The 46,549-nt window shown below is 30.5% G+C and carries 45 protein-coding genes; 1 reads left to right on the top strand and 44 read right to left on the bottom strand.

Features of this window, described 5'->3' with window-relative positions; genetic code table 11:
* Nucleotides 1-223: 223 nt before the first annotated feature.
* From CLOBL_RS16260 to CLOBL_RS16120, 29 genes are all read right to left on the bottom strand, one after another.
* Nucleotides 224-934, bottom strand: a complete 711-nt coding sequence (locus CLOBL_RS16260) for an ATP-dependent Clp protease proteolytic subunit (RefSeq protein ID WP_077859998.1) — start codon at nt 932-934, stop codon at nt 224-226.
* Nucleotides 935-1,097: 163 nt separating this feature from the next.
* Nucleotides 1,098-2,294, bottom strand: a complete 1,197-nt coding sequence (gene dapG, locus CLOBL_RS16255) for an aspartate kinase (protein WP_077859997.1) — start codon at nt 2,292-2,294, stop codon at nt 1,098-1,100.
* Between the two features lie 16 nt (nt 2,295-2,310).
* Complete coding sequence (locus CLOBL_RS16250; protein WP_009169181.1) at nt 2,311-2,592, bottom strand: YlmC/YmxH family sporulation protein; 282 nt, start codon at nt 2,590-2,592, stop codon at nt 2,311-2,313.
* Nucleotides 2,593-2,811: 219 nt separating this feature from the next.
* Complete coding sequence (locus CLOBL_RS16245; RefSeq protein ID WP_077859996.1) at nt 2,812-4,119, bottom strand: pitrilysin family protein; 1,308 nt, start codon at nt 4,117-4,119, stop codon at nt 2,812-2,814.
* 49 nt (nt 4,120-4,168) lie between these two features.
* Nucleotides 4,169-6,274: a polyribonucleotide nucleotidyltransferase gene (locus CLOBL_RS16240; RefSeq protein ID WP_077859995.1), complete on the bottom strand. Its 2,106-nt coding sequence runs from the start codon at nt 6,272-6,274 to the stop codon at nt 4,169-4,171.
* A 108-nt stretch (nt 6,275-6,382) separates the two neighbouring features.
* Entirely contained in the window at nt 6,383-6,646 is a 264-nt protein-coding gene (rpsO, locus tag CLOBL_RS16235; protein ID WP_009169178.1) for a 30S ribosomal protein S15, read from the bottom strand.
* Nucleotides 6,647-6,849: 203 nt separating this feature from the next.
* Nucleotides 6,850-7,761 (bottom strand): bifunctional riboflavin kinase/FAD synthetase, encoded by a 912-nt coding sequence (locus CLOBL_RS16230; RefSeq protein WP_077859994.1) that lies wholly within the window; start codon nt 7,759-7,761, stop codon nt 6,850-6,852.
* Between the two features lie 115 nt (nt 7,762-7,876).
* Nucleotides 7,877-8,752 carry a tRNA pseudouridine(55) synthase TruB gene (gene truB / locus CLOBL_RS16225; protein WP_077860000.1) on the bottom strand — a complete coding sequence of 292 codons (876 nt, stop codon included), beginning with the start codon at nt 8,750-8,752 and terminating at the stop codon, nt 7,877-7,879.
* A 53-nt stretch (nt 8,753-8,805) separates the two neighbouring features.
* Nucleotides 8,806-9,783, bottom strand: coding sequence for a bifunctional oligoribonuclease/PAP phosphatase NrnA (locus CLOBL_RS16220; RefSeq protein WP_077859993.1), 978 nt, complete (start codon nt 9,781-9,783; stop codon nt 8,806-8,808).
* Nucleotides 9,783-10,133, bottom strand: coding sequence for a 30S ribosome-binding factor RbfA (rbfA, locus tag CLOBL_RS16215; RefSeq protein ID WP_077859992.1), 351 nt, complete (start codon nt 10,131-10,133; stop codon nt 9,783-9,785). The genes CLOBL_RS16220 and rbfA overlap by 1 nt, the downstream gene beginning before the upstream one ends.
* A 17-nt stretch (nt 10,134-10,150) precedes the next feature.
* Complete coding sequence (gene infB / locus CLOBL_RS16210) at nt 10,151-12,232, bottom strand: translation initiation factor IF-2 (protein WP_077859991.1); 2,082 nt, start codon at nt 12,230-12,232, stop codon at nt 10,151-10,153.
* Nucleotides 12,233-12,254: 22 nt separating this feature from the next.
* Nucleotides 12,255-12,569 (bottom strand): L7Ae/L30e/S12e/Gadd45 family protein, encoded by a 315-nt coding sequence (locus CLOBL_RS16205; RefSeq protein ID WP_077859990.1) that lies wholly within the window; start codon nt 12,567-12,569, stop codon nt 12,255-12,257.
* A complete protein-coding gene (locus tag CLOBL_RS16200) occupies nt 12,562-12,828 on the bottom strand; it encodes a YlxR family protein (protein ID WP_009169171.1) in 267 nt (88 codons plus the stop codon). The genes CLOBL_RS16205 and CLOBL_RS16200 overlap by 8 nt, the downstream gene beginning before the upstream one ends.
* A gap of 14 nt (nt 12,829-12,842) precedes the next feature.
* Nucleotides 12,843-14,030 carry a transcription termination factor NusA gene (nusA, locus tag CLOBL_RS16195; protein ID WP_077859989.1) on the bottom strand — a complete coding sequence of 396 codons (1,188 nt, stop codon included), beginning with the start codon at nt 14,028-14,030 and terminating at the stop codon, nt 12,843-12,845.
* 16 nt (nt 14,031-14,046) lie between these two features.
* On the bottom strand, nt 14,047-14,508 hold the full coding sequence (gene rimP, locus CLOBL_RS16190) for a ribosome maturation factor RimP (protein WP_009169169.1): 462 nt from the start codon (nt 14,506-14,508) through the stop codon (nt 14,047-14,049).
* 303 nt (nt 14,509-14,811) lie between these two features.
* Entirely contained in the window at nt 14,812-15,861 is a 1,050-nt protein-coding gene (ispG, locus tag CLOBL_RS16185) for a flavodoxin-dependent (E)-4-hydroxy-3-methylbut-2-enyl-diphosphate synthase (protein WP_077859988.1), read from the bottom strand.
* Between the two features lie 180 nt (nt 15,862-16,041).
* The gene (locus tag CLOBL_RS16180; protein WP_077859987.1) at nt 16,042-17,055 is read right to left on the bottom strand and encodes a M50 family metallopeptidase; all 1,014 of its coding nucleotides are present in this window, start codon (nt 17,053-17,055) and stop codon (nt 16,042-16,044) included.
* Between the two features lie 17 nt (nt 17,056-17,072).
* A complete protein-coding gene (dxr, locus tag CLOBL_RS16175) occupies nt 17,073-18,236 on the bottom strand; it encodes a 1-deoxy-D-xylulose-5-phosphate reductoisomerase (protein WP_077859986.1) in 1,164 nt (387 codons plus the stop codon).
* A gap of 170 nt (nt 18,237-18,406) precedes the next feature.
* Nucleotides 18,407-19,396 (bottom strand): AI-2E family transporter, encoded by a 990-nt coding sequence (locus CLOBL_RS16170; RefSeq protein WP_077859985.1) that lies wholly within the window; start codon nt 19,394-19,396, stop codon nt 18,407-18,409.
* A gap of 157 nt (nt 19,397-19,553) precedes the next feature.
* Nucleotides 19,554-20,348, bottom strand: coding sequence for a phosphatidate cytidylyltransferase (locus tag CLOBL_RS16165; RefSeq protein WP_077859984.1), 795 nt, complete (start codon nt 20,346-20,348; stop codon nt 19,554-19,556).
* A 15-nt stretch (nt 20,349-20,363) separates the two neighbouring features.
* Nucleotides 20,364-21,122, bottom strand: a complete 759-nt coding sequence (locus CLOBL_RS16160; protein WP_009169163.1) for an isoprenyl transferase — start codon at nt 21,120-21,122, stop codon at nt 20,364-20,366.
* Between the two features lie 295 nt (nt 21,123-21,417).
* Nucleotides 21,418-21,975 carry a ribosome recycling factor gene (gene frr / locus CLOBL_RS16155; protein ID WP_009169162.1) on the bottom strand — a complete coding sequence of 186 codons (558 nt, stop codon included), beginning with the start codon at nt 21,973-21,975 and terminating at the stop codon, nt 21,418-21,420.
* Nucleotides 21,976-22,038: 63 nt separating this feature from the next.
* Nucleotides 22,039-22,761 (bottom strand): UMP kinase, encoded by a 723-nt coding sequence (gene pyrH, locus CLOBL_RS16150; protein WP_009169161.1) that lies wholly within the window; start codon nt 22,759-22,761, stop codon nt 22,039-22,041.
* Between the two features lie 165 nt (nt 22,762-22,926).
* Nucleotides 22,927-23,844, bottom strand: coding sequence for a translation elongation factor Ts (gene tsf, locus CLOBL_RS16145; protein WP_077859983.1), 918 nt, complete (start codon nt 23,842-23,844; stop codon nt 22,927-22,929).
* Nucleotides 23,845-24,086: 242 nt separating this feature from the next.
* Nucleotides 24,087-24,791: a 30S ribosomal protein S2 gene (gene rpsB / locus CLOBL_RS16140; RefSeq protein WP_009169159.1), complete on the bottom strand. Its 705-nt coding sequence runs from the start codon at nt 24,789-24,791 to the stop codon at nt 24,087-24,089.
* A gap of 269 nt (nt 24,792-25,060) precedes the next feature.
* Nucleotides 25,061-25,837 (bottom strand): GTP-sensing pleiotropic transcriptional regulator CodY, encoded by a 777-nt coding sequence (codY, locus tag CLOBL_RS16135; RefSeq protein WP_077859982.1) that lies wholly within the window; start codon nt 25,835-25,837, stop codon nt 25,061-25,063.
* Between the two features lie 199 nt (nt 25,838-26,036).
* The gene (gene topA / locus CLOBL_RS16130; protein ID WP_077859981.1) at nt 26,037-28,136 is read right to left on the bottom strand and encodes a type I DNA topoisomerase; all 2,100 of its coding nucleotides are present in this window, start codon (nt 28,134-28,136) and stop codon (nt 26,037-26,039) included.
* A gap of 47 nt (nt 28,137-28,183) precedes the next feature.
* On the bottom strand, nt 28,184-29,239 hold the full coding sequence (dprA, locus tag CLOBL_RS16125) for a DNA-processing protein DprA (protein ID WP_077859999.1): 1,056 nt from the start codon (nt 29,237-29,239) through the stop codon (nt 28,184-28,186).
* A gap of 16 nt (nt 29,240-29,255) precedes the next feature.
* Nucleotides 29,256-30,776 (bottom strand): YifB family Mg chelatase-like AAA ATPase, encoded by a 1,521-nt coding sequence (locus CLOBL_RS16120; protein WP_077859980.1) that lies wholly within the window; start codon nt 30,774-30,776, stop codon nt 29,256-29,258.
* A 139-nt stretch (nt 30,777-30,915) separates the two neighbouring features.
* Here CLOBL_RS16120 and CLOBL_RS16115 point away from each other — a divergent pair, with 139 nt between their 5' ends.
* On the top strand, nt 30,916-31,287 hold the full coding sequence (locus tag CLOBL_RS16115; protein ID WP_077859979.1) for a YraN family protein: 372 nt from the start codon (nt 30,916-30,918) through the stop codon (nt 31,285-31,287).
* A 173-nt stretch (nt 31,288-31,460) separates the two neighbouring features.
* Here CLOBL_RS16115 and CLOBL_RS16110 read toward each other — a convergent pair whose 3' ends face one another.
* The 15 genes from CLOBL_RS16110 to plsX form a co-directional block, all read right to left on the bottom strand.
* Complete coding sequence (locus tag CLOBL_RS16110) at nt 31,461-32,273, bottom strand: ribonuclease HII (RefSeq protein ID WP_077859978.1); 813 nt, start codon at nt 32,271-32,273, stop codon at nt 31,461-31,463.
* Entirely contained in the window at nt 32,260-33,123 is an 864-nt protein-coding gene (gene ylqF / locus CLOBL_RS16105) for a ribosome biogenesis GTPase YlqF (RefSeq protein WP_077859977.1), read from the bottom strand. Before ylqF ends, CLOBL_RS16110 begins: the two co-directional genes overlap by 14 nt.
* Nucleotides 33,124-33,316: 193 nt before the next feature.
* Nucleotides 33,317-33,667, bottom strand: coding sequence for a 50S ribosomal protein L19 (gene rplS / locus CLOBL_RS16100; RefSeq protein ID WP_077859976.1), 351 nt, complete (start codon nt 33,665-33,667; stop codon nt 33,317-33,319).
* Between the two features lie 131 nt (nt 33,668-33,798).
* Nucleotides 33,799-34,521: a tRNA (guanosine(37)-N1)-methyltransferase TrmD gene (trmD, locus tag CLOBL_RS16095; RefSeq protein ID WP_077859975.1), complete on the bottom strand. Its 723-nt coding sequence runs from the start codon at nt 34,519-34,521 to the stop codon at nt 33,799-33,801.
* Entirely contained in the window at nt 34,511-35,008 is a 498-nt protein-coding gene (gene rimM, locus CLOBL_RS16090; RefSeq protein ID WP_077859974.1) for a ribosome maturation factor RimM, read from the bottom strand. Before rimM ends, trmD begins: the two co-directional genes overlap by 11 nt.
* A 744-nt stretch (nt 35,009-35,752) precedes the next feature.
* Nucleotides 35,753-35,980: a KH domain-containing protein gene (locus CLOBL_RS16085; protein ID WP_009169148.1), complete on the bottom strand. Its 228-nt coding sequence runs from the start codon at nt 35,978-35,980 to the stop codon at nt 35,753-35,755.
* A gap of 48 nt (nt 35,981-36,028) precedes the next feature.
* Complete coding sequence (rpsP, locus tag CLOBL_RS16080; protein ID WP_009169147.1) at nt 36,029-36,274, bottom strand: 30S ribosomal protein S16; 246 nt, start codon at nt 36,272-36,274, stop codon at nt 36,029-36,031.
* 50 nt (nt 36,275-36,324) lie between these two features.
* Nucleotides 36,325-37,677, bottom strand: coding sequence for a signal recognition particle protein (gene ffh / locus CLOBL_RS16075; RefSeq protein ID WP_009169146.1), 1,353 nt, complete (start codon nt 37,675-37,677; stop codon nt 36,325-36,327).
* Nucleotides 37,678-37,695: 18 nt separating this feature from the next.
* Nucleotides 37,696-38,025 carry a putative DNA-binding protein gene (locus CLOBL_RS16070; protein WP_009169145.1) on the bottom strand — a complete coding sequence of 110 codons (330 nt, stop codon included), beginning with the start codon at nt 38,023-38,025 and terminating at the stop codon, nt 37,696-37,698.
* A gap of 276 nt (nt 38,026-38,301) precedes the next feature.
* Nucleotides 38,302-39,210 (bottom strand): signal recognition particle-docking protein FtsY, encoded by a 909-nt coding sequence (gene ftsY, locus CLOBL_RS16065; RefSeq protein ID WP_009169144.1) that lies wholly within the window; start codon nt 39,208-39,210, stop codon nt 38,302-38,304.
* 12 nt (nt 39,211-39,222) lie between these two features.
* Nucleotides 39,223-42,786 carry a chromosome segregation protein SMC gene (gene smc / locus CLOBL_RS16060; RefSeq protein ID WP_077859973.1) on the bottom strand — a complete coding sequence of 1,188 codons (3,564 nt, stop codon included), beginning with the start codon at nt 42,784-42,786 and terminating at the stop codon, nt 39,223-39,225.
* 330 nt (nt 42,787-43,116) lie between these two features.
* Nucleotides 43,117-44,145, bottom strand: coding sequence for a radical SAM protein (locus tag CLOBL_RS16055; RefSeq protein ID WP_077859972.1), 1,029 nt, complete (start codon nt 44,143-44,145; stop codon nt 43,117-43,119).
* A complete protein-coding gene (rnc, locus tag CLOBL_RS16050) occupies nt 44,138-44,836 on the bottom strand; it encodes a ribonuclease III (protein ID WP_009169141.1) in 699 nt (232 codons plus the stop codon). Before rnc ends, CLOBL_RS16055 begins: the two co-directional genes overlap by 8 nt.
* Nucleotides 44,837-45,087: 251 nt before the next feature.
* A complete protein-coding gene (gene acpP / locus CLOBL_RS16045; protein ID WP_009169140.1) occupies nt 45,088-45,318 on the bottom strand; it encodes an acyl carrier protein in 231 nt (76 codons plus the stop codon).
* Nucleotides 45,319-45,398: 80 nt separating this feature from the next.
* Complete coding sequence (gene plsX / locus CLOBL_RS16040; RefSeq protein WP_077859971.1) at nt 45,399-46,400, bottom strand: phosphate acyltransferase PlsX; 1,002 nt, start codon at nt 46,398-46,400, stop codon at nt 45,399-45,401.
* Between the last annotated feature and the right edge of the window lie 149 nt (nt 46,401-46,549).

Below are 46,549 nucleotides of genomic sequence, written 5' to 3'. Positions count from 1 at the left end.
CATCTCAAATCTATGATTTGATGATGGTCGCTTACTCTGTGAGTACTCAGCGAGCATATGTGAGTCGAGCTTCCTTTGATGGGAAATAGGCTAACAGATGGACTGGATATTTATTTGATTGTGCCTTAATAGCCAGTGCTACAAGAGAAACATGCTTTATTTTCTGACATAAAATATATAATCACATCAGTAATTTTTTATTTATCTCATATACTTAAACAAGTTATTCTTCTTCCCCTATAAGCTCATTAAGCTTATCTAGTGCCTCATGTATACCACCAACTTCATCAATAAGTCCACAATCTACGGCCTGCTTTCCAATCAGCATAGTCCCTACATCGTTTAATAAATTATCTGTCTGCAGCATGAATTTTTCCAATGTTTCCTCCTTCATATTAGATGTTCTTACTATAAATTCATTTATTCTTTCCTGCATCTTCTTAAAATATTCAAATGTTTGTGCTACACCTATTACAAAACCATTCATTCTTACAGGATGAACTATCATTGTAGCTGATGGAGTTATAAACGAAAATTTAGATGAAGTTGCAAGAGGTACTCCTATTGAATGTCCTCCGCCAATCACAATCGATACAGTTGGTTTAGACATACTATGTATCATTTCAGCAATAGCTAAACCCGCTTCAACATCTCCTCCAACAGTATTTAGCACTATAAGCAGACCTTTAGTTTCTTCATTTTGCTCTATATCTATTAACTGGGGAATAATATGTTCATATTTCGTAGCCTTTGTTTGAGGTGGAAGCACAGAATGTCCTTCTATTTGCCCTATTATAGACAAAACTTGTATTCTCTTATTAGGAGCCGCTAAATTTGTGTTTCCAAGTTCCTTCACATTTTCTATCTTATCTTGTGCCTCTGATTTATTTTCATCTTTATCTGGATTATCATTATTCAAAAGATTATTACTCATATTATAATTCCTCCTATATTGTACTTTTTTTATTTTGTACATTAGGAGGTATTTTATTCATTTATCAATACATATTAAAGATTGACTATTACATTCAAGCACACTATTTCTTTCAAGAATAATTTAATCAATTATGAGTTATAAATCTAATTATCATTATATCTTAAAGTTTAAAGGTTCTATGTAAAACATTTATTGCTTCTTTTTCATTCTTAGAGTGAACTAAACACCATATTGTCATATGTGAATCAGCTGTCTGCAATACTTCTATATTGTTATCATTTAGAGCATTTATAATTTTAGCCATTACACCAGGTATTCCCTTCATTCTAGCTCCAATAACAGCTATTTTGCTACAATTCTCAATTAGGTTATATTTTAAATTTGCATTATTTAAAATCTCTTCTAAAACATCTTTATCTTTTTCATTTATAGTGAAAATTTGTTCTTTGGGAAATATATTAATCAAATCCAAGCTTATTTTGTTTGCTGCTACTAAATCTAATACATTCTTATATTTAATATTCCCTTCATTATCAGAAGCTTTAATAGACACTTGAATCCTATTTTTTTGACTTGTTATACCTGTCATTATCTTATCGTTGCCTTTATCACCAAAATTATTAATTAAAGTTCCTTTAGAATTACTCATAGTATTTTTAATTAATATAGGAATATTTCCTTCCATAGCTACTTCTACAGCCTTTGGATGAATTACAGTTGCTCCTTTATCTGCAAATTGAAATACTTCATTATAGCTTATAACATCTATCAGATTAGCATTTTCAACCACTCTTGGATCAGCTGTCATAATACCATCTACATCAGTATATATTTCTATAGCAGAAGCCTTAAGAGCAACGCCTAAAATGGAAGCTGTCGTATCACTTCCTCCTCTGCCTAATGTAGTCACATAGCCATTTTCTGTGATCCCTTGAAATCCTGTTACTACTGGCACTCTTCCTTGTGATACTAAATCTAAAATTTTCTTAGGCTTAACTTCAATGCAAGCAGCATCTGTAAAATTATTATCAGTTAATATTCCCGCTTGTCCGCCAGTAAGTGGCATTGCATCAATTCCAGCACTATATAAATCATTACTCATAACTACAGAACTTATAGTTTCTCCGCAACACATAAGTAAATCTTGAGCTAACTTATTTGTATTCTTAAACTTATCATCTATTAATGATAATAATGTGTCAGTAGCATAAGGCTGTCCTTTTCTCCCCATGGCTGACACAACTAAAACAGGGCTATATCCATCTTTAATAGCAGTTTTAACTTTCTCAATAACTTTTTGTCTACTTTCTTCAGTTGATACTGAAGTTCCTCCAAATTTCTGTACAACTATTTTCATTGAATTTCCTCCTAATTTACAGTTTAACTTTCTTAATTACTTCATCGTCAGCATCTAATATGATGGTTTTAGCACCAATCTTTTTTACACAATTCCATGGAATTTCTAAGAAATCTTTGCTGCTGAAAATGTTAAATTTCCCACCGTTTAAATTAACTATTAAGTATTTAAAATTGCCTTCATCATCTATTATTAAATCGTTGTTTAATAAATAATCATACTTTTCTCCATCATTTATGTTTATAAGCTCATATCGTTCTATATCACTTAAATATCTAACCTTTTTTTCTTCACTCATAATAAAAACCTCCTTCAATACTCATAAAATAATATGATAGGAGGAGGCTTTTTATTACATATTTAAGCATATGGAGTGAAATAATTAGTTTCTAACGAGATGTACAGCCTTCTATGAAGAAACATAACCAGCTCATAACTATTTCTTAATAGATTACGCTAATGCTTAATTATAGGGCTGATTAGAATAATCTTAGGATTTATTATTTTCTAATATACCTTATACATTGAGCTTATTACTATACTTAGTATTGTCATAAGCCCTTGAATTTTTTAATATTATAGAGTCTAATTTTTCGTATTCTACATCCTGCCCAACATAAGCTGCATTTAAAACTGCCTTTTTAAAACATCTATCTAAAACATATTGAATATTATCTTTATTTATCTCATCTATCTTTTTTATTACTTCTTCCTGGCTCTTTATATTATTTCTAAAGAGGTATGCCTTTGCATTAGAAAACATTCTTGAACTAGTGCTTTCAAGACCTAGAATATAATTAGCTTTAATTTTTTCTTTATTTATTTCAAGTTGTCTTTCTGTTATTCCATTTTTACTAAATAGTGAAATTTCCTTATCTATAACCTCTAAAGCTTTTTCACCATAATTTCTATTCAAACCAGCATATATATTCAGCGTACCCACTGTTTGAAACGGCTGCAGATAAGATGCTATAGAATAACAAAGTCCAAGTTCTTCTCTAACTTTTTGAAAAAGAATTGACGACGCCCCGCCTCCAAATATATTGTTAAGCAACACTAAGGAATAATTATTATCATCACCGTATGGCAATCCTTCTAAACCTAAAGAAATGTGCAACTGCTCAATTTCTTTTTTTGCATATGAAGAGCCAACTTGTATTGCTGATTCATCATATTCGGGTTTATATTCATGCTTACTTTTCCATCCGCCAAAATACTTATTGATTAAATCTTCAAGTTCCTTATCATCAAATTTACCACATACTGATATTACAGAATTATAAGGTGTATATTTTTCACTTATAAAATTTAATATTTTTTCTCTAGTAAATGATTTAACTAAAGGTATAGTTCCTAAAATAGGATATCCTAAGGATGTATTTCCAAAAGTCACTTTTGAATGAACATCATCTAAAACATCTTCTGGTGAATCTTCACTCATATTTATCTCTTCAATTACTACACCTTTTTCCTTCTCTATTTCCTCTGGATCAAACTTAGCTTTTAATATTATATCAGATAAAACATCTAATGATAAATCCAAATGTGTATTCAATGCCTTTATATAATAACAAGTTGCTTCTTTACTTGTAAAAGCATTAATCTGTCCACCTACATTTTCTATGTCTTCCATTACTTGTTTCGAAGTTCGTTTATCAGTTCCTTTAAAGAACATATGCTCAATAAAATGAGATATTCCATTCACTTCTGGGCTTTCATTTCTCGAACCATTTTGTACCATAACTCCAACACTGATTGATTTTAAATGATCTATTTTCTCAGTTACGACTCTCAAACCATTTTTAAGGGTATATGTGTTATACATTTTGTACTTGCCCTCCTTCTTGATTAAAAAAAAGGCAATTAATTGCCCTTTATTTATCTTCTTTATTTTCTTGTTCTACTAAAGCGTCTTTTCTTGAAAGATTTATTCTACCTTGGTTATCAATTTCTGTAACCTTAACTAAAATTTCATCTCCAATAGATACCACATCTTCAACTTTGTTTACTCTTTCTTTAGCTAATTTAGATATATGAACTAATCCTTCTTTGCTAGGTAAGATTTCAACAAATGCTCCAAATGTAGTTATCTTAGTTACTTTTCCTAAGTAAACTTCTCCTGCCTTAACTTCCTTAGTTAAACCTTCTATTATCTTAATAGCCTGATTAACACCTTCATGGTCAGTTGAACTTACAAATACAGTTCCATCTTCCTTAATATCTATTTTAACACCTGTATCTTGTATTATCTTATTTATAACCTTACCACCAGCTCCAATTACATCTCTTATCTTATCTGGATTTATACTCATTGTCTGAGTCTTTGGTGCATATAATGACACATCTGTCCTTGGTGCAGATATACATTCATTAATCTTATCAATTATAGTAAGTCTAGCTTTTCTTGCATCTCTTATAGCATTTTCCACTACATTAAAACTGAACCCTTGAAGTTTAGTATCAACTTGAATTGATGTTATACCTTCTGTTGTTCCTGCTACCTTAAAGTCCATATCTCCAAAGAAGTCTTCAATTCCTTGAATATCAGTTAATATAGTTTCTTCTGTTAAATCTTCTGATGTTATAAGCCCCATTGCAATACCAGCTGCTGGTCTTTTAATTGGTACACCTGCATCTAATAATGCCAGTGTTGATCCACAAACTGATGCTTGTGAAGTTGATCCATTTGAACTTAAAACTTCTGAAACTAATCTTATTGTATAAGGGAATTCTTCTTCTGAAGGAATTAATGGTTCAAGAGCTCTTTCTGCTAACGCTCCATGACCAATTTCTCTTCTTCCTGGTCCTCTTAATGGTTTTACTTCACCAACACTGTATCCAGGAAAATTATAATGATGGATATATCTCTTTGATTGTGCTTCATCTATTCCATCTAATATTTGAATTTCACTTATAGATCCAAGTGTTGCAACAGTCATTACTTGAGTTAATCCTCTTCTGAATAATCCTGTACCATGTGTTCTTGGTAATATTCCGACCTCACATCCAAGTGGTCTAATCTCATCAAAAGCTCTTCCATCAGGTCTTCTCTTTTCCTTTTGAAGCATGTGCCTTACAACTTTCTTCTGCATAGTGTAAAGAACTTCTTTTATATCACCTGATTTTTCAGCGTATTTTTCACCAAATTCTTCATTAACTTTTTCATATACTGCATCTACTGCCGCATTTCTTTCATCTTTATCCATGATGTGCATTGCTTCTTTAATCATATCAGATGCAAATTCTTTAACATCTTTTTCTACTTCTGGGTCTACAGCATATAAAACTGGTTCATCTTTTTTCTTTCCAAACTTAGCCATCGCTTCTTCTTGGAATGCAATGATTTTTTGACATTCATTAAAACCATATTTAATAGCATCTATCATAGTGTCTTCTGGTATTTCCTGCCCGCCAGCTTCAATCATCATTACCTTTTCTTTTGTAGTACATACTGTTAAGTGAAGAGTACTCTTTTCTCGTCCTTCAGTATTTGGATTTGTAACGAATTTGCCATCTATTAGCCCTACCTGGACTGCTGCAGCTGGGATTGTATATGGAATACTTGAAAGGCATAATGCAAGTGACGCTGCGTTAATGGCTAAGATTTCTGGTAAGTTATCTTTTTCAACGGATACAACTGTAGTAACAACTTGAACATCATTTCTGTATCCTTTTGGAAATAGAGGCCTTAGTGTTCTATCAACAGCTCTACCATTTAATATTGCTTTTTCTGATGGTCTTCCTTCTCTTTTAATGAATCCACCTGGTATTTTACCTACTGCATATAATCTTTCTTCATATTCAACACTTAATGGAAAGAAATCTATTCCTTCTCTTGGCTCTGGTGATGCATTAACATTTGTTAAAATTACTGTGTCACCATAGCTAGTAAATGTTGCTGCATTTGACAGCATACCTACTTTTCCGAACTCAACTTTCAATTCTCTTCCAGCGATTTCAGTCGTTAGAACATTACTCATAATTCATGACCTCCCTTAGGTTCATCTGATTATTATAATTTTCATGCTTTTATTATAATTTATACTATATATTTTAAAATAATAGAGCGGAAAACTCCGCTCTAAAAATTATCTTCTTAAACCTAATTCTTTGATTAAAGTTCTGTATCTTTCGATATCTTGATCGCTTAAATAGTTTAAAAGACCTCTTCTTTGACCAACCATCATTAATAATCCTCTTCTTGAGTGATGATCTTTCTTGTGAATCTTTAAATGTTCAGTTAAAGATTGAATTCTTTCAGTAAGTAAAGCTATTTGAACTTCTGGAGAACCAGTATCCCCTTCACTTCTTCCAAATTTTTTGATTAATTCTAATTTTCTTGCCTTATCCATTATAAGTGCACCTCCGTGTATTATATTAATTATCCCCTAGTTCCAAGTAAAAAGATGGCACCTTAAAACTTAGAATTAGGTTCCATGTGATATTATATCAAAAGTAACTATTATTGTAAACTATATTATTAAACTCGACATGTGATTCTCATTTCTAAGCACATGAAAATTTAATTAACAAATAAAAATAGTTATTATTTTAGTTATTGTTCCTTAGCAAATGATTTATCTTTTTCTAGCTGTTCTTTTAGCTCTTCTAAACCATTAAATTTTTTTTCATCTCGAATTTTTTTTATAAAATCAACTTCTATTTCTTTCCCGTATATGTCTTCATTGAAGTCTAAAATATATGTTTCTACTGTTAAGCTTTTGCCTTCCACTGTAGGATTTTTTCCAACAGAAGTAATACCTTTATATATATTATTATTTACCTTTATATTGGTATAATATACACCTATCTTAGGCAAAACAAATTTTTCATCATACTTTAAATTTGCTGTAGGAAAACCAATGGTTCTCCCTATCTGTCTTCCATGAACGACTTTTCCACTTAAGCTATATGGAATGCTGAGCATTTCATAAGCATCTAAAACCGCTCCATCTTCTAAGGCCTTTCTTATTCTAGTGCTGCTTATTACTTCATTTTTATATGTACATGGTTCCATAACACATAGTTCATATCCATATTTATTTTGTAATTCTCTTAAAAGCTCAACATCTCCTAAGTTTTTATATCCAAATTTAAAATTAAATCCTACAACAAATCCTTTTGCATTATAAGTAAATATTAAATATTCTATGAATTCCTTAGGTGTTATTTGCATAAACTCATTATCAAATTCTTCAAAACATACTATATCAACTTTATTATTTTCTAAAAGTTCAAGCTTTCTTTCATTGCTCATTAATAGTTTTGGTGCATTTTCTTTATTTATAAAAGCTCGTGGATGATTTTTAAAGGTAAAAACCATGCTTTTACCACTATTCTTTTTAGCAACCTCAACTACTTTATATATTAATGATAGATGCCCAACATGAAGTCCATCAAAACTTCCAAGAGCTATATAATTATTAGAATTTTGAACATCTTGTAATTCTTTATCTATAATAATCATTTCTTTACTCCTAAATAAAGCACATTAAAAAATAATATTTAATAAATTTAAGTTCATTATTCTTTAATAGTACCTAAAATCATGCTCAAAACACATCCTCTTAAGGATGCTTAACCTAAATTAATAATTTTTCAATTTTAAAGCCTTCATCATCTTGTTTTCCAATACCTATAAAAGTACCTTCACTATCATAAACTCTATATAAAACATTTTTTTCTCTTTTTTCATTTGTCAGTCTCTTGTCGAATACTTTGACTCCATTTATTAATAACTTAGTAAATGAGCTATTTACTGTTAACTTAGGATAAGAGAAAAGTGCTTCTTCAATTGTTATTATATAATCACTTATATTTTCTTTAGTTAAATCTTCAATATTAACACTATTTTCTTGTGCAAAAACAGATGTTTCATATCTATTTAACTCTGTCATAGCTGCCCCTACTTTTAATTTTTCACCAATATCATAGCATAAACTTCGTATATATGTTCCTTTTGAGCAGGCTACTTTCATAGATACATAAGGTAAATCAATTTTGAGGTTAGATATATTAAATATGTTAACTTTTCTAGCTTCTCTTTCAATCTCTATTCCCTGCCTAGCTAACTCATATAATCTCACTCCATTTTTCTTAAGTGCAGAGTACATTGGAGGAACTTGATCATATTCTCCAATAAAAGATAGGACAACTTTTGAAACTTCCTCTTCTGTAATATGACTTGTTTCATTTCTTTCTACTACTTCGCCTTCAAGATCATATGTAGTTGTCTTTACTCCAAGCAAAAATTTAACCTCATATCCTTTATTACTATTCATTATATAATCAATAGTCTTTGTTGCCCTTCCAATACATACTGGCAAAACGCCAGTTGCTTCAGGATCTAATGTACCAGTATGCCCAACTTTTTTTTCATTAGCTAAAAATTTTATCTTTCTTACTACATCAAAAGAAGACATTCCTTTATTTTTAAATATATTTAATACTCCATTTATGTTAGAAGTTTTTCTCGTATTACTCATAAGCAAAGTTCCTATATCTTTCTTCATTACTCTATTTCATCTTTAAGAGTATTTAACAAATTTTCTTTGGCTTTTTCTAAGCTTATACCTTTTTGTATTAATCCTGCTGCTTTAACATGACCGCCTCCGCCATATACTTCCGCAACTTTTCTTACATCCACATTATTTTTAGATCTCAAACTTCCTTTAATTCCTTCATCTGATTCTTTCAAAAGCATTGACACCTCTACACCCTTAATTCCAAGACCAACATTAATTATGTCTGAAGTATCAACCTTTTCTAAGTTAAGCTCATTTAATAGCTCTTTAGAAATTTGAAGAACTGCTACTTTATTATTTAAAACAAGTTCTATATTAGACAAAACACATCCCATTAATTTTATTTTTTCAAAAGGCTTATTATCAAAAAGGCTGCTGTGAATTTTACTATTATCTATTCCAATTTCTATAAGCTTGGCTGCTATATCATGAGTTCTCTTAGTTACATTAGAATGTCTGAAAGATCCAGTATCTGTTACAATTCCACTATAAACAGCACTACCTATAGCTACATTAATATCAGATTTACTCTTTAAATCAATACCTAATTCTTGAACTAATAAATATGATATTTCGCATGTAGCAGAAGATGTAGGGTCTACATAGTTAAGCATTCCGTAATTATCATTTGAAATATGATGATCAATATTAATTATCTTTCCTTTATAATTACTTAAATCTGCAGATATTCTCTCCACATTGCCACAATCTAGAATTATTACTAAATCTGTATCTTCTTTAGGTTCTAATATATTTCCATCAATTTCATTCCCTAAAGAAAGGAAAGAGAGGTTATCTGGAATAACATCTCTTGATATAATGCAAGAATCCTTTCCTAAATATCTTAGCGCATTTAACAGCGCTAAGGTACTTCCTATAGCATCTCCATCTGGAGATGTATGAAACGATAATCCTATCCTTTTTGATTTTAAAATTTCAGCCTTTATTTCACTAAGACTATTCATTACTCTTTACTTATCCTTTGAATTAATTCATCCATGTGCATACCATAATTTATAGAATCATCTAATTCAAAAGTTATTTCTGGGGTGTGTCTTAAATTTATTTTTTGACCTACTGACTTTCTTATAAATCCACTTGCACTCTTTAATGCTTCAAGGTTACTTTTCTTTTCTTCATCATCTTTAGAAAATATACTTACATAAACCTTAGCATATCGTAAATCTTTAGTAACATTAACATCTGTAACTGAAATCATAGCTGTAAGTCTTGGATCTTTAATTTCATTTTGAATTAAACTACTAATTTCTCTTTTAAATTCTTCGTTAATTCTTCCACCTCTATAATTTGCCATGTCTGCTTCTCACCTCTTTAAAGTTCTTTTCTCTTAATTGCCTCCATCTCGAAGCATTCAACGATGTCGCCTTCTTTAATATCATTAAATTTTTCAACAGTTAAACCACATTCATATCCACTGTTTACTTCTTTAGCATCATCTTTGAATCTCTTTAATGATGATAGTGAAGATTCAAAAATCACTATTCCTTCTCTAATAACTCTTGTCTCTGCATTTCTCTTAAGCTTACCAGTTAATACATAACATCCAGCAATTGTTCCAACGTTTGAAATCTTGTAAGTTGTTCTTACTTCTGCTGTTCCAAGTATAACTTCTTTATATTCTGGTTCAAGCATTCCTATCATAGCTGCTTTAACATCATCAAGTGCATCATATATGATTCTATAAGTTTTAACATATACACCATCTTTATCTGCTTGAGCAGCAGCATTACTATCAGGTCTTACATTAAACCCTATAACTATTGCATTAGATGCTGTTGCAAGTGTTATATCTGTTTCAGTTATAGCACCAACCCCGCCATGGATAACTCTTACTTTTACATCATCTGTAGAAAGTTTTTCGAGTGAACCCTTAATAGCTTCAACTGATCCTTGAACATCTGCTTTTATTATAATAGCAAGTTCTTTAACTTTACCTTCTTTAATTTGACTATATAAATCTTCAAGTGAAACTCTATGATTTGCAAGTAAAGTTTCTGCTTTTAATTTATCTTTTCTGCTATCCGCCATATTTCTAGCAGTTTTTTCATCTTTTACTTGATTAAATCTGTCCCCTGCTTCTGGAACTTCTGAAAGTCCTAAAACTTCTACTGGAATAGATGGGCCTGCAGATTTTATCTTTTTACCAGTGTCATCAAACATAGCTCTTATTCTACCATATGTAGAACCAACTAATATTGAATCTCCTACTCTTAATGTTCCATTTTGAACTAGTAAACTCGCAACTGCTCCTCTACCCTTATCAAGCTTAGCTTCAATTACAGTTCCTACTGCTCTTCTATTCTTGTTAGCTTTAAGTTCAAGCATTTCTGCTGTAAGAAGAACCATTTCTAATAATTTATCAATATTTAGATTTTGTTTTGCAGATACTTCTTCACAAATAGTATCTCCACCCCAATCTTCTGCAAGCAATCCTTGTTCAGCTAACTCCTGCTTTACTCTATCTACATTTGCACCTGGCTTATCAATTTTATTTATTGCAACTACCATAGGTACTCCAGCTGCCTTACAGTGATTTATAGCTTCTTTAGTTTGTGGCATTATTCCATCATCTGCTGCAACAACTAATATAACAACATCTGTAATTTGTGCTCCTCTGGCTCTCATTGCTGTAAATGCTTCATGACCAGGAGTATCTAAGAATGTTATCTCTTCTCCGTTCAATTTAATAGTATACGCACCTATGTGTTGAGTTATACCACCTGCTTCAGTGTCTGTAACCTTTGCTTTTCTTATAGAATCAAGTAAAGATGTTTTACCATGGTCAACATGACCCATAACAGTTACTATTGGAGGTCTCTTTTGAAGGTTTGCTTCATCGTCTTCCTCTATTTCCAATACTTCTAATTCTTGAATTTCTTCTTTCTTTTCAACAATAACTTCATATTCAGTACATACTTTTTGTGCTGTTTCAAAATCTATTTCTTGATTTATTCCAGCCATAACTCCAGAAAAAATCAGTGTTCTTATTACATCATTTGAAGATTTATTTAACTTTTCAGCCAATTCTTTAACCGTTATGCTTGCACCTATTTCTATTACTGGAGCATTTTCCATGTTCTTTTCTTTTTCTGCCTTTAGCTCTGCTTCTTCTTCTTTTTTAGTTTTTTTCTTTTTTTTGCTTACGTTATTAAGTTGTTCAGCTAATTCGTCTTCATATAAATCTACGATGCTCTTTTTACTTTCAGTTTTCGCTGCTGAATTTTCTTCTGATCTTCCTGCTAATAATTCCTTAATTAAAACAGCATCTTCATCTTCAATTGTACTCATATGATTTTTTACTTCTATATTAAATTCTTCCATTAATATAGTTATTAATTCCTTTGACTCTATGTTTAATTCTTTTGCTAATTCATGTACTCTTATTTTTGACATGCAGTCACCCCCGTATTATTATCTACTCATATATTTTTTCCTCCTCATATAGCATTAATAATTTATCTGCTATATTCTTATCCAAGATTCCTAGGATCATAATCTCATTACGTCCAATTGCAATTCCTAATTGTTCTTTTTGGAAATCTTCAATATATGGTATTTTTTTTTCTATACAATGTTTTTTAAATTTATTTCTAGATGCATTTGATAAGTCTTCCGACATTATAAACAAATATATTTTAGTTTTATTTCTTAAGTCATCGCATTTACTATATCCTTCAAGTAAAGCTCCAGACTTTTTTGCAATACTCAAAAAATTAAAAAACTTATTCATCACCAATTTCTTCCTTTAGTTTTTCATAAACTTCTTCACTTATAGGTATTTCAAGATTTCTACTTAGTCTCTTCGTCTTAAATGCTTTTTCAAAACACTCAATGTTCTTACAAACATATGCGCCTCTTCCTGATTTTTTACCAGTTAAATCCACGCAGACTTCCCCTTCTGGAGTTTTTACTACTCTTATTAATTCTTTCTTTGGTTTCATTTCCATGCAACCAGTGCACATTCTTAAAGGAATTTTCTTAACCTTCATGAAAAAGCACCCCTTTATTCTTCTATTTCTTTAATTGAAGTTTCTGAATCATTTTCTTCATCAACTTCAATATCATCTGAAACATCAAAATCGTTAATTTGTTCATTTTCTATTTCTACTTCAGTATTTAAAATTCTTTCATCTTCTTCATCTTGTGCTTCTTTTTGAGATTTACTCTTAATATCTATTTTCCAATTTGTAAGCTTAGCTGCAAGTCTTACATTTTGACCTTCTTTACCTATTGCAAGTGAAAGCTGATTATCATCAACAACAACCTTAGCTGATTTGCTTTCTTCATCAACATCTACACTTAAGACTTTAGCTGGGCTTAAAGAATTAGCTATAAATTCTTTTGGATCCTTGCTCCACTTTATTATGTCTATCTTTTCATTCTTTAGTTCATTAACTATACTTTGTACTCTTACTCCCTTTGGTCCCACACATGCTCCCATTGGATCTACTTCTTCGTCATTAGAATATACAGCTATTTTACTTCTTGAGCCAGCTTCTCTTGATATGCTTTTGATTTCAACTACACCTTCAAAGATTTCTGGAACTTCAAGTTCAAATAATCTTTTTACTAAACCTGGATGTGTTCTTGAAACATGGATTTGAGGACCTTTACTTCCATTCTTAACCTCTACTATATATAGCTTTAACTTTTCGTTGAATTTATATTCCTCATTTGGGATTTGTTCATTAGGGCCTATCACCCCTTCTAACTTTCCTAAATTAACAAAAACCATTCCTTTATCTTTTCTTAAGATAGTTCCTGTAATTATATCAAATTCTTTTTCCTTGTAGTCATCATATATGATATTTCTCTCAGCTTCTTTAATTCTTTGTGTAACAACTTGTTTTGCAAGTTGAGCTGCAACTCTACCAAAATTCTTAGGAGTTACTTCTAAATTTATAACATCATCAACTTCACTTTTAGGATTCATTTCTTTTGCTTCTTCTAATGAAATTTCTGTTACGTCATCATATACTTCATCAACTACTGTCTTTTGAGCATATACATGTATTTCCCCAGTTTCTCTATCAATATTAACTTTAACGTTTTGCGCATTTGTATTAGCATTAGCATAATTCTTTTTATATGCTGCAACCATAGCATCTTGAATAGTTGTAAAAAGTAAATCTTCTGAGATCCCCTTTTCTTTAACTAATTCTTTAAGAGCACCTACAAACTCTTCATTCATTTTCATACCCTCCTCGTTATATTTCCCCTTCTAAATTTGCATTTTTTATTTTATCTTTTGGAATATTAATTTCTGCGTCTCCTTCAACTACTATTTCATTTTCCAAGACATCTTTTAATATTCCTTTTATACTTTTTGACCCATTAATTGAACTTGTAAACTTAACAAGCACTTCGCGTCCTATAAATCTCTTAAAATGTTCTTCAGTATACAAGCCTCTATTAAGACCAGGTGAAGAAACTTCTAAATAATACGCCTCTTTAATTGGATCTTCAGCATCTAATACATCACTTATCCTTCTTGAAACTGATTCACAATCATTAAGCGATACTCTATCATCTTCTTTATCTATATATATTCTTAAATAAAAATCTCCATTTTCTTTTACGTATTCTACGTAATATAATTGACAAGATAATTCTAAAACAATAGGCCTTACTAATTCTTCAATTTTCTCGATCAATACGTCTTTCTTCATTTTCTAACCCTCACTTTCATCTTTTAAAAACCCACACTAATATAAACATCAAGCATGTAAACTAGATTTATTTGTCTATATCTTATGCATTTTTAAAATTTGTAATCAAAAACGCAACTATCTTAAGTTAGTTGCGTTACAAACAGAAAGAGCGGGTAATTTTCCCACTCCTTTTTTCTAGCTATTAGAAATTAATCTTCTTATATGATAACATAAACAAATCAATATTACAAGAAACAATTTAAATCAATTTACAGTTTATGCCCTTTAGGGTATCCTGTGGGCAATTAACTGTTAACTAATTCAAAGTTTTTCTACTTCTTCCATAAGGGCATCTATCAATTCTTCTTCTTTTACTTTTTTTATTATTTCGCCTTTTTTAAAAATTATTCCTTCTCCAATCCCACCAGCAATTCCAAGATCACACTCTCTTGCTTCCCCTGGGCCATTTACGACGCAGCCCATAACTGCAACCTTAATGTCTTTTTTGCAATTTTCTAATCTCTTTTCAACCTCTTCTGCAATTTTAATCAAATTAATTTGAGTTCTTCCGCAAGTAGGACATGATATAAATTCAATTCCTTTTTTCTTTAAACCCAATGCTTTTAAAATTTCCATTCCAACTTTCACTTCATTTACAGGGTCACTGGTGAGTGATACTCTTATAGTATCTCCTATACCTTCTGAAAGAAGTGTTCCTATTCCTATGCTTGATTTAATTGTTCCCTTTTGAGCAGTCCCTGCTTCTGTTACTCCTAAATGAAGAGGATAATCACATTTTTCCGCGATTAATCTATAGCACTCTATCATCATCTGCACATTTGAGGATTTTATCGATATCACAATATCACGAAAATCTAAATCTTCTAAAATTTTTACATGCCTTAATGCACTTTCAACTAAACCTTCAGCCGTTGGCATTCCATACTTCTCCAAAATATCTTTTTCTAGAGACCCCGAATTAACCCCAATTCTTATTGGAATCTGCTTCTTGCTGCAGGCTTCTTTTACAGCCTTAATTCTATCCACACTGCCTATATTCCCAGGATTTATTCTAAGAGCTGAAACACCATTTTCGATAGCCCTTAATGCCAATTTATAATCAAAATGTATATCTGCAACTACTGGAATAGACGCTCTTCTTGTTATCTCGCCTAAACTTTCTGCATCATCCATATCTAGCACTGCACATCTTACAATATCGCAGCCAGCATCATACAGTTTTTCTATTTGTTTTAATGTTTCCTCTATATCCTTAGTACGCGTTGTCGTCATTGATTGTACTGTAATTGGAGCATCTCCTCCAACATATATATTTCCAACTTTAACTTTTCGTGATTTTCTTCTCTCCATCTAACGTATCGCCTCTTACTTTCTCTAAATTAACACACTAAATCAGTTAAGAGTTATAAGTTATGAATTAAGAGTTAATGATGAAATCCCTGCAGGGATTTCTAAAAAATATTATTATTTAAAAAGGCCCAAGGCTTTTCTTCCTAAACTCTTAACTTTTAACTCTTAATTTTTAACTGTTTAAAATTGTACTGGGAATACTATATCTTTTATTGTCACCAGTATCATTAATGCTATAAGAGTTGCAAAGCCCATATAATTCAATCCTGCAACTATCTTGTCTGGAACCTTTCTCCTAGTTATGAACTCTATTAATAATATTACGCACCATCCACCATCTAATGCTGGGAATGGTAACAAATTAAATACGGCCAAGTTAACACTTAAAAATCCCACAAAATAAATTAAATTCCAGATTCCCGCTTGAGCACTTGCTGCAGACATTTTTACTATTGTAAGCGGTCCTCCTACATCAGTTTTAAGATTAGCTTTTCCTGTAAATATCATTTTAAGACCTTTAAATGTTTGAGACACTAATGATGCTGTTTGATTTAAACTTTGCTTGAAGCTGGTTCCGATATTTGGATTTTCTATTTTATCAGGATACCCCATTCCTATTTTATATTGCCCTTCATCATTAATTTTAGGTGTTATAACTATATTCTTCTCCTCACCGTTTCTGTCAACTAGAAAATTAGTAGTTTGACCTTTTGATAAATATATATCAAATATAATATCATCAAAGTAAAAGACTTTAGAATTTCCTATCTTCAAAATCTTATCTCCACTCATTAATCCAGCCTCATATGCAGCTGATCCATTTTCTATTTCGCCAGCAGTTGTTGGTCTGTATCCAAAATTATATGTTATGGTTGTAAATATAACTATTGCTAATAAGTAATTCATTACTACACCAGCAATTATTATACTAATTCTTCTTAAAGGAGGTTTAGCAGAAAAACTTCTTTCATCTTGAACCGTTTCTTCTTCTCCCATCATTTTTACATATCCACCAACTGGAAATATACCTAAGGAATATTTTGTTTCCTTTCCTTGTTTAGATAAAATCTTTGGTCCCATTCCAATTGAAAATTCTTCAACTCTTACACCATTTAATTTTGCTAAAGTAAAATGACCTAGTTCATGTACAATTATTAAAACTCCGAAAGCTAAAATAGCCAAAATTATATACATATAAAAAACTTACCTCCTTAAAGCACTACTTTTTTGATTACATATTCTTTTACTCTCTTATCTAAGTCAATAATATTCTCTAAAGTCAACTCTTTTTTGACCTCATCCTTAAACACTTCCATACACTTTTCTATTAAATTTGGTATTTGTAAAAATTTTATTTTTTTATTTAAAAATAATTCTACTGCTGCCTCATTAGCTCCATTCAAAATAGTTGGCATAAGCCCCCCTATTCTTCCAGCCTTAAAAGACAACTCTAACGCCTTAAACGTATCTAAATCTGGTTTTTCAAAGGTTAGTTTTGATATTTCATAGAAGTCTATTGTATCTGCAATAAGCTTCTCCCTTTTCTCATAGTTTAAAGCATATTGAATAGGCAATCGCATATCTTGAGCTCCAAGCTGTGCTATTATGCTTCCATCAGTATATTCAACCATAGAATGTACAACACTCTGTGGATGAACTACAACCTGTATATTATCATAATTACAATTAAAAAGCCAATGAGCCTCTATAACCTCAAGCCCTTTATTCATAAGAGTTGCTGAATCTATGGAGATTTTTTTTCCCATATTCCATTTAGGATGTTTCAACGCATCTTCAACTTTTATATCAATAAGTTCTTCTGTTATCTTCCCCCTAAAAGGACCTCCAGATGCAGTTAAAATTATTTTTCTTAAAGCATTAGTATCATTCCCTCTTAAAGACTGAAATATAGCACTATGCTCTGAATCTACCGGAAGTATTTTTACATTATTTTCTTTAGCTGCTTTCATTACTAATTCTCCTGCAACTACTAATGTCTCCTTATTAGCAAGAGCAATATCCTTTTTAGCTTCTATAGCCTTCATGGTAGGTTCTAAACCTATCATACCAACTACAGATGTCACTACTATGTCAATTTCCTCTAAACTAGCTATTTTATTAAGTCCTTCTATTCCATCCAAAACTTCTACTAATCTATTGCCCACTTTGCAATATTCTCTTATTTCATGAGCACTTTTAAAATCCATCATGGCTACATATGAAGGTTTAAATTCTTCTATTATTCCAATGACTTTTTCTACAGAAGTGTTGGCTGTCACTCCTATTAACCTTAATTCACCATTTGATTTTCTAATTACATCCAGCGTTTGAGTTCCTATTGAACCAGTACACCCTAGTATAGAAATTTTTTTCATTCTCTTTCCTCCTAAAAGCAAATCCCAAGCTAGCATTATCATATATATAAGTAAATCAAAAACTTGATTTATTACTTGTAATTTTTAGATTATACTGCACACACTTACAACTCATAACTGGTTAATTCATCTTATCTAGTTCACACATAACAGGAATACAAGTTGCAAATCTAATTTTTAATGTGAAATTCTTGGTTTGTGCTATAAATTATTTCTTTTGCTATAATGCTATACATTGGTCCGACTAATATTCCTAGAAGACCAAATATCTTAACTCCAATATATATCGATAATAATATAACCAAAGGATGAATATCTAATTTGTTTCCTAAAAACTTAGCCTCTAATATTTCTCTGACAATTTCAACTAAAACATATAGGCAAATAAGCCCAAATGCAGTGATAAAATTCTTCATTATAATATTGTATATTATAATTGGAATAAATACAATTATAGTTCCCACATAAGGCAAAATGTCCAATATACCGCAAATTATCCCAAGCATAAAGCAATCAGGAATCCTAAGCACCAAAAAACCTATTATTATTTCTAATGTCGAAATTAAAATTAATATTCCTTCAATCCCTATCATTTGAATAAAATTTCTCTTTTGACCAGTAAATTTTGTCATTATCTCCATCGGAAATAGCATTGAAAATAATTCTATTATTTTTTGCTTATCTACCAATACAAAAAAAGTGCATATATTTCCTATAAAATAAGCTAAGATTCCATCCCCAGTACTTAATGCTCCTTTTCTTATATTTTGGTCATTAATTATGGAAATTACACTTCTTCCTATTTTAATATTTTCTAAATCTACATTTAAAGTAATAGAAATATCTTTAATAAGTTTATTTATTAAATCTAAATTTGCAAAATATACTTTTTTAAATATGTAAAATATTTCGCTGCCTAAATATACTCCAATAAGCACTATAGATATATTAATAACTATTATACTTAAGGCACCCGCTATTTTACTCGGAATTTTAGCTTTTATCATAATTTTATAAATAGGCGCACATATTACAGTCATAATAATCATAGATAAAAAAGGCCTAAAATAGTACTTTATCAAGAATGTTACTATTATTACTAATACAAGAGAAAATAAAAGCGAAAAAAGTTTCTTATATGCCGTAAAAATAATCCTCACCTCACTAAACTTTTAATCATTGCTACTTTTATAATATATGCATCTAATTTTCTCTTAAAAACTTCTTATTTCATTTACATAAAAAATACTTATGAAAAAAAAAAAATTAAACTTTATATTTGAAGTATAAAGTTTAATTTCTAAATCAATATAATTATTAAATTTTTATTATAAATGTCAAGTAATAAAAAACTACAGTTGCTGAAAATATTATACTGTCAAATCTATCTAATATTCCTCCATGACCCGGAATTAAGTTACTATAATCTTTTATTCCTACATATCTCTTTATTGAAGATGCAACCAAATCCCCCAATTGTCCAAATAAGCCACATAGCGCACCTATCAAGAAATAATTATATATTGGCATAATATTAGTATAATGCTGTATTACGATTCCAAAAACTCCTGTAAAAACAATTGCACCTATAAGGCCACCAAGTGAACCTTCTATTGTTTTCTTAGGTGAAACTTTAGGTGATAATTTATGCTTTCCAAAGTTCTTGCCACAATAATATGCTGCTGTATCTGAAAGCCATGAACCAATAAATATGATCCAAACTAAAAATTCTCCTTTGTTTTTTGCATTAATTAAGTATACAAAACTAAATAAAATTCCACAGTATATAAATCCAAGCACCGTAAGCGAAACATCTACGAATGTATACTCCAGATTTATAACAGGAAGTATTAGCAATATAAATGTTGCAATAACAATAATATACATCATATATTCAAAATTATTATTCAAAAGATAATATATTATCAATAAAATATACCCTATACTCTTTATTGGCTTTAAATTTTTCTCTTTTAATGCATTGTAAAATTCCCATAGTGCCATTATAGATATTGCAAAAACAAACCCTTTAAGATAAATTCCTCCAAGAAAAACAAATATGATAAACGGAGCAATCATAGCTGCACCTAGATATCTATTATCAGACTTCAAAATCTAATCACTCCCCTATTTTACTTTTCCAAAGCGCCTATCCCTATTTTGATAATCCGCTATAGCTCTTTGTAGATCCTTTTCCTTAAAATCCGGCCAATTTATATTTGCATACCAAAATTCTGAATAAGCACATTGCCATAATAAGAAATTACTAAGCCTTTGCTCACCAGATGGTCTGATAATTATATCTGGATCCGGTATACCTTTTGTATATAAATATTCTTCCACCAATTTCTCATTAATGTCCTCTTCATTTATTTTATTACTTTTCACTTCTGAACTAATAAGTTTTATCGCTCTAACAATCTCATCTCTTCCGCCATAATTTAAAGCAAAATTCAAATTTATTTTTGTATTGTTCTTAGTAGTCTCTATAGCGTTTTCTAATGCTTTTTGACACTCTTCAGGTAATTTTGACATATCTCCCAAAAGATTCATTTTAACACCATTTTCATGACATTCTCTCAATTCCTTATTTAAATAAGTAACTAAAAGCTTCATTATTGCTCCAACTTCATCTTTAGGTCTAGCCCAATTTTCAGTTGAGAAAGCATATAAAGTTAAATTTTTAACTCCAAGTCTTGTGGCCTCTTTCAATATCCTTCTAATACTTTCCATTCCAGCTTTGTGTCCCATACTTCTTGGTAAGTTCTGACTTTTAGCCCATCGTCCATTCCCATCCATTATTATTGCAATATGATTAGGTATGTTATTCATATCAAGCTCAAATTCTTTATTTTCTTCTTTTTTTGATTTAAATATATTTAACATATTTTCTCCCCCTAGTTTACTAACATAACTTTATTAAGCCATATTATTTTGAGCAAGTTATATAAACTAAATGTTTTGCATCTGAGCTAAGCTTAGCTTTTTATTATTATTTGAAACCCACTTCTCATTTATGTATTTACTTATAGATTATACTATGAATACTAAGTTAGAATGCTTATAGAGAAGGTTTCAAGAATGAAATATGCAATAAGCAGTTCATACAAAATCTTTTCTTTTAAGAAAAAAACCTGCTTTTTAGCAGGTTTTAAAATTCAGGCTTATGAAATAATATGCCTTAAACTGATAAGACCTCTTTTTCCTTTGCAGCAATTATAGCATCTATTTCTTTCACAACTGCATCAGTCTTCTTTTGAACATCATCTTCAGCTTTTTTTATTTGATCTTCTGATAAATCAGCATCTTTCTTTAATGCTTTTATTTTATCATTAGCATTTTTTCTAATCGATCTTACGGCTACCTTAGCTTCTTCACCTGTTTTCTTTACATTTTTAACAAGATTCTTTCTAGTTTCCTCTGTTAATTCTGGTATTACTAATCTGATAATAGAACCATCACTTGAAGGATTTAATCCTAAATCTGATTTTAAAATAGCTTTTTCTATATCTTTTAATATGGGTCTTTCCCATGGTGTTATCATAAGTACTCTTGGCTCTGGAGCTGAAACATTTGCCACTTGGCTAAGTGGGCACATGCTTCCATAATACTCGACTTGAATTCTGTCAAGCATTGTTGGGTTTGCTCTTCCAGCTTTCATTGTTGATAAATCTGATTTTAATACAGATATTGTTTTTTTCATTTTTTCTTCTGCATTTTGAATAATATCCTTAATCATGATTTCCCTCCTATTTCTTTTTTAAGTCACATGAAAGAAAATAATAGACAAAATAATAATCTGTTATTTTCTTGGTTGTGTCGCAACTAATGTACCTATATTTTCTCCATATATAGCCTTCTTAATATTTCCTGGTTCATCTAATCCAAATACAAGGATTGGAATTTCATTATCCATGCATAACGAAGTCGCTGTAGAGTCCATTACTTGTAATCCTTGCTCTAATACCTCTATATATGATAGTGTATCATATTTTTTTGCATCTGAATACTTATGAGGATCTTTATCATAAACCCCATCAACCTTCTTAGCCAAAAGAATCACATCTGCTTCAATTTCAGCAGCTCTAAGAGCTGCAGTTGTATCTGTTGAGAAATATGGATTTCCTGTACCAGCTGCAAAAATAACAACTCTTCCTTTTTCCAAATGCCTCATTGCTCTTCTTCTTATGAATGGTTCCGCAATTTCCTTCATCTCTATAGCAGTTTGTACTCTTGTTTTAACTCCAACTTGTTCTAAAGAATCTTGAAGTGCTAAAGCATTTATACAAGTTGCCATCATTCCCATATAATCCGCAGTAGTTCTATCCATGCCTTCTCCACTTCTGCCTCTCCAGATGTTTCCGCCACCTACTACTGTTCCCACTTCAACACCCATATCAACTAATTCCTTAATTTCTAGGGCTATTCTTTTCGCTACATTAAAATCAAGTCCAAATCCATTAACTCCTGCTAATGCTTCTCCCGAAAGCTTTAAAATCACTCTCTTGTATTTACAATCTGCCATTTATAATTACCTCCAAAATATTTTAAGGATTATCTGAAAACCTTTTTTTAATTATATTTATTTTACTTCTTAAACGCATGAAAAAGTAATAGAATATTGCTTATCTATTAGTTTCTCGTTGCGCTTTAAAAAAAGAGAACACAAAGTGTTCTCTTTAGGCTTCAACTATTTACCGATTTGTCTTGCAACTTCTTCAGCAAAATCTACCTTTTCAACTTCGATTCCTTCTCCTCTTTCGTATCTTACGAATCTAGTTACTTTAATTGGAGAACCAACCTCTTTAGATTTTTCTTCTAAGAATTTAGTGATTGTTTTATCGCTATCCTTAACCCAAAGTTGTTCTAAAAGACAAACTTCTTTGAAATACTTTTGAATTCTTCCAACAACCATTTTTTCAACTATGTTTTCTGGCTTTCCTTCATTTAAAGCTTGAACTCTGTAAATTTCTTTTTCTTTTTCCATAGATGCTGTATCTACGTCATCTTTTCCTAAGAATAATGGGTTTGCTGCAGCAATTTGCATACAAACTTCTTTAGCAACTTCATCTAAAACGTCAGAAGCTTTATCGCAAGAAAGTTCTACTAAAACTCCGATTCTTCCGCCACCATGAATATAGCTGCTAACTATTCCATTATCAATAGCGAATTTAGTAAATCTTCTTACTGACATGTTTTCACCAAGTTTTGCTATTAAAGCTTTTAAGCTTTCTGTAACAGTAGCATCTCCTTCAAACTTTTCATTAAGAAGTTCTTCTACTGTTGTAACAGAAGTTTCAGCTACCATTTTAGCTAATTTGTCAGCAAAACCAACAAATTCTTCATTTAATGCAACGAAATCTGTTTCACAGTTGAATTCAAGAACTGCTCCAGTTTTCTTATCACTTGAAATATATGTCTTAACTATACCTTCAGCAGCAACTCTACCTGATTTTTTAGCCGCATCCGCAAGTCCTTTTTCTCTTAAAAATTCTACTGCCTTTTCAATACTACCTTCTGTTTCAACTAGAGCCTTTTTACAATCCATCATTTTTGCTCCAGTCATTTCTCTTAGTTCTTTAACTAATTGTGCAGATATATTTGCCATAATTTTAATTTCCTCCTCTATATATAAAGTAATCCTTAACATTTAATTAGGTATATTCAAAAAAATAATAAGCCTGTTTGCCAGTCTATTTTTGTTATACTTTCCAGTATAATTACTTAATAGCCCAACTATGATGCGATTATAATCATTTAAGTAATGAAAAACAACCGCATCATGGACTTATTATTTCTCTTCATATCCTCACAAGGAAAGTTGAAATCAACTCACTTACCTTGCTTTAATTATTCAGCTGCTAATTGTTCGCCTTGTCTTCCTTCTATAATAGCATCAGCCATTTTAGCAGTTATTAATTTAACAGCTCTGATAGCATCATCATTACCTGGGATTACATAATCTACTTCTTCTGGATCACAGTTAGTATCTACGATAGCTACTACTGGAATTCCTAAAATTTTAGCTTCTAATATAGCATTTTTTTCTTTTCTTGGATCAACAATAAACATTGCTCCTACATTTGAAGCATCTAAGTTTCTGATACCACCAAGATTTTTTTGAAGCTTTTCTAATTCTCCTTTAAGTTTTATAACTTCTTTCTTAGGAAGAACATCAAAAGTTCCATCTTCTTGCATTTTTTCGATTTGTTCTAATTTTCTTATTCTACCTCTAATAGTTGAGAAGTTTGTTAACATTCCACCTAACCATCTGTTATTTACGAAATGCATATTACTTCTTATTGCTTCTTCTTCAATAGCTTCTTGAGCTTGTTTCTTAGTTCCAACGAATAATATATCTTTTCCTTCTTCTGATACTTCTTTAATGAAGTTATAAGCTTCTTCAGCCTTTTTAACTGTTTTTTGAAGATCTATGATATAGATTCCGTTTCTTTCTGTGAAGATATATGGAGCCATTTTAGGATTCCATCTTCTTGTTTGGTGTCCGAAATGTACACCTGCTTCTAATAATTGTTTCATTGATATTACTGACATTTTGTTACCTCCTTGGTTTTTACCTCCACTATCTTTAGCTCATAAATTTCCCTTAGTTTAAGGGCACCTAATTTACAAATTGGATAGTGTGTGTATTTTCTTACCTTTAGTAGTATATCACAAGGTATTTAACTCATCAACAAAAATTTATGAATTATTATAAAAGTTTTCTCAAAATCATTAAAGTTTATACACAGATTTAACTTTATTATAAATTCCTAAAGAATAAAAAAATAGCTATAGGTCAATATTTCCCTATAGCTATCACATTATTTAATTTTCTTCAATTCTTCTATTAGCTTCTCATTTAATATTCTAATATAAGTTCCCTTCATACCAAGGGATCTTGATTCGATTACTCCAGCACTTTCGAATTTTCTTAGCGCGTTCACGATAACACTTCTAGTTATACCTACCTTATCTGCTATCTTTGAAGCTACTAATAATCCTTCATTTCCATTTAACTCGTCAAAAATATGTTCAACAGCCTCTAGCTCAGAATATGAAAGAGTTCCTATAGCTAACTGAACAACTGCTTTTTTTCTCGCTTCTTCTGCAATTTCATCCTGCATAGCTCTAAGCATTTCCATTCCTACAATTGTTGCACTATATTCTACTAATACTAAATCATCATCAGTAAATGGGTTTCCGAATCTAGCTAATATTAATGTTCCCGTTCTCTCTCTGCTTCCTATAATAGGTATTATTGTTGACAGTTTATCAACCTTTTTGCATTTTCCAATTTCCTGAAATACGCATCTACCCTCATTAGGAAGGTTAGCTAACGTTTCATCCGCCTCAAGTAAAGTTTTATTATAATCTTCTGGAAATCTCTTATCTTCTATTACCTTTTTCTTCATAGCATCACATTCAAAATCTTTACCAAAAGCATATCCGAGTACTTTTCCTTTTTTACTTATTATGTATACATTACATTCAAGAACTTCGCTCAAAAGCTTGCATATATCTTGAAATGCTACAGGTTCCGTACCAGATTTCTGTAGAATTTTATTTAACATTCTAGTTTTATTTAATAATGATGACATATTGTTATCCTCCTCAGCAACTGTATTACAATATTGTTAATAAATTTAAGATGTAATTGATAGAATATTCGTAATTTATTGAATTTTCTTACAAGTCGCTACTAAAATTAGTTTATCATATAAAATTCCGCATTTCAACACTCTTTTTGTGTTATCGACAAAATAATGTTGGTTACTCTTCTTTTATATTTCCTAGTGTCTACTTTTCATTTTCTTCTGTTTCATCCTTTTTCACTTCTTCTTTATAATTACATTCACTATTAGAACATTGTATATACTTTCCTTTGGCCTTTGAATACTTTAACACCATATACGAATTACATTTTGGACATTTTTCTTTTACTGGTTCATACCAACTTACAAATTTACATTCCGGATAGCCTGTGCACCCAAAGAATTTCTTTCCTTTTTTACTCTTTTTAGCTACAATAGGCTTTCCGCATTCTGGGCATGGTACATCTAACTCTTCAACTATTGGCTTAGCATTTTTACACTCCGGATACCCAGGGCATGCCAAAAATTCACCATATCTTCCTCTTTTGATGACCATCATACGGCCACATTTCTCGCATTTTACATCACTAACTTTGTCTTCGATTACAACCTTTGATATTTCTTTTTCGGCTTTTTCAATTGCAATCTTTAATGGATTAAAGAATTCTTCTACAATTCGTGTCCAATTTTCATTTCCATCTTCAACATCATCGAGTTTCTTTTCCATATCTGCTGTAAAATCAACATCAACAATCTGCTTGAAATATTCGCTCACTATATTATTTACAATTTCGCCAAGCTCTGTGGGAATTAAATTTTTCTTTTCACGGACTACATAGTTTCTTCCGAGTAATGTCGAAATAGTTGGTACATAAGTACTAGGTCTACCTATGCCCTTTTCTTCTAGTAATTTAACAAAAGATGCTTCTGTATATCTTGGGGCTGGTTGTGTAAAATGTTGAGTTCCTTGAAGAGAATCTAATTTAAGCTCTTCATTTTCCTTTAATTCTGGTAATATTACAGAATTTTCATCATCTTCATTCGAATATTCATATATCTTCATGAAACCATCAAATGCAATTACTGATCCTGATGCCTTGAATTTATAATCTCCATTTTCTATATCTATGGAATTTGTATTCAATTCACAAGATGCCATTTGACTTGCTACAAATCTATTCCATATTAATGAATATAATTTGTATTGCTCTGCAGTTAAATTCTCTTTTGCCATCTGCGGTGTAATTTCCACATACGTAGGTCTTATAGCCTCGTGGGCATCTTGAATATTCTTCTTTCCTTTATATATTCTTGCTGAAGCTGGCAAATACTCTTTTCCATAAGTATCTCCTATAAACTTTTTAGCGCCTTCTTGTGCTTCTTCAGAAATTCTTACAGAATCGGTTCTCATATAAGTTATTAGACCTACTGTTCCATAACCTTTTATCTCAACACCTTCATAAAGACCTTGTGCTATTGACATTGTTCTTTTAGTCATGAAATTTAATTTCCTATTCGCATCCTGTTGAAGAGTACTCGTAGTGAATGGTGGAAGTGGATTTCTGCTTTTCTTCCCTTTTTTTATAGCTTTAACAATGAACTTTCCTCTTTTTAGCTCTTCTACAATAGTATTTGAGGTCTCTTCATTTTCGATTTCTATCTTTTTTCCCTTATAGGTTGACAATCTAACTGGAAATTTTTTCTTTTCCTTTTTAAGTGTACAATCTATAGACCAATATTCCTTGGGAATAAATTCATTTATTTCCTTTTCTCTATCACATATTAATTTTAAAGCTGCTGATTGTACTCTACCAGCACTAAGTCCCCATTTTACATTTCTCCATAAAATTGGGCTTATCTCATAACCAACTAATCTATCTAATATTCTTCTTGCCTGCTGTGCATCCACTAGGTCTAAGTCTATTTTTCTTGCCTGTTTTATTGATGCTTTAACAGCATTCTTTGTAACTTCATTAAATACAATTCTGCAAGTTTCATCTTCTGATATTTTTAAAATATTTGCTAAATGCCATGATATAGCTTCTCCCTCTCTATCAGGGTCGGTAGCTAAATAAACTTTATCTGCTTTTTTAGCAGCTTTTCTCAATTTATCTATTAATTCACCTTTACCTCTGATTGTTATATATTTAGGAGTATAATTATTTTCTATATCAACACCTAATGTACTTTTTGGCAAGTCTCTTACGTGTCCCATAGATGCCTCTACAATATAATTCTTTCCTAAATACTTTCCGATTGTTTTTGCTTTTGCTGGTGACTCAACAATTACAAGTTTTTGACCCATATTATAACTTCATAAAAAATATGAAGTATTCACCCCCCTACATATTTTTATATTGTTTTCACATAGTAATTTCCAGGTAAACAAATAATCTCATTTTTTATCTGCATTTCAAACAACAATGCATATAAAGCGCCTCTATCAACAGATGCATTTTTAAAAATATCATCTATGTGAACTGGCGAATCTGTAATTAAATCTAAAATTTCGCTCTTTTCTGGTGTAAGCTTTATAGGATTTTCTATATATTCTAAATCAAGAAATACTCGTAAATCATTTATATCTGTGCAAGCACCTGCACCACCATCTCTAATTAATTTATTAGCACCTCGTGCTCCTTCATAAAGTATAGAACCTGGCACTGCAATAACTTTCTTATCCTGCTCATTAGCCAGTCTGGCCGTTATTAATGATCCACTTTTTTCAGAAGCTTCTGTAACTATTATCCCTTGGCTTAACCCGCTAATTATTCTATTCCTTCTAGGAAAATTTTCTCTTAATGGTTCTGTACCAATCAAAAATTCTGAAACTATCACGCCTTTTTCTGCTATTTGAGAAAATAACATTTTATTTTCAGCTGGATATACTATATCTATGCCACATCCTAGCACACATATGTTATATCCATCATTTTCTAAAGCAGTTTTATGTGCAATAGAATCTACTCCTCTTGCACCTCCGCTTATAAGCGTTATATTATTAGTAATAAGCTCCTTTGTCAAGAGTTTTGTTACAGTTAGTCCATAATTTGAGCATTTTCTTGCCCCTACAATTCCTATAGATTTGTTTTTTATAACCTCTATATTCCCCTTATAAAACAGAAAATATGGCGGATGTAAAATTCCACTCAATTTCTCTCTATACAAAGGATTATCATACGTAATGTATCCAATACTTTTTCTATACAATGTCTCTTTTAAATTTAAGACTTGATAATGTAAATCTTCTTTCTGAAAATTTTTTAATTTTTTATTTATTATTTTATTTTCTTTTAAAATCTCTTCGAAATTATTATATACATTTTCTGCTGTGTTATATTTATTTATTAACTTTATTTTTTGAAAATTTGATATATCAAGAAGTATTAACCATAATTCATAATTCATACTTTTTCGTCCCTTTCTATATAATTTCTCCATTAATATTTTTTCTATAACTAAAAGCTTCTAAAATATGTCCTTCTGATATATCCTTTTCATTGTCTATATCAGCTATAGTTCTAGCGATTTTTATTACTTTTCCATACCCTCTTAATGATACATTAGACGTATTATAATAATGTTTTAAAATTTCTGCACATTTCTTATTAACTCTACAAATTTCAAAAATATCTTTTCCTTTTATATCTGAATTATATTTGTAAGTTGTATTTTTAAATCTTTGTCTTTGAATCTTTATTGCTCTAAGAACATTCTCTTTCATAATTTTCGAGTCATAAGAATCTTTCTCTTTTTTTATTTCATCGTAATCTAATCTCGGCACATAATTTAGAATATCAATTCTATCTAGCAATGCACTTGAAAACTTATTTGAATATTTATTTATTTTTGAATTAAAATAGTATTTATTATCATTAAAATCTTTATCTTCGTTATTTTCTACGGGATTAAATGCTCCTATAAGCAAAAAGTCTGCTGGCATTATATAATTGCCATTAAGCCGTGTTATATTTACACTTTTTTCTTCAAGGGGCTCTCTAAGCGATTCTAATGCTTCCTTTTTAAATTCTAAGATTTCATCCAAAAACAATACTCCATTATGGGCTAATGTTATTTCTCCAGGCTTTATTTCTTTGCCCCCGCCAATTAATGATAATTTCGTTGTAGTATGATGTGGTGCTCTAAATGGCCTTTTTACATAAGACTCTTTATCAATAAGTCCACATGCACTATAAATCTTAGCAACTTCCAACAGTTCCTCTTGGGATAATGAAGGTAAAATTGATATCAATGCTTTTGCAAGCATTGTCTTTCCACATCCAGGCTCGCCATAAAGAATAATATTATGTTTTCCAGCCGCTGCTATTTCTAATGCTCTCTTAGATGAGTATTGCCCTATAATATGACCATAATCTAACGAATCATAATCTTCTTTTTCTTTTATTTCATCACTATCGTCATAAGGAAGCATATCTTCATAGGTTATATAAGAAATCACTTCTTTCAAAGTCCTTAGAGGATAATACTTTCCCCCTTTAAAATAATAGGTCTCTTCCAAATTGTCATAAGGAAATATGAATTTATTAATATTCTTTCGAACCCCCTCTATTATTATAGGTATGGTACCCTTTACACCTTTTAATTCACCAAATAAAGATAATTCTCCAAATATAATATAATCATCTACGTTTTTTCTACAAATTTGGTTAGATTCCATAAGAATTCCAAGTGCAATAGGTAAATCCAATAAAGATCCAATTTTTCTAACATCTGCTGGTGCTAGGTTAATAGTAATTCTACCCAATGGGAATTCAAATCCACAATTTATAATCGCTGCTCTAACTCTTTCTTTTGCTTCCTTTACCGAAGCATCTGGAAGACCTACTATGTTAAACATTGGTAGCCCCTTAGATATATCTACTTCAACATTAATTAAGAAACCTTCCAATTGATTATGAGTTGCGCTTATTATTTTCACTGCCATGTAATTCACCTCTTACAGAATTATAGACACACATTTGAATATTAATTCTATAAAAATAAATTTGTTTAAAAATTTTTTTCATTGTTAATACTTTGAATATAAATTATGAACTGTAAACTATACTAAGGTTGGTGATTAAATGAAAAAATTGAATAAAGATGTAGGAAATTATTGTGAAGATTTAGCCAAAAATTATTTAAAAAGAAACTGCTATTTTATCTTAGATTGTAACTTTAAAAATCATCTTGGTGAAATAGATATTATTTGTACTCGAAATAATATATTAATAATTGTTGAAGTTAAAGGGAGATATAGTTATGATTACGGTTTACCTAAAGAATCCGTTAGTTCTTCAAAGCAAAAATCTATAATTAAAGTTACTACTGCATATATATCTTACAAGAAGTTATTTAATCTCAATGTGCGTTTTGACGTTATTGAAGTTTATTTAAACTCAAACAATAATATTTTTGAAATAAAACATATAAAGGATGCTTTTAGATTGCCATAATTTTTTTCATTATCCGTCAATAATCTACAAATTACTAATATCATTTCCATTTATTTACATAAAAAATCTATACAAATATTTTTATTTCCAATAATATTCGTATAGATCAAACTGTTATAAATTCTTAATTTATAATACTCATGTACACAAAATCCAAATTTTCCCTTCTTGTTTTATAGTAATTTTGTTAAAAAGCTATTCCTATGAATACTGCATTTTCCATAAGTTTTTAAACCTTCTATATGTTTTGCTGTTCCATAGCCAACATTATTTTCAAAATCATAGTATGTATATTTCTTTGCATACTCTTTCATGATTTTATCTCTATATACTTTTGCGACAATTGATGCTGCCGCAATGCTGGCGCTTTTAGTATCTCCTTTTATAACTGATTTATTTTCAATCTTAATATTTTTAACCAAATACCCATCCGATAATACTAAATCAGGCTTTATCTCAAGCGAATTACAACTTTCTAGGAATACTTTATTGTTTGAAAAAGCTATACCTTTTTCATCTATTTCCTCATTCGAAGAAACTGATATGCTATAACATACTGCTTTTTCTTTAATAATTTCAGCAAGCTCTTCTCTTTTTGCTTCTTTTACCTTTTTTGAATCATTTATATATAAAATTAAATCTTCGTCTAAAGCGTTTAAATCCAATATAACACTGCAGGCAACAATTGGACCCGCAAGAGGTCCTCTGCCTACCTCATCTACTCCTGCAACATATTTATAATTTCCAAAAGATTTATCAAAATCATACATTTTTTTAACTCTTTTAATCTCATTTAAATATAAATCTAACTCTTTTTCAATTTTCGTTTTAAGGGATAATACATTTTTTCTTTTATCTTCCTTTAACCAATTTATAATTTTATCATAATCTCCATTTTCATATACTTCAATTGTTGAGATCTCTGATATTTCTTTTTTTATTTGAGAAAATGATAGCGACTTTATATCCTCATTAATTATCCTCATTCTCTTCTACTGGACGTTCCAATGTGATAGCGCCCATTTTCCCTCCCCTAAATTCATCAAGTAGGATAACTGCTAGTCTATTATAATCAATTTGTCCTCCTGAAATTAATGTTCCCCTCTTCTTACCTATAGCATCTAACGTATCTAAAGGATTTTCAAAAACTTCAACCAGTTTATATCTTTCTTTTAATTTATCCTCATAGCTATCTTGCAATCTTTCAACGAGTTTTAAAGCCAATTCTTCTATATCCATTATTTCGTCTTTTATTGCACCCGTAAAAGCTAAATTTAAAGCTGTTTCATCATCTTCAAATCTAGGCCATAAAACTCCTGGTGTATCTAAAAGCTCAATTCCCATTCCAGTTTTTATCCATTGCTTACTTTTTGTAACTCCTGGTTTGTCACCTGTCTTTGCTATATTGTTTCTTGCCATCTTATTTATGAAAGTCGATTTTCCGACATTAGGTATTCCAACTACCATAACTCTCATTGTTATGTTAACCATACCTTTTGCTTTTAATCTATCATGCTTTTCCTTTAAGAGACTTAATAGCATAGGTTTTATATTCTTAAGTCCATCACCTTTTAAACAGTTAACTTCTAATACCTTAACTTCTTCTTCTGTTAAGTAATTTATCCACTCTTTAGTTACCCTATTATCAGTCAAATCACTTTTATTCAAAAGTATAATTCTTGGTTTTCCCTCTAGTAATTTTTTAATATCTGGATTTGCAGAACTTCTTGGAATTCTAGCATCTCTTATTTCAATTACAGCATCAACTAATTTTAAATTCTCTTTAATTTCTCTTTGAGTTTTTTTCATATGTCCTGGAAACCAATTAATTGCCATATGAATTCCTCCTTAAATTTATTTTATATAAAAAGTAAAGTGGGTATACCATGCTTTAATTTACAATTGTTCATCATCAATTGTAAACTTATGTATTCTTCTTTAACTTAGTTTTAACCCAAATTAAATTTCTAACCCCCTCTATAATTTCCTACAGAAATAAAAAAAGGACTGAAACAGTCCCCTTTTTATACTATCTAGTTAATAATTCTTTAACTTTAGCAGCCTTACCAACTCTATCTCTTAAGTAGTAAAGTTTAGCTCTTCTTACTTTACCTCTTCTTGAGACTTCAATTTTTTCAATTGTTGGTGCATTTATTGGGAATGTTCTTTCAACTCCAGTTCCATAAGCAACTCTTCTTACAGTGAAAGTTTCTCTTAAACCACCATTTTGTTTTTTGATAACAGTACCTTCGAACATTTGAGTTCTTTCTTTGTTACCTTCTTTAATTCTAACATATACCTTTATAGTATCTCCAATTTTGAAACTAGGTAAGTCAGTTCTGATTTGTTCTGCTTCTATAGCTCTAATTATTTCGTTCATTGTGCATTCCCTCCTTAACGATAATTTGACGTTCTTAACATATATAAATTGACAGCGGAACGCCCGTACTAGCACAAATCATATCATATCACATAATTTTCTATATTTCAATAAAAATCATATTATATTTTTTACTTTTTTGTACTACTCTGTTTTAAAAGCTTAATATCTTCTTTAGTCAAAGTAATATTTTTATATAAATCAGGTCTAGATCTCTTAGTTATTTCAAGAGATCTAAGCCTTCTCCACTTTCTTATATTTTCATGATGCCCAGATAGAAGTATTTCAGGCACCTTATCTCCTTCAAATTCTTCAGGTCTGGTATATTGAGGATATTCTAATAATCCATTGTAGAAAGATTCATCCATAAAGCTTTCTTCTTTTCCAAGCACTCCAGGTTTAAGTCTTAAAATACAATCTATTACTGGAATCGCAGCCATTTCTCCACCTGTCAGAACAAAATCCCCAAGGGAAATTTCCATATCTATATGTTTATAAACTCTCTCGTCTATTCCTTCATAATGACCGCATAAAAATATCAAATTATCTTCTTTTGAAAGATCCTTTGCAAGCTCTTGATTAAATTTCTTTCCTTTAGGCCCTAAAAATATAACCTTCCCACTATTGCTTTCTTTAGCATGTCGTATAGAATCTACTATTGGTTGAGGCGACATAACCATACCAGCTCCACCGCCATATGGATAATCATCAACTTTCTTATGTTTATTTAATGTAAAATCTCTTATATTTAATATATCGAAATCAATTATTTTATTTTCCCTTGCTCTTCCTATAATGCTGTGTTCAAAGATAGAAAACATTTCCGGGAACAAGGTTAATATACTAATCTTCATCCTGCCATTCACCTACTGGCCTTACAACTATTTTTTTAGCATTGATATCAACACTAAGTACTATATCTCTAAGAACTGGTATTAATAATTCTTTAGGCTCTTTAATCCAATATACATCATTATTAGGAGTGCTAATTACATCAAAAACTCTTCCAAGTTCTTTTTCATTTGTATCGTATACTGTGCATTCTTTTAAGTCCACAACATAATATGTATCTGGTGGAAGCTCAGGTTCACTATCACGTGGTATTTCAATATATTTTTCCTTATAAGTTTCAGCATCATTCATAGAATCTACGCCTTCTAACTTTAAGATAACTCTATCCTTTTGAAATTTAACTCCTAAAATATTTTTTGGCGCTCCACCTACTAAAACAGTCTTTAGACGTTTAAATTTATTAACATCCTCTGTCAAAGGATAAACCTTAACTTCACCTTTAACTCCATGAGTATTCACAATTTGGCCTATTTTAAATAATTTACTCACTTTTTCACCTCGTTTTTTATATTAGACATTGTAAAATAAAAACAAATCAATCCACTCTCCAATTTCCCATCATATTACATCACTAATTCCTCTAATAATCTCTGCTATAAAAGAAATCATCTTTTTGGATCTAATGAAAAATATCCTCGATATATGTTTACTTGTTATTTTCTTTACTAAGCCTTAAATTCTTATATAAAATACTAAATATAATCAAATTAAAATCCATACGTATAACTAATCTTACAGTATAATTATACCCTAACATATCTGTATTAAAATCATTAACAAGTTATATATAAAGTATACATTAATCTAACTTATAGTGAATATCCTTTTCTTAATTAATATCACAAAAATATACATGTTATATTATCTTCACATTATGGATATCTAATTTCTTCATTTAACTATAATTCTAATATTATATATAACATTTACTTAAGTTAAACGCATATGCAAACGAAGAAAAAAGATACATGTTTATGAAGTAGGCATTTTAAATTGAGCTGTGATGATTCTTGGAGGAAGGTTGTTCAATTTACTGCTTGTCCTAAACTTGCTTTAGGAACATGCAGAAATTGGCACAACCTTCCTCTTAGAATCTTCCAGCGAAAATTTAATAAGTCCGCTGTAACAAATATGTATATGATTTCGGTAGATTACCGCTAAACTCCAAGCCCCAGCCATATATATTTTTTGAAGATATTTAAAAAGAGTTAGGTTACCCTAACTCTAAATTTTTTAGATGATTTCTACTATAACTCGTTTATTTTGTTTAACTGCTGCAGCTTTAACAACTGTTCTTATAGCTTTTGCAATTCTACCTTGCTTACCTATAATCTTACCCATGTCTTCTGGTGCTACTTTTAACTCAAGTATTATGGATTGTTCTCCATCCACCTCATTAACAGTAACTGCATCAGGATTATCAACAAGGGATTTAGCCATAAATTCAACTAATTCCTTCATAAACGTCCACAATTAATATGTATTAATTGCAGAATTCACCTCCAAAAATTACTTAGTAAGACCTGCATTATTGAAAAGTCTCTTAACTACTTCTGTTGGTTGTGCTCCATTAGATAACCATTCATTAGCTTTTTCTTCGTTGATTTTAACTTCAACTGGTTCAACTAATGGATTGTAGTATCCAATTTCATCGATGAACTTACCATCTCTTGGTGCTCTTGAATCTGCAACTATTATTCTATAGAAAGGAGCTTTTTTAGCACCCATTCTTCTTAATCTGATTTTTACTGCCATTTTAATTTCACCTCCTTTAAAGGATAATAAATATATTTCAACTCTAAGGGCTAGAAAGGTAACTTTCCAAATAAGCCGCCTTTCTTAGCCTGCTTTTGGAATGATTTCATTTGCTTCATGTTCTTTTTCATCATTTCATAGCCCTTCATGAGTTTATTAACTTCTTGTATGTTTGTGCCTGATCCTTTAGCTATTCTGCTCTTTCTTGATGGAGACTTTAATATAAGGCTTGGATTTCTTCTTTCTTTACTTGTCATAGATTGAATAATCGCCTTAGTTCTATCAAGCGCTTCAGTTCCTTTATCAAAGTCAACTCCTTGAAGCTCCTTTGAATTTAAGCCAGGTATCATTTCCATAATTTTATTTAAAGGTCCAAGCTTTTTCATTTGTTCCATTGCCATTAGATAGTCTTCAAAGTTAAATTCTTGATTTAACATTCTCTTACCTAAATCAGCAGCTTCCTTTTCATCAATAGCTTCTTGGGCTTTTTCAATAAGTGATAATACATCACCCATTCCTAAAATTCTTGAAGCCATTCTATCAGGATGGAACACTTCAAAGTCATTCATTTTTTCACCGACACCAGCAAACTTAATTGGCTTATCAATTATGCTCTTGATTGAAAGTGCGGCTCCACCTCTTGTATCGCCATCAAGCTTTGTCAAGATAACTCCGCTTAAATCTAAATCATTATTGAAGCTTTCTGCTACATTAACAGCATCTTGACCTGTCATAGCATCAACAACTAATAATATTTCTGATGGTGTCACATTTTCTTTTATGCTTTTTAATTCCTGCATTAATTCTTCATCAATATGAAGTCTACCTGCAGTATCTATAATAACTACATTATTACCATTATCCTTTGCATGAGCTATTCCATTTTTTGCAATTTCTACTGGACTTATTTTATCACCCATTGAAAATACAGGAATTTCAATTTGCTTTCCAACAACTTCTAATTGCTTAATAGCTGCTGGTCTATAAATATCACATGCTACCATTAATGGTTTCTTATTATTTTTTCTAAGGTTCAACGCAAGCTTACCACACATGGTAGTCTTACCTGCCCCCTGCAGCCCAACTAACATTATAACTGTAAGTCCTGAACTGCTATAATTAAGTTTACTTTCACTTCCACCCATAAGATTAGTAAGTTCTTCATTAACTATCTTTATTACCTGTTGTCCTGGTGTTAAGCTTTCAAGAACTTCACTTCCAACACACTTTGAACTAACAGAAGAAATAAATGTCTTAACAACTTTATAGTTAACATCTGCTTCTAATAAGGCAAGCTTTACTTCTCTCATGGCTTCTTTTATATCTTTTTCAGTTAACTTCCCTTTTCCTTTTAATTTTCTGAAAGTTTCCTGTAACTTTTCACCTAATCCTTCAAAAGCCATGTTTACTTCCTCCTCAAATTATAAACTTTCTAGTTTTTCTTTATATTTTATAATATCCTTCTCATCTATGGAATATTTATTTTTTAATTGTTCTAAAAAATTCATAATCTCTTTTTCTTTATTTACACTCTTCTCAAGTAAGTGAAGCTTACTTTCATAGGATAGAAGCTGCTTATAACATCTTTTAATTAAATCGTGAATAGCCTGGCGACTTGTTTTGTTAAGTTCTGCTATTTCAGCTAAAGATAAATCATCATCATAATACCATTGCATAATTTCAACTTGTTTCTCTGTTAATAATGAACTGTAGAAATCCATAAGCAATGAGATCTCAACTCTATCTTCCATTTCTAATCACCTTACCCACAAAAGAGATTTTAACAATATTTTTAACAAGTGTCAAGTACTTTTACTTAACACCCCAAAAAATTTTTTCAAACAACATTATATTGGCATATTTTCATTAAATTTCTTTGTATACACTAGATAAAACAAAACAAGTGATAAGTTATGAATTATTAATTATGAGTTAAGGATGAAATCCCCTACTTGAGGATTTCTAAAAAATATATTTTTCAGAAAAGCCTTAAGGCTTTTCATCCTCAACTGCTAATTGTTAACTGATCAAATTAATGCTTCTGCAAAAGCTTCTGCATCAAATTCTTGAAGATCCTCAACACCTTCTCCAACACCTATATATCTTACTGGAATGTTTAAGCTTTGCTTTATCGATAAAACAACTCCACCTTTTGCAGTTCCATCTAATTTAGTCAATACTATCCCATCGATCGGACAAGCCTCCATGAATTGTTTTGCTTGAATTACAGCATTTTGTCCTGTAGTTGCATCTAAAACAAGTAACGTTTCCTTTTTATATCCTTCAAGTTCTCTATCTATTATTCTATTTATCTTTTCAAGTTCATTCATTAGATTTTTCTTATTATGAAGTCTTCCTGCAGTATCACAGATTAATAAATCAACATTTCTAGCTTTAGATGCTTCTATCGCATCAAAAACTACCGCTGCCGGATCTGAACCTTCTTGATGTTTAACTATATCAACACCAGCTCGACTGCTCCACACTTCAAGCTGATCTATAGCTGCTGCTCTAAAGGTATCTGCTGCTGCAAGAAGCACTTTTTTGCCTTCTTCTTTATTTTTAGCTGCAAGCTTTCCTATTGATGTAGTTTTCCCAACCCCGTTAACTCCAATTACAAGCATTACCTTTTTTGCACCGTCATTTTCTTCTGAAGCGCCTTCTAATAACATTTCTTTAATTACTTCTTTTAATGCCGGTTTAACTTCCTTTGGATCATTTATTTTTTCTTTACGTATCTTATTTCTTAATCTTTCTATTATATCTACTGTAGTGTCCATACCTACATCTGATATTATTAATATTTCTTCTAATTCCTCATATAAATCCTCATCTATAGTTATTGCTAAATTTAATACTTCATTAATTTTATCTGTTAATCCATCTCTTGTTTTACTTAATCCATCTTTTAGTTTATTAAATAAATTTCCAAACAAATTCATTTCCTCCTAATTAAAATTTTCAGTTAAATCAACTGATACTACCTTAGATATACCTTTTTCCTCCATGGTTACTCCGTATATGATATCACTAACTTCCATAGTACCTTTTCTATGAGTTATAATTATAAACTGAGTATTATGAGAAAACAATTTTAAAAATTCTGCATATCTATATACATTTGCATCATCCAATGCCGCTTCTATTTCATCTAGAATACAGAATGGCGTTGGCTTCATTTTTAAAATTGCAAAAAGCAATGCTATTGCCGACAACACTTTTTCTCCACCTGACATTAAGTTTATATTTTGAAGTTTTTTTCCTGGCGGTTCCACATTTATGTCAATAGCAGCTGTAAGTTCATCACCTTCACCTAAGATAAGTTCTGCACTACCTCCTTTAAACAGATCTTTAAAAGTCTCATTAAAATTATAATTTAAAACTTTAAAATTCTCTTTAAATAGAGTTTTCATTTCAGTAGTCATTTCTTCAATAACAGATTTCAGTTCTCTCTTTGCATTTTCTAAATCTTCTGCCTGTGTTGACATAAACTCATATTTTTCTTTTATTTCCTCATATTCCTCTATAGCTGCTAAATTAACTACACCAAGTCTTGTTATCATTCCCTTGGTAGTATTAATTTCTTGTCTCAATGCCTCTTCATTTTCTACCGGCTCACTTATATCTACTGCTTCTGCATATGTTAATTCCAATTCTTCATTTAATTTTTTATAGATATGTTCTTTATCAGCTTCTTTTTTAGCCTTAATCACTTCTTTTTTATTAACTTCAACTTCCTTGATGCTGACTTCATCTAATATGCCGCTTATTAAATTATCTTTTTCTTTAAATTCTTGTTTTAATTTTTCTTTTAGTATCTCTTCATCTTTAAAATTTAATTCTAATTTATTAATACTAATAGTATTATTTTCTATTTCTTTATTCTTTACCTCTATATCCGAAGTTAAACTTTCAATGCTCGTTCTATTTTCAATATTTTCTTTATTTAGAACTTCACTCTTGTAATTTAAATCTTGAATTTCTTTATCCATCCTAGAAAATTCATTTTTTCTATTTTCTATAGCTTCATCTAAAGTTGCTTTATTTATTTTCATTTGTGTAAGCTTAGCGTCACTATCATTTACTTCTTTAGCTTTAGCTTTGATTAATTCCTCTAATTCTACACTCTTGCTCTTATTGGATGTATTTTCATTTTCAATAGATTTAATTTCTTCTTCTTTAGTTTTTAATTTTTCTAAAATAGCTTCCTTTTCATTTACTATCCTTTTAAGCTCTTCCTTAGTTACTTCTAAATTTCTTTTTAATTTATCAGTATCATTTTGTAACCCTTTGACTTCACTATCCTTTTTAGTCAGCTCAATGTTCTTTTCATGAACCTCGTCTCTCTGATTCAATATCTCTTCATCAAGCTTTTTAATTTCATCCTTAATAGCTTGTACCATTTGAGTTAATTCTTCATACTGCTTTTTCTTTTCACTTATATTTTCTGTTAATTCTTCAATTTCTCTTTTTCTACCTAGGACATTAGAATTTCTTCCTTTTATGCTACCACCAGTTAAAGCTCCACCCGGATTTATTACTTCTCCCTCTAAGGTAACAATTCTTTGATTATATTTCCCAATACGCGCTATTTTAAGCGCACGATCCATATCAGTAGCAATTATTGTTCTTCCAAGAACATAGTTCATTATATTATGGTACTCTCCATCATATGAAATTATGTCACTTGCAATGCCAACATATCCATCCGCCTCAGTTATATTCCTGTCTAGCTCTAATTTTTTCCCTTTTATTACGTTTAAAGGCAGGAAAGTTGCTCGTCCTAAATTATTCTTTTTTAAATATCCAATAAGAACTTTAGCTATTTCTTCATTCTTAGTTATTACATTTGAAATTGCAGCTCCAAGTGCAATTTCTATAGCCACTTCATACTTTTTATCAACGCTGAAAATCTCACCTAAAACCTTTGTATCTTCAGCGGCAGTAATTCTTTCTTTATGAACTAATTCCATTAATGACTTTACCGATCTATTATAACCCTCGTAATGCTTTTCTAAGTTCTCTAACATAGTTTTATTAGCATCAAGTTTAGATAAAGTTCCACTTAATTCTCTTAGTTCGTTTTCTTTTCTTGTTAAATTTGCAGATAATGTGCTCATCTTTTTTCTATCTTCTGCAATTTTTATTTCTAGTAACTTTATATCATCTTTCTTATTTTCAATTTCATTATTTAAATCTTTATAAGTTGCTGAATTAATTACTATGTTGCTTTCTATAGATGAAATGGATGAATTTAAAGTTTCTTTTCTCTCTTCTCTAAGGGAAATATCTTTATTTAAAATAGTAATCTCATTCTTTATATCAGAATTACTTCTTAAAAGTTCAAATTCACCTTCTTTTAATGCTCTTAACTCTTCTTCAATAGTTCTAAGCTCCTGTGAATTCTTTGTATTACCCCCCTCTAATTTGTTTATTTCTTCATTTTTACTTTTTTGCTCTTCTAATCTTTTAGCTAATTCTTCTTGTAATACTGATTTGTTTTCATTTAGTTCATTTATCTTAACTGCAATATCACTTAATTCATAATTGTTTCTATTTATTTTATCTTCAAAGCCTTTAATTCTTTCCTTGTATAATTCAATACTTTTTTGATCTTCACTAATAACTTCTTTTAAATCATAATATTGCTCTTTTTCTTCCAAATTCTTTTTTTCTAATTCTTCTATTTTGTTTTCTAAGCCTTTAAGCTCTAACTTATCATTTGCAATTTCTTTTCGTTTATCTTCAATTTCCTTAATCTTTAAATTTAAATCTTCATTAAAGCTCTTTAGCTCTTCTTCCATTCTATCTATAGTATGAACTATAATCGATACTTCTTTTTTCTTTAAATCTTTAGATAATTCATTGAACTTCAGTGCCTTTTCCCTTTCAATTCTTAAAGGCTCTATTCTTTCTTTATAGGTCGATAAGATATCATTTATTCTAACTAAATTTTCATCTGTATTACTTAGTTTCTTTTCTGCTTCTTCTTTTCTATTTTTAAACTTTACAATACCTGCTGCTTCTTCTAATAAAGCTCTTCTATCTTCTGGTTTTCCACTTAATATAGCTTCGATCTTACCTTGTCCTATTAACGAATATCCTTCCTTACCTATTCCGGTATCCATAAAGAGATTTGTTACATCCTTAAGTCTGCACTTTGAGTTATTTATTAAATATTCAGATTCTCCTGACCTAAATATTCTTCTTGATACCGTTACTTCATTATACTCTGTTGCAAGCTTCTCATCGCTATTATCCAGAGTTAGCGAAACTTGTGCAAGTCCTACAGGTTTTCTAAATTGAGTTCCTGCAAAAATTACATCCTCCATCTTTCCGCCTCTAAGTACCTTAACACTCTGCTCTCCAAGCACCCATCTTACAGCATCAGAAATATTACTCTTTCCGCTTCCATTTGGCCCTACAACAGCTGTAACCCCTTGTTTAAATTTTAATTCAGTTTTATCCGCAAAGGATTTAAATCCTCGTATTTCTAGAGATTTTAAAAACATGTTCCCTCTTCTCCTTAAAAAGAAAATATACTAGGCAGTAATGATAAAAGAAAAATTAATATTATAAAAATAGTCATCCCAACCATCATTTTTTCTCTAGTCTTTTTTTTCATGCTAACTATCACTCCTTATTATAATTTAGTTTATAGTAAAGCCTCATAAATATCAACTTAGATCAGTTTACAGTTAGGGAAAAAAAGCCTGCGACTTTTCTTAAATTATATTTTGTAAAAATCCCTTCGGTGATTTTTATCCCAAACTTATCACTTATAACTTTTAACTCTTCACTAGTTAAGCTTTTTACTAAATTAAAGCGAGAGTTTCCTCTCGCTAATATATTATATCTAATTTTTTATCTCTTAGACAGAGTTTTATGGATCCTCTCTTAATATCCTCATCCTGTTTCACAATAATATTTTTGTTATTTTCTTTTAATTTATTAAAATATATCTTTTTATTAGCATAAAGCTTACTTAAATCTTTAGGATTAATATATATTACAGCATCCTTTTCTTCTTTTAAGTTCTCTAAAATCATATCTGCAATCAAACTACCTTCTACTAACTCCCTAAAAGCCGGATGGAATGGTCCCGCCACAACATCCTTTCCTTCAGTTATACTTTCTGTAGGCTGAAGTCCAATTCTTATTACATTGATTTTATTTTTTCTGTACATATCATATATAGTTTTACTTATGTCTACCGCCTCTTTAAGTGAATAAGGAATGTATTCCTGACACCTATACATCTTTTCCATTGGTGTATCTTTTATGACCAGTGAAGGATATATTCTGCATATATCTGGTTCCATTTCAATTGACCTTTTAGCTGTTGCTATATCCCTCTCAAATGTATCTCCTGGAAGCCCTGGCATAATCTGATGCCCTAAAACAAATCCATATTGCTTTATCAGTCTGGATGCGTCTATAACATCCTGAATGCTATGACCTCTTCCTGCCTTTTTTAACACTTCTTCATCTAATGACTGAACACCAAGCTCTATTATGTCTACTCCATATTCCTTGAGATAACTCAATATATAATCATTAATGTAATCCGGTCTTGTAGATAATCTTATTTTATCTATAAATTCTTTTTCTTTAAATTCTTTAGCTACCTGTAACAGTTCTCTTTGTTTTTCTTCCCTTATGCCTGTGAATGTCCCCCCAAAAAACGAAACCTCTATAGTTGCATTTTTATTACTTATGGTTTCTAAATACTCACAAATCGTATCATTAACCGTTCCACCCGTAACATCATCGTCAGCACCTGTTATTCTATCTTGATTACAAAATACACAATTATGCGGACATCCTTCATGTGGTACAAATATAGGTATTATATAATAGTTCTTACTCATGAGCACCTTCCAATACATCTAACGCTTGCTTTGCAGCATTCTGCTCTGCTTCTTTTTTACTATATCCAGAACCTTCTCCCATGAGTTTTTTATCTATAACTACATTAGTAAAAAACTTTCTTCTATGAGGTGGCCCTTCAAACTTAGTTAATTCATATTGAATTGCTACTTCTCCATCTTTTTGAAGAAACTCCTGAAGCTTTGTTTTAAAGTCTAATACAATCTCATTATTTATTGCCTTATTTATTACTTCTTCAAAATGAAGCAATATAAAATCTCTTACAAAGCCAATTCCCTTATCAAGATAAACAGCAGCAAGTATTGCTTCAACTGCATCTGCCTGTATAGAAATTCTTTCCCTTCCGCCTGTAAGCTCTTCTCCTTTGCTCATTCTTATATAATGACCAAGATTTATTTTCCTTGCTATTTCATAAAGAGAATTTTCACATACTATTAAACTTCTTATTTTAGTGAGTTCTCCCTCACTCTTATGTTTATAGTTGTTAAAAAGATGTTCAGTAATGCAAAGCTGAAGCACAGAGTCTCCTAAAAATTCTAATCTCTCATTATATTCAGCATCCTTAAATTGATTAGCAAAAGAACTATGTGTAAGCGCTGTTTTTAGCAATGTAGGATTATTAAAATAAACTCCTAAGTTTTCTTCTATTTCTTTAAGTGTATATCTATTCATGTATTCCACTCCTTGAAGTTTATTCTTCAACTTGCTAATTTTCTCTTAGATGCTAAGTATAACAAATTCAAGAATAAACTAATATTTTATCTTTAAAATTCAAACCCCTTTGTTTTTTAATTTGATTTAGATGATGCTATTATACAATATACATCTTTTAAAGCATAAGTACAACTAAATCTAACCAAATAAAGCACCTTATCCAAAAGCTCCTTAATAAATACAAAATCCCGCACAACTGCGGGATAATTTTATTCTTCGTGATGAGCTTTTACGTAATTGACAACATCTCCAACTGTTTTAAAGTTTTCAACATCTTCGTCTGGAATTTCCATATCTAGTTCATCTTCTAGAGCCATTATAAGCTCAACTATATCTAATGAGTCCGCATTTAAATCTTCAATAAAAGATGCTTCCATAACAACGCTTTCTACATCGATACTTAACTTATCAGCAATTATTGCTTGGATTTTTTCAAACATTTGTTTCACCTCCCAAGTTCTACATTTAGATAATATTATATATTATTTAAATCGTCAATATTAGTTTCAATATATTTTAATTAATTTTTCAAAGAAAATTCATTTTTTAGCTCTTTTAGTACATTATTCTCATAAAAAACCTTAGTTTGTTTAATTGCATTTTTAAAAGCTTTAGCATCAGAACTGCCATGAGCCTTTATGCAAATTCCATCTACTCCCAAAAATGGTGCACCACCAACTTCTTTATAATCAAACTTTTTCATTATATTTTTTAATACAGGTTTTAATAGAAGCACACCTAATTTAGATATAATTGACGATTTAAGTATTTCATCTTTCACTATGCCTAAAACACTTGATGCCGATCCCTCATACATTTTAAGAGCTGTATTTCCTACAAAACCATCACTTACTAAAATATTAGTGTCACCTGTAGGTATATCTCTTGGCTCAATATTACCTTTAAAATTAATAGTTTTTTCCTCTTTTAGGAGTTTAAAGGCTGCTTTAGTAAGTTCATTACCTTTTTCTTCTTCTTCTCCAATATTTATAAGTCCTATACTCGGATTTTGTACATTTAAAACCTTTTGATAATATATTTTTCCCATCTTAGCAAATTGTAGCAAAAATCCAGGTTTACAATCCACATTAGCGCCAACATCTACTATCATAAAGTTTCCACGTCTTCCAGGCATTATTGGTGCAAGCGCTGGCCTTTCTACACCATTAATCCTCCCTATTATCAAAGTACAGCCCGCTAGGAAAGCTCCTGTACTCCCTCCAGATATTATTCCATCACATATGCCTTCTTTAACTAAATTTAAAGCCTTAACTATGCTAGCGTCTTTTTTCTTCCTTAGTGCCATTACTGGATGCTCACTTGGCAAAATGACATCTTTAGCATCGATTACAGTTATTTTATCTTTAGGATACGTATATTTAGCCAATTCTGATTTTATAGTCTCTTCTGGTCCAGTAATATACAATTCGATATTATCAAATTCTTTTAGAGCTTGAATTGCACCATCTATTACCGCTATAGGCGCATTATCTCCCCCCATACCATCTATGGCTATTTTCATCATAATCCCCCCATTTTATTCAGTTATGAGTTAAGAATTATAAATTAAAAGTTTAAGGAAATTAAACTCTTAATTCAGTTTATAATTTATAATTAGGCACATGAAAGAAAATAATAGACCAAAGATGCGACGCATATTTTGCGTCAGGC

Origin of the sequence: Clostridium sp. BL-8, from assembly GCF_002006495.1 — a bacterium.
Taxonomy (GTDB): Bacteria; Bacillota; Clostridia; order Clostridiales; family Clostridiaceae; genus Clostridium.
The sequence above is the reverse complement of the archived record's forward strand: the minus strand, read 5'-3'. Positions and strand labels throughout refer to the sequence as shown.

Bases quoted from the DNA above. Each gene is read 5' to 3' on its own strand.
- CLOBL_RS16260 (WP_077859998.1), bottom strand. From the start codon at position 934: ATGAGTAATAATCTTTTGAATAATGATAATCCAGATAAAGATGAAAAT.
- dapG (WP_077859997.1), bottom strand. From the start codon at position 2,294: ATGAAAATAGTTGTACAGAAATTTGGAGGAACTTCAGTATCAACTGAA.
- CLOBL_RS16250 (WP_009169181.1), bottom strand. From the start codon at position 2,592: ATGAGTGAAGAAAAAAAGGTTAGATATTTAAGTGATATAGAACGATAT.
- CLOBL_RS16245 (WP_077859996.1), bottom strand. From the start codon at position 4,119: ATGTATAACACATATACCCTTAAAAATGGTTTGAGAGTCGTAACTGAG.
- CLOBL_RS16240 (WP_077859995.1), bottom strand. From the start codon at position 6,274: ATGAGTAATGTTCTAACGACTGAAATCGCTGGAAGAGAATTGAAAGTT.
- rpsO (WP_009169178.1), bottom strand. From the start codon at position 6,646: ATGGATAAGGCAAGAAAATTAGAATTAATCAAAAAATTTGGAAGAAGT.
- CLOBL_RS16230 (WP_077859994.1), bottom strand. From the start codon at position 7,761: ATGATTATTATAGATAAAGAATTACAAGATGTTCAAAATTCTAATAAT.
- CLOBL_RS16220 (WP_077859993.1), bottom strand. From the start codon at position 9,783: ATGAATAGTCTTAGTGAAATAAAGGCTGAAATTTTAAAATCAAAAAGG.
- rbfA (WP_077859992.1), bottom strand. From the start codon at position 10,133: ATGGCAAATTATAGAGGTGGAAGAATTAACGAAGAATTTAAAAGAGAA.
- infB (WP_077859991.1), bottom strand. From the start codon at position 12,232: ATGTCAAAAATAAGAGTACATGAATTAGCAAAAGAATTAAACATAGAG.
- CLOBL_RS16205 (WP_077859990.1), bottom strand. From the start codon at position 12,569: ATGAATAAGTTTTTTAATTTTTTGAGTATTGCAAAAAAGTCTGGAGCT.
- CLOBL_RS16200 (WP_009169171.1), bottom strand. From the start codon at position 12,828: ATGAAGGTTAAGAAAATTCCTTTAAGAATGTGCACTGGTTGCATGGAA.
- nusA (WP_077859989.1), bottom strand. From the start codon at position 14,030: ATGAATGAAGAGTTTGTAGGTGCTCTTAAAGAATTAGTTAAAGAAAAG.
- rimP (WP_009169169.1), bottom strand. From the start codon at position 14,508: ATGAAGAAAGACGTATTGATCGAGAAAATTGAAGAATTAGTAAGGCCT.
- ispG (WP_077859988.1), bottom strand. From the start codon at position 15,861: ATGGAGAGAAGAAAATCACGAAAAGTTAAAGTTGGAAATATATATGTT.
- CLOBL_RS16180 (WP_077859987.1), bottom strand. From the start codon at position 17,055: ATGTATATAATTTTGGCTATTTTAGCTTTCGGAGTTTTAATAATTGTA.
- dxr (WP_077859986.1), bottom strand. From the start codon at position 18,236: ATGAAAAAAATTTCTATACTAGGGTGTACTGGTTCAATAGGAACTCAA.
- CLOBL_RS16160 (WP_009169163.1), bottom strand. From the start codon at position 21,122: ATGTTAAATATATTTAAATCAAAAAAAGAAGAAAATAAAGAATTTGAG.
- frr (WP_009169162.1), bottom strand. From the start codon at position 21,975: ATGATTAAGGATATTATTCAAAATGCAGAAGAAAAAATGAAAAAAACA.
- pyrH (WP_009169161.1), bottom strand. From the start codon at position 22,761: ATGGCAGATTGTAAATACAAGAGAGTGATTTTAAAGCTTTCGGGAGAA.
- tsf (WP_077859983.1), bottom strand. From the start codon at position 23,844: ATGGCAAATATATCTGCACAATTAGTTAAAGAACTAAGAGAAATGACT.
- rpsB (WP_009169159.1), bottom strand. From the start codon at position 24,791: ATGTCAGTAATATCAATGAAACAATTATTAGAAGCAGGTGTACATTTC.
- codY (WP_077859982.1), bottom strand. From the start codon at position 25,837: ATGTCATCATTATTAAATAAAACTAGAATGTTAAATAAAATTCTACAG.
- topA (WP_077859981.1), bottom strand. From the start codon at position 28,136: ATGGGTCAAAAACTTGTAATTGTTGAGTCACCAGCAAAAGCAAAAACA.
- dprA (WP_077859999.1), bottom strand. From the start codon at position 29,239: ATGAATTATGAATTATGGTTAATACTTCTTGATATATCAAATTTTCAA.
- CLOBL_RS16120 (WP_077859980.1), bottom strand. From the start codon at position 30,776: ATGGCAGTGAAAATAATAAGCGCAACTCATAATCAATTGGAAGGTTTC.
- CLOBL_RS16115 (WP_077859979.1), top strand. From the start codon at position 30,916: ATGAAAAAATTGAATAAAGATGTAGGAAATTATTGTGAAGATTTAGCC.
- CLOBL_RS16110 (WP_077859978.1), bottom strand. From the start codon at position 32,273: ATGAGGATAATTAATGAGGATATAAAGTCGCTATCATTTTCTCAAATA.
- ylqF (WP_077859977.1), bottom strand. From the start codon at position 33,123: ATGGCAATTAATTGGTTTCCAGGACATATGAAAAAAACTCAAAGAGAA.
- rplS (WP_077859976.1), bottom strand. From the start codon at position 33,667: ATGAACGAAATAATTAGAGCTATAGAAGCAGAACAAATCAGAACTGAC.
- trmD (WP_077859975.1), bottom strand. From the start codon at position 34,521: ATGAAGATTAGTATATTAACCTTGTTCCCGGAAATGTTTTCTATCTTT.
- CLOBL_RS16085 (WP_009169148.1), bottom strand. From the start codon at position 35,980: ATGAAGGAATTAGTTGAATTTATGGCTAAATCCCTTGTTGATAATCCT.
- rpsP (WP_009169147.1), bottom strand. From the start codon at position 36,274: ATGGCAGTAAAAATCAGATTAAGAAGAATGGGTGCTAAAAAAGCTCCT.
- ffh (WP_009169146.1), bottom strand. From the start codon at position 37,677: ATGGCTTTTGAAGGATTAGGTGAAAAGTTACAGGAAACTTTCAGAAAA.
- CLOBL_RS16070 (WP_009169145.1), bottom strand. From the start codon at position 38,025: ATGGAAGATAGAGTTGAGATCTCATTGCTTATGGATTTCTACAGTTCA.
- smc (WP_077859973.1), bottom strand. From the start codon at position 42,786: ATGTTTTTAAAATCTCTAGAAATACGAGGATTTAAATCCTTTGCGGAT.
- CLOBL_RS16055 (WP_077859972.1), bottom strand. From the start codon at position 44,145: ATGAGTAAGAACTATTATATAATACCTATATTTGTACCACATGAAGGA.
- rnc (WP_009169141.1), bottom strand. From the start codon at position 44,836: ATGAATAGATATACACTTAAAGAAATAGAAGAAAACTTAGGAGTTTAT.
- acpP (WP_009169140.1), bottom strand. From the start codon at position 45,318: ATGTTTGAAAAAATCCAAGCAATAATTGCTGATAAGTTAAGTATCGAT.
- plsX (WP_077859971.1), bottom strand. From the start codon at position 46,400: ATGAAAATAGCCATAGATGGTATGGGGGGAGATAATGCGCCTATAGCG.